The 57,671-nt window shown below is 58.9% G+C and carries 40 protein-coding genes, 13 pseudogenes and 1 riboswitch (2 of these 54 cut by a window edge); of the genes and pseudogenes, 28 read left to right on the top strand and 25 right to left on the bottom strand.

The features are described from left to right. Positions 1-132: the 3' portion of a serine hydrolase gene (locus NKJ11_RS19385; RefSeq protein ID WP_352794029.1), read on the top strand. The gene continues 642 nt to the left of window position 1, outside the view; the window shows 132 of its 774 coding nt (coding positions 643-774); its start codon lies beyond the left edge, outside the window; its stop codon occupies positions 130-132. Between the two features lie 533 nt (positions 133-665). On the opposite strand, the gene NKJ11_RS19380 is transcribed toward NKJ11_RS19385, so the two are convergent. The 4 genes from NKJ11_RS19380 to NKJ11_RS19365 all read right to left on the bottom strand — a co-directional run bounded on the left by NKJ11_RS19380 (position 666) and on the right by NKJ11_RS19365 (position 5,289). Further along, the gene (locus NKJ11_RS19380) at positions 666-1,892 is read right to left on the bottom strand and encodes an ATP-grasp domain-containing protein (protein WP_352794028.1); all 1,227 of its coding nucleotides are present in this window, start codon (positions 1,890-1,892) and stop codon (positions 666-668) included. A 405-nt stretch (positions 1,893-2,297) separates the two neighbouring features. After that, on the bottom strand, positions 2,298-3,227 hold the full coding sequence (locus NKJ11_RS19375; protein WP_352794027.1) for a 2-oxoglutarate and iron-dependent oxygenase domain-containing protein: 930 nt from the start codon (positions 3,225-3,227) through the stop codon (positions 2,298-2,300). Next, a complete protein-coding gene (locus NKJ11_RS19370) occupies positions 3,224-3,931 on the bottom strand; it encodes a class I SAM-dependent DNA methyltransferase (protein WP_352794026.1) in 708 nt (235 codons plus the stop codon). Before NKJ11_RS19370 ends, NKJ11_RS19375 begins: the two co-directional genes overlap by 4 nt. Next, positions 3,928-5,289 (bottom strand): NAD(P)-dependent oxidoreductase, encoded by a 1,362-nt coding sequence (locus NKJ11_RS19365; RefSeq protein WP_352794025.1) that lies wholly within the window; start codon positions 5,287-5,289, stop codon positions 3,928-3,930. Before NKJ11_RS19365 ends, NKJ11_RS19370 begins: the two co-directional genes overlap by 4 nt. A 759-nt stretch (positions 5,290-6,048) precedes the next feature. On the opposite strand from NKJ11_RS19365, the gene NKJ11_RS19360 reads away from it, so the two are divergent. From NKJ11_RS19360 to NKJ11_RS19330, 7 genes are all read left to right on the top strand, one after another. After that, positions 6,049-7,629: an ABC transporter substrate-binding protein gene (locus tag NKJ11_RS19360; protein WP_352794023.1), complete on the top strand. Its 1,581-nt coding sequence runs from the start codon at positions 6,049-6,051 to the stop codon at positions 7,627-7,629. Between the two features lie 20 nt (positions 7,630-7,649). Further along, on the top strand, positions 7,650-8,588 hold the full coding sequence (locus tag NKJ11_RS19355) for an ABC transporter permease (RefSeq protein WP_352794022.1): 939 nt from the start codon (positions 7,650-7,652) through the stop codon (positions 8,586-8,588). A gap of 1 nt (position 8,589) precedes the next feature. Beyond that, positions 8,590-9,483, top strand: coding sequence for an ABC transporter permease (locus NKJ11_RS19350; RefSeq protein WP_352794021.1), 894 nt, complete (start codon positions 8,590-8,592; stop codon positions 9,481-9,483). Continuing rightward, positions 9,480-10,496 carry an ABC transporter ATP-binding protein gene (locus NKJ11_RS19345; RefSeq protein ID WP_352794020.1) on the top strand — a complete coding sequence of 339 codons (1,017 nt, stop codon included), beginning with the start codon at positions 9,480-9,482 and terminating at the stop codon, positions 10,494-10,496. Before NKJ11_RS19350 ends, NKJ11_RS19345 begins: the two co-directional genes overlap by 4 nt. Continuing rightward, entirely contained in the window at positions 10,493-11,599 is a 1,107-nt protein-coding gene (locus NKJ11_RS19340; protein ID WP_352794019.1) for an ABC transporter ATP-binding protein, read from the top strand. The genes NKJ11_RS19345 and NKJ11_RS19340 overlap by 4 nt, the downstream gene beginning before the upstream one ends. 368 nt (positions 11,600-11,967) lie before the next feature. Further along, a complete protein-coding gene (locus tag NKJ11_RS19335) occupies positions 11,968-12,120 on the top strand; it encodes an amidase family protein (protein WP_352794080.1) in 153 nt (50 codons plus the stop codon). A 67-nt stretch (positions 12,121-12,187) separates the two neighbouring features. Further along, positions 12,188-13,942 carry a CocE/NonD family hydrolase gene (locus tag NKJ11_RS19330; protein ID WP_352794017.1) on the top strand — a complete coding sequence of 585 codons (1,755 nt, stop codon included), beginning with the start codon at positions 12,188-12,190 and terminating at the stop codon, positions 13,940-13,942. Positions 13,943-14,114: 172 nt separating this feature from the next. Here the strand turns inward: NKJ11_RS19330 and NKJ11_RS19325 are convergent. Both NKJ11_RS19325 and NKJ11_RS19320 read right to left on the bottom strand, forming a co-directional pair. Further along, a pseudogene (locus NKJ11_RS19325) lies at positions 14,115-14,927 on the bottom strand (IS3 family transposase); the annotation flags it as partial. 243 nt (positions 14,928-15,170) lie between these two features. After that, a pseudogene (locus tag NKJ11_RS19320) lies at positions 15,171-15,389 on the bottom strand (transposase); the annotation flags it as partial. A gap of 203 nt (positions 15,390-15,592) precedes the next feature. On the opposite strand from NKJ11_RS19320, the pseudogene NKJ11_RS19315 reads away from it, so the two are divergent. The 6 genes and pseudogenes from NKJ11_RS19315 to NKJ11_RS33860 form a co-directional block, all read left to right on the top strand. Next, a pseudogene (locus tag NKJ11_RS19315) lies at positions 15,593-16,395 on the top strand (IS5 family transposase); the annotation flags it as partial. Continuing rightward, the gene (locus NKJ11_RS19310; protein ID WP_352794015.1) at positions 16,395-16,739 is read left to right on the top strand and encodes a hypothetical protein; all 345 of its coding nucleotides are present in this window, start codon (positions 16,395-16,397) and stop codon (positions 16,737-16,739) included. The pseudogene NKJ11_RS19315 and the gene NKJ11_RS19310, both read left to right, overlap by 1 nt. A gap of 201 nt (positions 16,740-16,940) precedes the next feature. Beyond that, a pseudogene (locus NKJ11_RS33865) lies at positions 16,941-17,673 on the top strand (LuxR family transcriptional regulator). 91 nt (positions 17,674-17,764) lie between these two features. After that, positions 17,765-18,387: pseudogene (locus NKJ11_RS19295) on the top strand (acyl-homoserine-lactone synthase). Between the two features lie 37 nt (positions 18,388-18,424). Beyond that, positions 18,425-18,682: a transcriptional regulator domain-containing protein gene (locus tag NKJ11_RS19290; protein WP_352794011.1), complete on the top strand. Its 258-nt coding sequence runs from the start codon at positions 18,425-18,427 to the stop codon at positions 18,680-18,682. 365 nt (positions 18,683-19,047) lie between these two features. Beyond that, on the top strand, positions 19,048-19,161 hold the full coding sequence (locus NKJ11_RS33860; protein ID WP_502898306.1) for a hypothetical protein: 114 nt from the start codon (positions 19,048-19,050) through the stop codon (positions 19,159-19,161). A 688-nt stretch (positions 19,162-19,849) separates the two neighbouring features. Here the strand turns inward: NKJ11_RS33860 and NKJ11_RS19280 are convergent. After that, positions 19,850-21,022 (bottom strand): annotated as a pseudogene (locus NKJ11_RS19280) (IS110 family RNA-guided transposase). A 422-nt stretch (positions 21,023-21,444) separates the two neighbouring features. Between NKJ11_RS19280 and NKJ11_RS19275 the strand changes: the two are divergent. The 3 pseudogenes from NKJ11_RS19275 to NKJ11_RS19265 all read left to right on the top strand — a co-directional run. Then, positions 21,445-21,699: pseudogene (locus NKJ11_RS19275) on the top strand (transposase); the annotation flags it as partial. Between the two features lie 230 nt (positions 21,700-21,929). Next, a pseudogene (locus NKJ11_RS19270) lies at positions 21,930-23,292 on the top strand (IS110 family RNA-guided transposase). Beyond that, positions 23,293-24,186, top strand: a pseudogene (locus NKJ11_RS19265) (IS3 family transposase); the annotation flags it as partial. A gap of 613 nt (positions 24,187-24,799) precedes the next feature. Here the strand turns inward: NKJ11_RS19265 and NKJ11_RS19255 are convergent. Then, positions 24,800-25,477, bottom strand: coding sequence for an OmpW/AlkL family protein (locus NKJ11_RS19255; RefSeq protein ID WP_502905805.1), 678 nt, complete (start codon positions 25,475-25,477; stop codon positions 24,800-24,802). 150 nt (positions 25,478-25,627) lie between these two features. Between NKJ11_RS19255 and NKJ11_RS19250 the strand changes: the two genes are divergently transcribed. From NKJ11_RS19250 to NKJ11_RS19230, 5 genes are all read left to right on the top strand, one after another. Then, entirely contained in the window at positions 25,628-25,792 is a 165-nt protein-coding gene (locus tag NKJ11_RS19250) for a hypothetical protein (RefSeq protein ID WP_352794009.1), read from the top strand. Between the two features lie 892 nt (positions 25,793-26,684). Continuing rightward, on the top strand, positions 26,685-26,876 hold the full coding sequence (locus tag NKJ11_RS19245; protein WP_352691705.1) for an iron-sulfur cluster assembly accessory protein: 192 nt from the start codon (positions 26,685-26,687) through the stop codon (positions 26,874-26,876). Between the two features lie 203 nt (positions 26,877-27,079). Then, the gene (locus NKJ11_RS19240; RefSeq protein ID WP_352794007.1) at positions 27,080-28,384 is read left to right on the top strand and encodes a lysine N(6)-hydroxylase/L-ornithine N(5)-oxygenase family protein; all 1,305 of its coding nucleotides are present in this window, start codon (positions 27,080-27,082) and stop codon (positions 28,382-28,384) included. A 503-nt stretch (positions 28,385-28,887) separates the two neighbouring features. Further along, on the top strand, positions 28,888-29,667 hold the full coding sequence (locus NKJ11_RS19235) for a phytanoyl-CoA dioxygenase family protein (protein ID WP_352794006.1): 780 nt from the start codon (positions 28,888-28,890) through the stop codon (positions 29,665-29,667). 338 nt (positions 29,668-30,005) lie between these two features. Further along, positions 30,006-32,009, top strand: a complete 2,004-nt coding sequence (locus tag NKJ11_RS19230) for a class I tRNA ligase family protein (protein WP_352794005.1) — start codon at positions 30,006-30,008, stop codon at positions 32,007-32,009. Between the two features lie 815 nt (positions 32,010-32,824). Here NKJ11_RS19230 and NKJ11_RS19225 read toward each other — a convergent pair. The 3 genes and pseudogenes from NKJ11_RS19225 to NKJ11_RS19215 form a co-directional block, all read right to left on the bottom strand. Continuing rightward, on the bottom strand, positions 32,825-34,282 hold the full coding sequence (locus NKJ11_RS19225; protein ID WP_352794078.1) for an NAD-dependent succinate-semialdehyde dehydrogenase: 1,458 nt from the start codon (positions 34,280-34,282) through the stop codon (positions 32,825-32,827). Positions 34,283-34,524: 242 nt separating this feature from the next. Further along, positions 34,525-34,834 (bottom strand): annotated as a pseudogene (locus NKJ11_RS19220) (insulinase family protein); the annotation flags it as partial. A gap of 954 nt (positions 34,835-35,788) precedes the next feature. After that, positions 35,789-36,043 carry a hypothetical protein gene (locus NKJ11_RS19215; protein WP_023671853.1) on the bottom strand — a complete coding sequence of 85 codons (255 nt, stop codon included), beginning with the start codon at positions 36,041-36,043 and terminating at the stop codon, positions 35,789-35,791. A gap of 344 nt (positions 36,044-36,387) precedes the next feature. Here NKJ11_RS19215 and NKJ11_RS19210 point away from each other — a divergent pair, with 344 nt between their 5' ends. After that, positions 36,388-36,600, top strand: a complete 213-nt coding sequence (locus NKJ11_RS19210) for a cold-shock protein (protein WP_023679670.1) — start codon at positions 36,388-36,390, stop codon at positions 36,598-36,600. A 219-nt stretch (positions 36,601-36,819) separates the two neighbouring features. Here the strand turns inward: NKJ11_RS19210 and NKJ11_RS19205 are convergent, their stop codons facing one another. Beyond that, a complete protein-coding gene (locus NKJ11_RS19205; protein WP_023812675.1) occupies positions 36,820-37,290 on the bottom strand; it encodes a Ros/MucR family transcriptional regulator in 471 nt (156 codons plus the stop codon). A gap of 446 nt (positions 37,291-37,736) precedes the next feature. Here NKJ11_RS19205 and NKJ11_RS19200 point away from each other — a divergent pair. Together NKJ11_RS19200 and NKJ11_RS19190 are read left to right on the top strand one after the other, a co-directional pair. Continuing rightward, positions 37,737-38,361: pseudogene (locus NKJ11_RS19200) on the top strand (transposase); the annotation flags it as partial. A gap of 82 nt (positions 38,362-38,443) precedes the next feature. Next, positions 38,444-39,448: a glycosyltransferase family 10 domain-containing protein gene (locus NKJ11_RS19190; RefSeq protein ID WP_352794003.1), complete on the top strand. Its 1,005-nt coding sequence runs from the start codon at positions 38,444-38,446 to the stop codon at positions 39,446-39,448. 137 nt (positions 39,449-39,585) lie between these two features. Here NKJ11_RS19190 and NKJ11_RS19185 read toward each other — a convergent pair whose 3' ends face one another. Then, positions 39,586-39,939: a hypothetical protein gene (locus NKJ11_RS19185; RefSeq protein WP_352720646.1), complete on the bottom strand. Its 354-nt coding sequence runs from the start codon at positions 39,937-39,939 to the stop codon at positions 39,586-39,588. 943 nt (positions 39,940-40,882) lie between these two features. Here NKJ11_RS19185 and NKJ11_RS19180 point away from each other — a divergent pair. Beyond that, entirely contained in the window at positions 40,883-41,938 is a 1,056-nt protein-coding gene (locus tag NKJ11_RS19180) for a cytochrome-c peroxidase (protein ID WP_023737107.1), read from the top strand. Positions 41,939-42,382: 444 nt separating this feature from the next. Here NKJ11_RS19180 and metE read toward each other — a convergent pair whose 3' ends face one another. The 7 genes from metE to NKJ11_RS19145 all read right to left on the bottom strand — a co-directional run bounded on the left by metE (position 42,383) and on the right by NKJ11_RS19145 (position 52,732). Next, on the bottom strand, positions 42,383-44,734 hold the full coding sequence (gene metE, locus NKJ11_RS19175; protein WP_352794002.1) for a 5-methyltetrahydropteroyltriglutamate--homocysteine S-methyltransferase: 2,352 nt from the start codon (positions 44,732-44,734) through the stop codon (positions 42,383-42,385). 95 nt (positions 44,735-44,829) lie between these two features. Further along, a riboswitch (cobalamin riboswitch) is annotated at positions 44,830-45,031 on the bottom strand. Positions 45,032-45,599: 568 nt separating this feature from the next. Continuing rightward, positions 45,600-47,294: an alpha,alpha-trehalose-phosphate synthase (UDP-forming) gene (locus tag NKJ11_RS19170; protein WP_352794001.1), complete on the bottom strand. Its 1,695-nt coding sequence runs from the start codon at positions 47,292-47,294 to the stop codon at positions 45,600-45,602. 878 nt (positions 47,295-48,172) lie between these two features. Further along, a complete protein-coding gene (locus NKJ11_RS19165) occupies positions 48,173-49,165 on the bottom strand; it encodes an adenosine kinase (protein WP_023812682.1) in 993 nt (330 codons plus the stop codon). A gap of 49 nt (positions 49,166-49,214) precedes the next feature. Continuing rightward, on the bottom strand, positions 49,215-50,387 hold the full coding sequence (metK, locus tag NKJ11_RS19160; protein WP_023812683.1) for a methionine adenosyltransferase: 1,173 nt from the start codon (positions 50,385-50,387) through the stop codon (positions 49,215-49,217). 53 nt (positions 50,388-50,440) lie between these two features. After that, positions 50,441-51,778: a serine hydroxymethyltransferase gene (gene glyA, locus NKJ11_RS19155; RefSeq protein ID WP_352793999.1), complete on the bottom strand. Its 1,338-nt coding sequence runs from the start codon at positions 51,776-51,778 to the stop codon at positions 50,441-50,443. Positions 51,779-51,805: 27 nt separating this feature from the next. After that, positions 51,806-52,135 carry an ArsR/SmtB family transcription factor gene (locus tag NKJ11_RS19150; RefSeq protein ID WP_352794077.1) on the bottom strand — a complete coding sequence of 110 codons (330 nt, stop codon included), beginning with the start codon at positions 52,133-52,135 and terminating at the stop codon, positions 51,806-51,808. Between the two features lie 264 nt (positions 52,136-52,399). Then, entirely contained in the window at positions 52,400-52,732 is a 333-nt protein-coding gene (locus NKJ11_RS19145; RefSeq protein WP_352793997.1) for a recombinase family protein, read from the bottom strand. A 410-nt stretch (positions 52,733-53,142) separates the two neighbouring features. Here NKJ11_RS19145 and NKJ11_RS19140 point away from each other — a divergent pair, with 410 nt between their 5' ends. Beyond that, a complete protein-coding gene (locus NKJ11_RS19140) occupies positions 53,143-53,445 on the top strand; it encodes a hypothetical protein (protein WP_023671839.1) in 303 nt (100 codons plus the stop codon). Beyond that, complete coding sequence (locus tag NKJ11_RS19135) at positions 53,442-53,918, top strand: PIN domain-containing protein (RefSeq protein ID WP_352793995.1); 477 nt, start codon at positions 53,442-53,444, stop codon at positions 53,916-53,918. Before NKJ11_RS19140 ends, NKJ11_RS19135 begins: the two co-directional genes overlap by 4 nt. Positions 53,919-54,708: 790 nt before the next feature. Here NKJ11_RS19135 and NKJ11_RS19130 read toward each other — a convergent pair. The 5 genes and pseudogenes from NKJ11_RS19130 to NKJ11_RS19110 all read right to left on the bottom strand — a co-directional run. Continuing rightward, entirely contained in the window at positions 54,709-55,203 is a 495-nt protein-coding gene (locus NKJ11_RS19130) for a MaoC family dehydratase (RefSeq protein WP_352442323.1), read from the bottom strand. A gap of 399 nt (positions 55,204-55,602) precedes the next feature. Beyond that, positions 55,603-56,055 carry a bifunctional hydroxymethylpyrimidine kinase/phosphomethylpyrimidine kinase gene (locus NKJ11_RS19125; RefSeq protein ID WP_502905804.1) on the bottom strand — a complete coding sequence of 151 codons (453 nt, stop codon included), beginning with the start codon at positions 56,053-56,055 and terminating at the stop codon, positions 55,603-55,605. Further along, positions 56,055-56,651, bottom strand: a pseudogene (locus NKJ11_RS19120) (thiamine phosphate synthase); the annotation flags it as partial. The pseudogene NKJ11_RS19120 and the gene NKJ11_RS19125, both read right to left, overlap by 1 nt. Then, positions 56,648-56,895, bottom strand: a pseudogene (locus tag NKJ11_RS19115) (thiazole synthase); the annotation flags it as partial. The pseudogenes NKJ11_RS19120 and NKJ11_RS19115, both read right to left, overlap by 4 nt. 33 nt (positions 56,896-56,928) lie before the next feature. Beyond that, a protein-coding gene (locus NKJ11_RS19110; RefSeq protein WP_352793991.1) for a porin crosses the window boundary here: on the bottom strand, positions 56,929-57,671 show its 3' portion. Its footprint extends 415 nt past the window's final position; only the last 743 of its 1,158 coding nucleotides appear in the window; its start codon lies beyond the right edge, outside the window; its stop codon occupies positions 56,929-56,931.

The raw sequence follows: 57,671 nt of genomic DNA, 5'->3' as shown, positions 1-57,671 counted from the left end.
TCCGCCCGCGCTACGGCCTGCTCTTCCGCGCAAGGGCGAGCGGGTCGAGGGGCGCCGCGTGGGCGATGCCGCCTTCATCGAAGATACCCGCCGCAATCCGGGGCCGTCCCTACAGAAGTCGCGCCGCTATAGCCGCCAAACGATGACGGACGGCACTTGGCTCGGCCACGGCGCTGGGGCGGTCAGTACATGCTTGCAAACCCTGCCACTGGCACTGTCGTGGTCTACTTCAGCGTGCTGGAGAACAAGAGTGCCTCCGACAGCAACTTCAGCGATCAGCTCGTCGAGATGAGATGGCTAGTCTTGCTGCAGAGCTATGAGGGGGCTGTTTCTCCGCAGAGGAATGCACTTTATTCGTAACTAGTCGATTATCAATGAGACGAAATCCTTGCCCTGCGACGTTACATGACAACCCAGTTATTGAATGAGGAGCACAAGATGCAAAGCAAGATGACCGAATTGTTCGCCGGCGCAGAGATTCCTCGCCCCTGGGGTCTTTCATGAAAACTACCGTCAGTTTCCTTCTGGGTTAAGGGCGCTAAGACGAAATCCCCCCATGCCTCACCATGGCATATCTCGGATTCAGACAATTGCACCAACGTTCGGCCACGACCAGCTCTTACCTTACGCGACCTGCGCCGGGACGTACCAGCAGCAGATTGTTCCTATTCGCCAAGGGTCGGAAATGGTGTGATCGACCAATCGATCAAGTCGACGGCACGCTGCAATGTTGCCTCGGTCTGAGCATGGCTAGGTGAAGCGACAATGACATGTCCGATCGTATCTCGGTAATCGCCTTTCCTGACGATCGGCGCTTTCGGTTGGACGTAGAATTTGACCTCGGCGACACCTGACACAGCGGCCGCTCGGCTGTCGCCGCCGATCCAATCGAGGGTGCCATCGCTATCAGCAACCAGGAACCGCGCGGCCGCAGTGTGCGAATGCCTTTTACGCAAATCGCATTCGTTCCCGATGACAAGCTTGATGTGTTCGGTGGTTAGATCGACACCGTAAGCCAGCCGAACCAGTTGGGGATCGGGCGTGCCACCCATACGCGGATTGACTTCAATGACGACCGGGCCACCCCTCGTCCACCGGAATTCAATGTTCGTTGGCCCCCAGCCAAGGTCGAGAGCTCGCAAACAGCGCAACGAAACATCGGCGATACGGTTATACTCCTCATCAGTCAGGAGGGCCGGATAGGTGAACTGACGATAGACAAAATGCGGCGGAGGGCCGAAGTCACCGGCACCAATCCCAATGACCTCATTTCCCATTATGTCAGCGGTGTAGTAGGGGCCTTGTGCAAATTCTTCAACCAGTATGCTCGGCGACGACCGCCATATGTGCTTCCCGCCCAACAGATAGGCCGTATGCTCGGCAACCTCGTCGAAGTTGCGGCACAATCGAACTCCAATACTGCCGCCGCTTACAGTTGGCTTAAGAACCACCGGCAGGCCGATCTCTGCGGCAGACCTTTCAACGTCGTTCGCATTCGCTGCCAAGCAATAGGCAGGCATCGGAACGCCGGCCTCCGTAAGGAGTTGACGTTGAGTGAATTTGTCTTGGCATCGTTCAATAGATGCGGGGTTCGGTCCCGGTAGATCGAAATGCCGGCAGAGCTCGCCGACTGTCGCATAGGCCACAGCTCTGCCCATAATGCCGGCAATATCATAGGTCGCACGTATCCGGGAACATTCACGGATCAGCGAATCGAGATCGCTTGTGTCGACGCGGATTGCCTCAATCCCTTCCGCCGCAAGATAGTCGCCGCAAGTTGGATCAGCCGAAAAGATAATTGGATTAAGACCAAGAAGCTGGGCCGCGTGGACGTATAGGAGATCACAACCCCATGGACCGCCTTCAACCAGGATGAGCGCTTTTCTTCCCATTGCTATTGACCCTCTGTTGCGAGCTGCGCGGCGGTCAGATTGTAGATGGGCATCAGCTTTTCTAGCCGTGCCCTCCCTCAGACTTACGATGGGGGTACCATCGTCCGCACTCTGCGTTTGCAAAGATTCTGTGAATTTAGTGCAAGGATCTGTTGCAACGTTTTGGTTGCCGACGGTGTGACACGGAGCCAAGAATGGCGGAGCCTTCAGGCCGTTGAAGGAGAAATGCTCGGATCGGGCCACACCCGTGTCGATGGAACTGCCGGCACGGCTGCGAAGCATGATTGCCGCGTTCAGCCTCCGAAAGGGCTTGCCCGAATTCCACCCATTGAACCGACCGAGCCACCGTTACGTTTCCGAGAAAACCGACATCGCCGCCATCGAGGGCCATCAACCGCGAACGACCTACTGCAACTCTCGCGCCCGTCCGGCGCCATCCCTGGTTTCCCAGATTGATTCAAAGTTGCGAAGCATCACTTCTGCGACGCTGAAGGTTTGCTTTCCTTGCCGGGAAGTCAGGCGAGCGTCGATGTCAGGATAGATAAAGAAGGGAAGCGAAATTCGTTCGGCCGGACCGGTGTGCACGACCTGATGGGGCGTGCTCTTGAAGCAGTCATCACTCAAGGCTTGAAGCATGTCGCCCAGATTGACAACGAGACTGTCGGGCAAGCTCGGCGCCGGCACCCAGCGCCCCCCGAACCACACCTGCAAGGAGCGCGTGGGGAGTTCCTCCTGCAGCAGCAGCGTGAAGAACCCATTGTCAGTATGCTTTCCGGCCGTGCCGCCAGTAGATGGATACCGGATCACGCGTTGCAGGACCGTCGGCGGGCTGAAATGGCGTTGGAACCAGCCCTCTTCCATATCGAGCAGGTCGGCCAGCGCGAACCCGAGCTTCGGCACAACGTCGTTGACCATGGTAGCCTGCAAAGCAAGCAGGCTTCGCGCGAAACCAGGAGCCACCGCGTCATCCGGAAGGCGTGTGCAACCAGCAAACGGACGCCGGTCCCCTTCGTTCTCGATTCCGAGGTCGAAAATTTCCTTCGGATCGGGGCCGGCCTCGGGATGCAGCGCCTCGCCGTACAACGGACTGTATCCACGGGCAGTAGTGGGGTACACTTCTTGGGCGGAGTGACCGAAACGTTCCTTTGTCGCCTGCGGCAACGCGAAGAACCGCCGGGAAGCCTGGATGGCTTCTGCGATCTGTTCTTTCGGGATTCCGTGCTCGAGGTAGAAGAACCCGTATTCCTCGCAGGCCAGACGTAGGCGCTCGCGCTCTTCGTGTCGCGTTGTATCGGCGGCCAATTTTGCTAGTGAGATTTGCGGTAGTGTGGTCATAGCTGCTGCCCCGTTTCTGCGCAGGCCCTATCGGGCACTTTGAAAACCCAGTAATGCGCACCCTCCTCAGCGATATATTTGCCGTCGTTTAGACGCTGTGCCGTCACAAGCACGCCTTCATCCTGCAGACGCCGCACCTCATGTTCAAAGGATGTGGCCTCCGCATAGCTCGTGCGGGTGCTTGCGATGATGAATCCATTGGGGCGCGTCACGCGAGCCAGTTCGCGCAGTGCGTCCGGCCGGATGTGCCCGAGCGTGAACACGCCGCAGCAGACCGTGATGTCATAGCTCGCGCTGGAGTAATCGGAGAGCGGCCCGTTAAGGTCGACATCGCCTTGGACATGGCGGTAGACGCCAGTTTTCCGGGCCTGTTCGGCCATCTCCTCGGAGAGGTCGCAACCGGCGAGCAATTGGAAGCCAAGGCGCTTCAACTGCACGCCGACGAGACCTGTTCCGCACCCGGCGTCCAGGATTGCGATGGCTGCGCGGTCATTGGCCAAATACGCGGTCTGCACGGCACCCGCCAGTTCCGCCACGATCCTCGGCCCGCAGTACCCGTCGCGGCCGACATCCAACTCATAGGAACTGGCCCAACCGCGATAGAAGTGGGCCAAACGACCGACGTCGCCGTCGAGCGCATGAGAATCCTTGATGCGCTTTCGTGCGGCTTGCTCTAGTGCTGTCTGCTGATCGAGGGTGGTCATGACAGTTTCTCCGTGAACGGGTGGATGAGATGCGGTATAGTCCTAAGCGAAGGCGCAACGGTACCGGCTGGATCTACAATGTGCGCGTTGCTGTATTCCTGACCCCGACTATCCGACCAAGCTGAGGCGCCTACGCTCCAGATAATAACGTCGTAGATCAGGGCATCCTTCAGGCCCATGCCGCGACCGAGATCAAACGCCTCGTCAAGGATCAGGCGATTGACGTGGGTGAGCTCGCCAACCAGCGACTTGAGCAAGTGTATCTGAATGTCACTGAGTGGGACGTCGTCGAGCGGAAACACATGCTCACGCTTCGGTTTGATCCGTCCGATGGGATCGGTCAGGAATTCTTGGTCTGGTGGATGCGCGGGGTCGGCGCCGTACTTGGATGGCGCGCGATAGCCCGGCACTTGCAGTCGAACGCCGAAGACCACCTCCGCCAGCTTGATGACTCGCAGATGGCTGTCGTATCGGTCGAAGTTCCGTCCCGCCTCGCTATAGCGCTTTTCGACCGCGCGCCCGATCGGCAGTCCCACGCCGAGTTCGTCGGCCAGCTGGACGGTCAAGCCCATATCTTTCACCGTGATCTCCAGAGTGCAAGAGCGATCGTAGCTACCATCCAGGAGAAACGGGACGAACTGCTCGATTGCAACGGAATTCGCGGACGAGCCGACAAACTTGCGCCAGGCCTGCTGCGCTGGAATGCCCTCTCGCACGCTTTGGCAGAGCGCGTGGCCACTCGCAACGGCTGCAGTGTAAAAGAGCAGGTTCGTCAGTAATTTGATTGACTGGCCCTGACCGATGTCTCCGACATGGAAGGAGACGGCTCCCATAATTTGTAACACTGTCTCGCTACGCACATAGGCTTCCGATGGCCCGCCGACGAAGAAGCTGACATTGGCGAAATCGACCCCCATGTGGGACAAGTTGCTCACGGGCGCTTCTAGTGAATCCACGCCAATTGCTGCGGCCCGGCGGGCGATCTCGATCGTGTTGTGGTAGTCCGTGGTGGACGTATCGATCCATACGCTGCCCGGTGCCATTCCGGCCAAAGCACCTTGCTCGCCCGTCATGTTGTCAAAGACGTCGTGTGGCAGCGGCAGGCAGGTGATGACAATCTCACAATCGCGGGCCGCGTCGCGCGGTGCGTTATGCCACCGGGCTCCCTTTTCCAGCACGTCTCTCGCAGCCGCGGGATCGATGTCGTAGACATTCACCGAATAGCCGGCTTGCAAGAGCTTGGCGATCATCGGTCGCCCCATGCTGCCAGTACCAATGAACGCGATTTGTTGGCCATTGCGGAAATGAGCGGCACGCACATGAGACGTCCTTTTACAAGTAAAGCCACGATGAGACATTGACGTAGATTTCCCATGGCCATGACAAAAGTCTGCTTTGATTGTGGCGAAATTTGGCAATTTCTATTATAAGTATGTTAAAGAGCTATATTATCCCATAGATGTTATCTTAACATTTGTAATATAGAATTGTCACAATTTTTAACGCTTGCGGATGGTGAGAAAGACTTTCGAGTAGCAGAATCCTGTTCGCCAAAACGCAGAGAGCTCATTGAATTCGCGCCATTCCCCGTGAACATCTGCGTAGAAGGGGAGTGGAGAATCGTGGCTTTCTGCCTTCATCTGGTGTTGGCGTTTGGTTCGGCCTCACGCAAAGACGATATCGGTCCGAAGAAATGACGGGTCGCTCTCGAGATGCAGTGATGCCCTCACAGGCACCGTTCAGAGAAGCGGCAAAGCTGCGGCTCCCCGGAACGCACGCGCCCGTGCTCCCATTCGGCTACAGAAAAACAGTGATGATCTATTTATCGAATGACGAGTGAACCATCCTCCCGTGCTTTTGGAGTGGAAGTGAGCCAAATGCGACGAGGATCGAGAAAGTCGATGCCAGCCTCGAACTATATTCGTTAGTTAAATGTCCGATGCTGGTATAATTCCTGTTTCTGGGAACCGGTTTGGCAGCGACAGCAGCAGACGCGGCTCGCGCCGACGGCCTGTTGAAAGTGCGGCTCGCGATCTCGCTGACGTGCCAGGTTAAGCAAGACGAAAGCGGCCCTGCTGCGAAGGGGGAAATCGCTCAACAAAGAGGGAGGAACAATCATGAATGGTACCGCAGGCAATATGAGCCGAAGGGCGCTTCTTAAGACCGGCGCCGCGCTCGGCGGGGGTGTTATCGCCGGGATGCCCTTGTCGCGAGCCATCTGGGCAGCGGAAGGCAAGGTGCTCAAGGCGCGCTCCGGTTCCGATATCGCTACTCTCGACCCCGGATTCTACATCGGTTTCGGGGATATAGACGTGACGAACTGCATCTATTCGAAGCTCATTCGGTACAAGCCGGGCTCCGAATGGGGCTGGGAACTGGAAGCGGCGGAACGGATCGAAGAGGTCGACCCCACCCATATCCGCTTCCATCTTAAGAAAGGCATCAGGTTCACCGGCGGTTACGGCGAAATGACCGCTAGGGACGTCAAATTCTCTTTCGAGCGCGTCATCAAGCACAATTCGCCGATCAAACCCGATTGGGGCCCACTGGACCACGTTGAGATCGAGGATGACTATACTGGCGTGATCGTATTCAAGACGCCGTTTGTGCCGGTCTGGAACGTCGCGCTCCCCTTTGGAGTTGGCCATATCGTTTCAGAGGATGCGGTGATGAAGGCAACTGGGAATGGCAGCAGTTTCGGCATGAAGCCGCCGGCTTTCTCCGGCCCTTACGTGCTCGCCGAGTGGAAGGCGAAGCAGTATACGCTTCTGACCCGAAACCCGGACTGGTCGGGGCCAAAGCCGGGCTTCGACGAAATCCGCATCATCGCGATTAACGACGACAAGACGGCGGAACGTGCCTATCAGGCGGGCGACGTTGATTTCACTGGTATCAGTCTGGATACGCTTTCGACGTTGAAGAGCAATCCGCCCGCCGAGACCAAGGTCGAGGAACATTCTTCGCTCCGTTACTATTGGATCGGCATGAATATGGATCATCCGAAGCTGAAGGATATTAATGTCCGCAAGGCGATCCAGTGGGCGATCAATGTGCCCCAGATCTTGGATGTCGCATATGCTGGACAGGCTGAGGTCGGCACAGGCACCATTCCTCCAGGTATTGTGGGGCATCGCGAGAAAGCACTCGTCCCGCCGGAAGGCGATCTTGCGAAGGCCAAGGAGTTCCTGGAAAAGGCCGGTGTGAGCGATCTAAACTTGACCATCGATTGCCTGAACGAGAGCACTTATTCCACCATAGCCCAGACTGTGCAGGCACAATTATCGCAGATCGGCATCACGGCAGAAGTCAATGTCCAGGATAGCGGATCGTACTGGGCACTCGGCATGGAATCGGAAGGCGATCGCTGGAAGGAGCTGCAGCTCACCGTCATGTACTTCAGCAATTTGCCTGATCCGCACTACGCAACGACCTGGTTCGTGCAAGATCAAGTGGGCGTGTGGAACTGGCAGCGTTTTCGCAGCGAGCGTTACGACGAGCTCAGCGCCAAGGGGGTCACCATCAGCGACCCGAACGAGCGGGCGAAGGTCTACCAAGAGATGCAGGATCTCTTGGAGGAGTCCGGCGCCTTCCGATTTCTGACCTATGGAGGCGATCCAGTTATGTATCGCACCACGAAAACGCAGGCCGCGACACTCCCGGACGGACGCCCGCTGTTCCTCAATTTCAAGCCGGTTTAGCCTCAAGCGGCGTAGGGAATATGTGGCTATATCTCGTCAAGCGTATCGTCCTCGCGATTGCAATCATTGCGATCGCGGTGACGCTACTGTTCCTGATGATCAGGGCAGTGCCCGGCGATCCTGCCGCGGTTCTCCTCGGCCCGCGGGCGACGCCCGAGATGAAGGCGCTGCTGCATCAGCAGATGGAGCTGGATAAGCCGCTCATCGTGCAGATCGTCACGTTCTTCGGCGGGCTGCTTCATGGCAATCTCGGCTTTGACGTATTCAGCCAGAGGCCTGTTGCCGACATTGTCTTCGAGCAATTGCCCTATACGACCGAACTGATCATGGTTTCGATCTTATGGGCGGTCGTGGTAGCGGTGCCGCTCGGCTGCTACTCGGCGATGCGGCGCAACTCCTTGGTCGACCAGGTGGCCGGTGTCGTGACGGTCGCCACGATAGCAATTCCTTCCTTCGTCGTGGCGGTCTACGCGCTGCTGATATTTGCCGTGACGCTGCGCTGGTTGCCAGCGATCGGTGTCGGCAATGGATTCTGGGATGGACTTATCCATCTCATCCTCCCAGCTTTCGCCATAGGGATTGGCTGGGTCGGCTACATCTCCCGATTGGTGCGCGCGTCCATGCTTGAGATCCTGGGCGAAAACCACATCCGAATGGCTCGCTCCTTCGGGATCTCGGAATGGCGCATCGTTGCGCGCTACGCGCTGCCGCTCGCGATCCTGCCGACCGTGACCATACTCGGGGTAGGCATCGCGTGGCTGCTTTCGTCCGCTGTCTTTATCGAGGTGGTTTTCGCGAGACCTGGCATAGGCGCGTTGATTGTGAACGCGGTCAATACACGGAACTATCCGATCGTGATGGGCGTCGTGCTCGTCACAACCTTCCTCATTGTTGCCGCCACGACGCTCTCGGATGTGGTCAACGCATTGCTCGATCCGCGAACCCGGGAAAAGCTCTGACATGGTAAGCGTTGAAGCCCTCCGTCCGGAAGCCAACGATGCCACGGCTGTCGGCGCCTTTCGCACCTTTTGGGGGCAATTTCGTAAAAACCGCCTGGGCATTCTCGGAGCGCTGCTTGTTGTCCTCATAGCAGCAATTGCGATCTTCGCTCCGCTGGTTATCACGCACGATCCGACCCGGATCATGGTCGGGCCACGTCTGGCTGGCCCTTCACTGGATTTTCTGCTGGGTACGGACCAACTGGGCCGCGATACGTTTTCTCGCACCATCATGGGAGGCCGTATCCCGCTCCTCGTTGCTTTCGCCTCTCTGGGCAGTTCACTGGCAGTCGGCCTGGTCCTTGGTTTGATCGCGGGCTTCGGTCCGCGTTGGCTCGACAATTTGCTCCTGCTTTTCTTCGATACGATCCGGTCGTTTCCCAGTATCATTTTTGCGCTGGCCATGATCGCGCTTCTGGGACCAAGCCTGGCGAGTGTCATCCTCGTCATCGCAATAACGTCCATGCCCATTTACGCGCGTGTCGTGCGCACGCAGACGGAAGCGCTGCGTAGCAGTGAGTATATCGCCGCAGAGCGTAGTATGGGCGCAGGCACGACGCGTATTCTGGCCGTGCACATACTGCCCAACGTCCTCGGCCCGCTTCTCATTCTCGTGAGCATGGACGTGCCGGCCGTCATCGCCGTAGAGGCGGGCCTCAGCTTTCTGGGCATGGGCGTGCGACCACCAACGCCCGATTGGGGTGCTATCCTCAACGATGGTTATAGCTACATCAACCAGACGCCTTGGTTGGTCATAGCCGGCGGCATTCCCATCGTCCTGGCAACGCTTGGCTTCACGTTCCTGGGCGAGGCGCTGCGCGACACATTCGATCCAAAATTGCGGAAAGATCTATGAGACGCGAGGATCTGACACAGCATAAGTCCGCCCGGCCGCTTCTTGAGATTCGTGACCTAAATCTCGATTTCGGCACACCGCGTGGGCGCGTTCATGCCCTGCGTAACGTTTCTCTCGACGTGCCAGCCGCACAGGTGGTTGGCATAGTCGGCGAAAGCGGATCCGGGAAGTCGACGCTCGCATATACAGTGATGGGCCTGCTGGCCGAAAATGCAGATGTGACAGCCGGCAGCATTCTGTTCGAAGGTGAAGACCTGCTCAAAATGCCGGCTCAGGCGCGGCGGAGCCTGCTCGGCGACCGTCTCTCCATGATCTTTCAGGATCCGATGACCGCACTCAATCCGGTGCGGACTATCGAGAGCCAGATGATCGATATTCAGCACCATGAACAGGGAAGCCGGAGCGAAAAGCGCGCTCGTGCCATCGCAATGCTTCTCCGGGTAGGAATTCCTGATCCGCAAAGCCGTATCGTGGCCTATCCGCATCATTTCTCTGGCGGCATGCGGCAGCGCGTTTGCATTGCCATGGCGCTGCTTGTGAAACCAGCGCTCCTCGTCGCCGACGAGCCGACAACGGCACTCGATGCAACGCTGGAAGTACAGATCATTCATTTGCTCAAGGATCTGCAAAAAGAAATTGGTTGCTCGATTCTCTTCGTCTCCCACCATCTCGGCGCGGTGGCTGAGTTGTGCGACCGCGTCGCCGTCATGTACGCGGGCGAAGTGGTGGAGCAGGGAGCTGTCCGGGACATCTTTCACAATCCTGCTCACCCCTACACGCGCGCGCTGCTCGACTGCGATCCGGGACGGATCAGACAAAAGACACGGACTTTGCCGACCATACCCGGTGAGGTGCCGAGTCTTCTGGGCAACAGGAAGGGCTGCATCTTTTGCACACGCTGCCGACATGCGTCCAACCGCTGTGTCCAAGAGAACCCGGGTGAGTACCGCATCGGCGTAGACCAAGTCGCACGATGCCATCTCCTCGACGAAGAACGGCTGGTTTCGGCATGAGCGCGCTGCTTCGGGTTGACGACCTGCGTGTCCGCTTCCGCACCATGGGTCCGTTGAAGGCGTTCGCAACCGGGACGAAGGCCCCTTTGATCGACGCGGTATGCGGCGTGTCCTTTGAAATCGGCAAGGGCGAGACACTCGCCCTTGTCGGCGAAAGCGGCTCAGGCAAATCCACCATCGCCCGCACGATAATCGGCTTGCAGCGGGCTGTGAGGGGCAGCATCAGCTTCGACGGACAGGAAATTGAGGAGCTAAGCGGGGCTGAACGCAAGCCTTACTTGCGGCGCATGGCGATGATGTTCCAGGATCCGGTCGGCTCGCTTTCGCCAAGGCTGACGGTGCGATCACTGCTGACGGAGCCTTTCCGGGTCCACGGACTAAAGGATCGCGATGCGGGAAGCGAAGCCGAGCGCCTGCTTCGGATGGTCGGCTTGCCGGCGGATTTTGCCCGCCGCTATCCCCATCAACTTTCCGGAGGTCAGGCCAGGCGCGTTGGTATCGCGCGTGCTCTTGCACTGAATCCGGACTTGATCATCGCCGATGAGCCGACTGCAGGCCTCGATGTCTCGGTGCAGGGCGAGGTGCTTAATCTTCTCGCGCGGCTTCAGGACGAACTCGGCATGGCGATCCTGATCATTTCGCATAATCTCAATGTCGTGCGCCACATGACCGATCGAATGGCGATCATGTATCTCGGCCGCTTTATTGAGGTCGGCTCGACCGAGCGCATCTTTGAGCACCCGCGTCATCCCTATACGGAGGCGCTGCTTGCGGCCAATCCCGAGCCTGATCCGGATGCGGTGCTCAATAGGATCGAGCTCAAGGGTGAGGTGCCGAGTCTGATGAGACGACCATCCGGCTGCGAGTTCCACACCCGTTGTCGTTATGCGCAGGATATCTGTCATCGCGTGTTCCCTGAAGCTTCAGCAAGCCCAGAAGACAACGAGCACAGCTTCAGATGCCATTTTCCACTGAAGGGCGAAATGGGCCAGTTGGAGCAGCAACTGCTGTCTCAAGTTAGGCCAACTCCAACGGTGACGAGTCATGATCGCGCCTATACAGCCGCCACACTTCGTCGCGCCAAGATAATCGGGAGAAAGTGAGGGATCGCTGAAATGCTATTGAGAAAATACATAGATACGACGCCACCGATTGGCTTTGCTCGTGGTAGCCAGCGAAGTGACGCCTGTGGAACTGACGGGCTTGGCACGCGACGCTCACGACGAGTTTGATCCGCATCTAAGGTACTGAGATGGTTGGTGGCGCCGACGCCAGGCCGTTCAACGGGTGCATTCCTTCACGAGGAAATAGGAGCTCGCGAAGATGGACACCCCAGCAAAAATAAGCCGCGTGTTCAATGGCTGCCGCTCAAACCGAGAGGTATTTTTTTGTCACGCACGGGCCCGCGGACTCCGGTGTCTCGGAAGAACAAAATTACCCCGAGTTGGGCGTGTCCGGACTCAGCTAACGCATTCTCGATGGCATTACCGGAAATCCATGGAATTTGGAGCGCTCCGCCGGTGGCTCTTCTGGTGTCTCCGCGGCGGACGTCGGCGCGCGATTACTCCGATTACCTATGGCAGCGATCGTGGAGGGTCCGTTCGCACCGCCGCATCCTGTGTAGCCTTATCGGGACTGAACCCATCTTGGCAGCAGCCAGACCTTGCACATAGCTAAACACGGAGGACAACATGAACTATATGGAATCTGATGTTATTTGCGACGTAGCGTACGTGCCCATGAGAGATGGCACACGTATCGCCTACGTTTCATACCGCCCTAAGATCGGCCGACACGCGACCATCTTTACCTTCTCTCCCTATGCCGGCAGTGCAATACCGTTCGAAGATGCCAAGCCATGTTTAGATGCTGGTTATGCTATCCTCGGCGCGAACTGGCCTGCAACAGGGTGCTCGGAAGGTATCGTCGACCACTGGTTTCCGAACCGCATAGTAGGCGCCTGTGGTGCCGAGATCATCGAATGGATCGCTGAGCAGCCTTGGAGCGACGGGAACATCGGGATGGCGGGCAATTCATATGTGGGATCGAGCCAGCTCTGGGTCGCTGCGGAGAAGCCTCCTCACTTGAAAGCCATTGTGCCCTCTGCGCTCTGCGATGGTTTCGAAACGATGGGATACTTGGGCGGCATGATGCAGCCAAGCTTAGCGACATGGGAAATCTGGACCCAGATTCACACTCACTTGAGCGGAGTGGATTGGCGGATCAGCCACGGCGACACCGAATACGACAAGATTCGTGGAAGTGCTCAGCAGATTGTCAAGAACCAATATTTTGACTTGATGCGAGAGCACACGTTCAAAGATGAGTGGTGGCACAGCGTGGATCCCGCCCGCGCTGAGGTTGTAGGCCAAATTAACGTACCAACAATGATCATAGGTGCGTGGCAGGATGAATGGGGCGGCGCCGCGAGAGAGGGCGCGCGAATCTTCAGTCGATTGATGCCTAACTTGAAAAACAAACGACTACTTCTGACGAATGGGGACCACAGAACTGGATCCTTCTGGAGGGGCTATCCTTTCATCCGCGCCGAACAGATTAGGTTCCTAGATCGCTGGGTCAAAGGTATCCAAAATGGCATTGAGAAAGAACCGGCCGTAAAGGTATTCTGGGAAGTCAGCGCGGCCGAGGGCGATCCGAAGAAAGCGGTTGCAGGTTGGACTACGTCTCATTCTACCTGGCCAGAGCCTGCGGTGCAACGGCGGCCCTTTTTCCTCACGGCAGACGGGAGCCTTTCAATCGAACAGCCTTCCTCAAGCCCAAAGGAAGGTGTCCGTTCCTATATCTATCCGACCGGAGTCGAACTTACTGGCGGGGATAAACAATTTGCGCTTCTGCCATATGAATACGGAGTACTAAACTATCGAACCAAGGCGACAATCGATGACATGACGCTGTTAGGGAACCCAGAGGTAATTCTATTTCTTAGCATTGATAGCGGAGACGATGCCGATTTAGCAATCACGCTCAAAGATGTCGGTCCAGATGATACCGTTCTGTTCCTACAGTCAGGCTTACACCGTGCATCCTTCCAAGAGATTGACGAAGCACAGACCACTTCCGAGGAGGTATTACATTCGTTCGCGAAGAACGAAAAGCTTAAGCCGAAAGAGATATGTGAAGTAAGGATGTCTTTGCTCAATCCGCTCGCTCACGTTGTACGAAAGGGGCATAGTCTTGAGCTGACAATTGGCGCGCCCAACCCTATCCCGCACCGTTTAGTTGCGAGCATTCCAGCTGGCTCTCTCTCCATCAATCGGATTCACCATTCTGAAACGCATTCTTCCAGAATAATCCTGCCGATCTTCCCAGGCGCGATAGCACAAGCCCCAGCGCCTGCAGGCGGTACACTTCTTAATCAACCAAGCCGCAAGGAAGGCAAATTCATAGCTGGAGGCTTCCAGTCCCCTAACCCAAATGAATTTTGATCCTGCCTAACACGAGAGTCCGGTAGGGATTCCGTTTGACCGGTGCGCATGCGAGACCCGCATGCGCACAAGGATTTTCCTTCACCTTTTCGCCGAGCCATAGTCAGCGACTGGGCCGTTCTCCTCAAAATTAGGCCCTCCATTGGAGTGCGCCCCTTGGGGTGGACACTGATCAGGCTGCGGTTTTGCCCGTCTGCCGGATGTGTTGATCCTCGAACTGTTGGGGGCTGAGATATCCCAGCGCCGAATGGAGCCTGCGTTTGTTGTAGACCTCGTCGATGAAGTGGGGAAGGTGCTCGGCAACGTCCTGGAAGGTTTCGAGCGCCATCGGATAGACCGCCTCGAGCTTCAGGGTCTTCATGAAGCTCTCCGCTTTGGCATTGTCATAAGGATTGCCTCTGCGGCCCATCGAGCCGGCCAGACCGTAGCCGGCGAGAAGCTGCCGGTAGGCTTGGGCAGCATATTGGGAGCCGCGATCGGAATGGTGAACGCAGCCTGGCGGTGGCTTTCTGCGCTCGATTGCGGTGCGCAAGGCGGCGCCCGTCAGGCGGGCATCGATCGCGCGGCCGATGGCGTAGCCGACGATCATGCGCGACCAGGCATCGAGAATGATGGCGACATAGACGAAGCGGGCCGGCAGCGCGACATAGGTGATATCGCCGACCCAGAGCTGGTTCGGGCTCGTCGGGACGATGTCCTTTGCCAGATTGGGGAAGATAGGGCTGTCATGATTGCTGTCGGTCGTGGCGACGTAGCGCCGTCTGAACGTCGGCTGCAGGCCGTGGTCGCGCATCAGGCGGCGGATCTTTTTGTGGTTCACGACAAAGCCTTGCTGATGCAAGGCCGCGCCCACGCGACGGTAGCCATAAAACTCGAACTCGTCGCAGATCGCGAACATCGCCTCGACAATCGCGGTGTCGTCGGTCGCCCTTGCCGGGCGGTCGTAGAAGGTCGAACGTGCCATGCCCATCAGCCGGCATCCTTCGGCGACAGAGAGGCCTCAGGGCCGGTGATGGCGTCATGCCGTTTCGCCAAACTATGCAGCGTCTCGCCCGACAGATATTCCTGCACGACCTAACAGGCTGTTGAAAAAGTGGCTCGCAGCGAGGCTGTGAGCGTGATTCAGTGTCTCCGAAGAGATTCGGAGAACGAGGCATGCGCGGCGGGGACAACCGGTCTGGCGAACTGTTCAGTTATGTTGATCTCGAGGCTCGGGTGCGGCGCGATCATCCGTTGCGCCAATCCCGACGAACCAGCGGAACAGAAGGTCGTATTCCAGCCGCTCCATCAACAGCCGCTCCGAGCGGATCGAATAGAAGGCCTGTAGCAGCATCGCTCGCAGCAGCTTTTCCGGCGGGGTCGAAGGCTGCCCCATCGGCGAATACAGCGCCGCGAAGTCCCGCTCCAACGCCGCCAGCGCCTCGTTCGCAATCGCCCGAATGCGGCGTCACCCGCACCCTGATCCGTGTCTGGATTGGCAAGTATGAGGCAGGCGGTTTCGATGAAGATACGGCTTCGGCCGCTCTGATCACGGAATATGAGGCGCGGATCGCCGCGCTTGAGCGGCTGGTGGGCAAGCAGGCTCTGGAACTGGAGTTTCTAAAGGGGGCTCTGAAAAGCGCTCCGCGGCCGAAAAGCGGGACTACATCCGTTGACGATGCGGCCTGGGACCATTCTGTGTTCTCCAAGAACCGCGACCGGCTGCTGGAGGGCGACATCGCCGCAAAGTTCCTGAGCGCGGTGCTGGTGCAGCCCAAGGTCAAGAGGCTTCTCTCGACGGATCACTTCTCGGTCGACGGAACGCTGATCGAGGCCTGGGCGTCGATGAAGAGCGTCAAACCGAAGGACGGCTCGGGCGAGCCGCCGGCTGAAGGGGGCGGGCGAAACGCGGAAGCGGACTTCCATGGCCACAAGCGCTCGAACGACACACATGCCTCGACCACCGATCCGGATGCCCGGCTCTATCGCAAGGGCAAAGGCAAGGAGGCCAAGCTGTGCTTTATGGGACATGGCTTGATGGAGAACCGCCACGGCCTGCTGGTCGACGCCTGCCTGACACGGCCGACGGACATGCTGAGCGGGTGGCCGCACTGCACATGATCGAACCTCGTGCGGAACGGCCACAGGCGATCACGCTCGGTGCCGACAAGGCCTACGACACAGAAGACTTCATCAATGAGCTGCGCTCGATGAGGGTGACGCCGCATGTAGCGCAGAACAACACGAGCGGCCGCAGTTCCGCGATCGACGGGCGCACGACGCGGCATGGCGGCTATGCCGTCAGCCAGCGCATCAGGAAGCGCATCGAAGAGGCATTCGGTTGGATCAAGGTCGTGGCCGGCCAGCACAAGACGAGGTTCCGCGGCCGCGACCGTGTCGGATGGGCCTTCACCTTCGCAGCCGCTGCCTACAATCTGGTGCGACTGCCAAAGCTCATGGCGGAGACCGGCTGATGGCCAAGGTTCCCGGCTTCGCCAAGGCCTTTGCCGGCCGCTGGCGCATCGTCGAGATGGATGTTTGGGATAACGACTTCCTCGATCTCGTCGAGGAAGCGCATCTGACATTCAAAGGCTCGGCGGATGGCGAGATCGCCTTCGGCACACTCAAGGGCTTCCTCGATGTCCGATATGGCACCCGCGATGGCTCAGCATGCGCGGAATTCTCGTGGGAGGGGCATGATGAGAAAGACCCAGCCTCTGGCCGCGGCTGGGCTGTCTTTGGCACTGCAGGCCGCCTCGTCGGCCACTTCTACATCCACAACGCCGACGATTCAGGCTTCGTTTGCGAAAGAGCCTGAATTCTTCAACAGCCTGCTAACGCTTGAACGTGATGCTGTAACTACGATGTCTTGCCATGGTTCTCTCTTTGAAAACCCGACAGCCATGGTCAATTCCTCAGGACGATCTGTCCACCCCAAGGGGCGCACTCCACATTGAATCAAATATTTGGATAACACTCAAGGCTTCAGGGCTTCCAGCCAGCCGACCTGATGTTAGCTATGCAAGACGTTTTTCATAGATTTATCGAGCAAATCGCATACGGCGTTGACGCGACGGACCTGCGCAACGCTTTGGCGGAGATTGCCTCTTCGCTCGATTTGCCGTCTTTTGCCTATCTTTTCCCTTCGCCTGGCAAGGGCCGCAAGGTGCGCCTGATTTCCACTTACCCTCAATCCTGGACATCTCACTACCTTCACAGTCGGTATGAAAAGATTGACCCGGTTATCCATCAGGCGCGTGGTGGTCAGGAACCATTCAACTGGGATGCGCACGGCGCTGATCTCGAACTGTCGACGCAGCAGCGACAATTGATGGATGAGGCGACGCAATTCGGCATTCACTGCGGCTTTACGATCCCGATCCATGACAGCACCGGTGTGTTTGCAGCACTGACCTTCGCCTCCGATGAAAGGCAACCACTGGCTGTTCTTCCGCCTGATTGACCGATACGACCGTGTGCTGCAGCTCATCGCGATCTTCTTCCATCTTCATGCCTGTCGCAAGTTGGCCGACGGCAGGATCGTGGATGGCGTTTCCCTATCTCGAAGGGAAATCGAGTGTCTGAAGTGGGCGGCTCGCGGCAAGACGGCGTGGGAGATCGGCCGCATCTTAGGAATTAGTCGGCACACCGCAGCCTATCATAAGGATAACGCCAGGAAGAAGCTTGGCGTCACGACAGTTACTCAGGCAGCTGTTCGGCTTGCACTATCCAGGCCATCTCTCTTCACCTGATCTCCAAAACCTGGGCACATGCACAGGTTGTATCAACTCCGGCCTTTGCCTTCAATCGTAGGTGTTATCCATGCGAGGGAGAAAAGCCATCATGGTGCAGTTGATCACGCCGGATTGCTACGCTGAGTTCAGCGACGAGCTCGAGCAGATGCACCGCTTGCGGTATCGCGTCTTCAGGGATCGACTTGATTGGGACGTTTCGTTCAGCGGCGGCTATGAGGTCGATCCTTTCGACGCGCTTCGTCCCCACTACCTGTTGCTGCGTGCGCTCACCGGGCGCATCGACGGTTGCGTGCGCCTGTTGCCGACCACCGGACCGACGATGCTGCGCGACAGCTTCTGCGCTCTCCTTCCAGACCGTTCGGGGCCGGAAGATCCGCGGGTTTGGGAAAGCAGCCGTTTTGCGCTTGATCTGCCGCCTTCCGCGCCGCAACAGGCAGGCATCGCAATTGGCACCTACGAGCTGTTTGCCGGAATGGTCGAGTTTGGTTTGTCACGCGGTCTGCGCAGCATCGTTTAACGGATCTGCGCATAGAGCGGATCTTGCGTCGCGCCGGCTGGCCACTCGGACGGCTGTCCGATCCGCAAACAATAGGCAACACGCGCGCCGTTGCCGGATATCTCGACGTCTCAACAGAGAGCTTGGAAGCCCTCCATCGCAATGGCGGACTCAAGGGCCCGGTACTGTGGACACCGGTCATGAAGATCGCCTGAGCCTGGAATCCACCAACCCTTTCCTGGAAACGATGCAATGGACGAAACAATACCTGGCCCTGCCTGGCCGGACAGGCAAGATGATGGTGACTATGGCTATGTCGAGCGGCTGACCAGCCGAGGCTGGGCCTGGGAATTCCTCAGGCGCAATCCGGACTTCCAGAAGGATCTGGCGAACGCGTTGCGCCGCGCCGAACGTACGAACGCCGGGTCCGTGGACATTATCTGCCTGCCGTCGAACAGTGTCGATCTTTCGCGGTGGGGCCTTCTGTTTTGCAAGCTCGAAAGGAACTGATGCGAGCGTCTTCTGGTGCCCCAGCGAATGTCCGCATGTTTTGCCAGTTGCTGCCGAAAGAGCGGCGCGGCCGCGCGGGTTCAACGTGCTCGATCTCGCCGCGCATCCCTGCCGCATCTCCATACTTGTCACGCGGGATGGGCATCAGCACCTCCTTGTTTGCCTCGCTAAAGTGATGCCGTGCAGCCGCTCCCCTTTGTTGTCTCTGATTTTTGTAGAGAATCCTCCGTGGTGAAATCCTCGACATTAGGGTGGCTTCTCGTGCATGGAAATCCGAGAGGGCTTTGCCCGCAATCTGCGTAGGCATGGCCAAAAAGAAATTGTCGTAAGAAGCGCTGGCCCATGAGGCTGGCGTCGACGAGCATATGTCAGCGCAACTTGAGCGCTCGGTCTATGGCGCTAGCATTGATACGGTGGCAAAACTCGCCAGAGTGCTCGGAATCGAGCCGGCCGATTTACTCGACCCTCATTCTGAATAAATCTGGAAGCAGCGACGAAACCGCGGTTGAGGAGACTCGACCAGAAGGTTTTCCAGGCATTTCATGCTGCTGACAGGAGCACCCGCGCGCCTGGCGACGCGCACCAGGTGCTCGTGAACCGAGCCCGCTTTTCTTCGGCAAGCTCAGGCGGTCTCGGCCATTCGGCTTCGCCCCTTGGCGTGGGCAGCCCTTCGGGCTGTGACGGCCGCCGCACTTGCGGGCGGCTCGGTTTGTCTGTTGGCCTTTCCCGGTGGCGCGGGGTGGGCGGCACTCCCTTCTAGGCCCGCCGCGGCAGCCTGCAACCCTTCGCGTGCCGCTCAGGGTCCTCCTCTTCGTTCCGGTCCTTCGGATGCGGTCCGCCTACCACGGCGGGCCTTTCCGGTCGCGACTCGCCGCCCACCCCGCTCACATGGGGATTTTGTCGTCAAGACTGTGTTCGCATATCTACCTCAATGCGTTGTGATCCAAGGTCCGAGCCTGTCATCTTGGCGCGGTGACAACACCGGTCCAAACTCACATACGGTCGCTGCGCTGCGGCAGCTGCACCAACATCCCGCTTTCGTCGGTAAGGCTCAGGGGAACGCGACCAATCTTCCGTACGGCATTTAGGCCAAGTGGGGTGGAAGGTTCGTTCGCCCAGGATCAGCCGGGAGCGATCAATCCCGGCGGATGGAGAAGAGTACGTTGATCATGCCGGCTTCATAACAGCGCCCTCAATGACAGCACCATGATGAACGTACTTCCACACCGCGATCAGAAGTTTTCTCGCCAGCGTAATCATGGCCGGCTTGCGGCGCCTGCCGCCGTCGATCGCGACTCGCTCCTCGAACCATTGTGCCAAAGCCGATCGAGGTTGATGCATAAGCCAGAACTACGACAATTGCACCATCACGGTCCTCAGCCTCGGATTGCCCGCCTTCGATACGCCCTGTTCCCGGCTGATCGATCCGCTTTGCCACGGTGTCGGTGTCAGACCGGCATAGGAGGCAAGCTGCCTTCGATTCGCAAATTCGCGATACAGACCCTCGGACCAAAGCACCTCGGCAAAGTCCGCTCCCACGCCGCGCAGTTGCTTGAGCATCGACATTCCATTGGCGACTTTTGAAGACTCGCATTCATTGCGAGCCGCTTCGTCGCGCGCTGCCTCCACGTCCTTGATTTGCCGAAGCACGAGCTCGATCCGGTCCAGTGCACGGACAATCTCCGCCTTGAGATTCGACGGTAGTTCACGACCCTCTCCGGTCCTGAGTTCTTCCAGTCTAGTGCGCCGGTTCCGCTTCAGCGGCTCAAATCCAACGATGCCCTGTGAGAACAAGAGCCCCTTGATCCGGTTCACAATCTTGATCCGCTCCGCGATGAGAGCGCATCGCTCACGGCTGTTGCGCTTTCGGTCCTCTTGCTCGGGCGATGGCGGAACGACCATGGCGCATACCCGCGGCTCGCCGCGCTTGTAGGCAAGCAGGGCGCGAAGGAGGGTCTCGCCGTCCAGCTTGTCTGTCTTCGCCCGGCGTTTCCTGCGTGACGTGGCGATGGATGCCGCATCAACAACATGGCTTTCGATGCCATCACGCTCAAGGATCCGATGTATCCAGAAGCCGTCCAGGCCAGCCTCCTGGACTGCGACCACCGGCACGTCACGGCCCGTTCTGCGCCGAACTGTCGCCTTCAGCTGGCGGACAAGGTCGAACAATCCGGCCGTATCGCCTGCCTTGACGATGCGCTTTGACATCTTCTCTCCGTTGCACGGCAACAAACTTGTCACCAACCAGGTCGAGCGACTGAGTTCCAAGGACAGGAAGATAGCGCCGAGTGTCGCAGGGACGGCATCGGTTTCAATCTCAGTCGCGTTTTCAGGCTTCATGTGTTCTGTCCCTCCAAGTTGTTCATGAGCAATGTGCCGGTCAAAGCGAGTTGATCACAGCTGCGGTCATCGCTTCGCGATGTGGTTTTGGTTGTTGCCTGCCCCCGCTCGCGGGGTGGGCGACGCTCCTTTCTAGGCCCGCTGCGGCAGGCCGCAATGTTCGCTCCGCTCACATCCTCCACTCCGTTCCGGCCCTTCGGGTGCAGCCTGCCTCGTTCAGCGGGCCAAGCCAGTCGCGTTCTGCCGCCCACCCCACTCACGGGGCAGGCACGCGAGATCGGGATCGAGCGCTGCCTCCACCACCCATGGGATCTTCCGGGGAAAGGCGCGGCGATTGGCGAGCGGAGGATGAGACGATGCATGGCCTGCTGCCGGTTTCGTGGACACCGAGATAAGGTGTTTAACGGAACTGGAGAGTTGGAATGCAGAGAAGGAAATTCAGCCGCGAGTTCAAGCTTGAGGCGGTGAGATTGATCAAGGATCGGGGCGTTGCGGTGGCCCAGGCTGCCCGCGACCTCGATCTCCACGAGAATGTGCTGCGCAAATGGGTGCGCGAGCTGTCGACCGATCCGCAGCATGCGTTTCCCGGTCATGGGCAAATGAAGCCGGAGCAGCAGGAGATCGACCGGCTACGCAAGGAAGTGGCGAAGCTGAAGGCGGAGCGCGACATCCTAAAAAACGATCACGGGCCTCGGTCCGCCTGTGCGCGGTAGAAACAGGCTGTGCTACGCTAGCCGCCGGAGGGGAGTTGCCGACTGCTTATTGGAGGCGATCGACCCCGTTAAAAAACGTGGCACATGGGTTGTTGCGGACTTGAGAGTGGTGACGCCGCCTCGGCGGTGATCCCGGTTAGGAAAATGACGAACTTGCTCGGCCCAGCCCCTCCCGATCCACAGGAGGAGAAGCCATGTCAAAGACAAGTGCATCCATGCCGCAGAACCTCACCCGCATGAACCCTGGAGCAGCGGCCATCGACATCGGGTCCACGATGCATATGGCTGCGGTAAATCCGGATTGTGCCGATATGCCGATCCGCTCATTCGGCACCTTCACCCACGACTTGCATGATCTGGCTTCCTGGTTCAGATCCTGCGGTGTCACGAGCGTGGCGATGGAGTCGACCGGCGTTTACTGGATACCGGCCTTCGAGATCCTCGAGCAGCACGGCTTCGAGGTGATCCTGGTCAACGCGCGTTATGCAAAGAACGTCCCGGGCCGGAAGACCGACGTTAGCGATGCGGCGTGGCTTCGCCAGTTACATTCCTATGGCCTGCTGCGCGGGAGCTTTCGGCCCAACGCACAGATCGCAACTCTGCGTGCTTATCTGCGCCAGCGAGAACGGCTGGTCGAGTATGCGGCAGCCCATATCCAGCACATGCAGAAGGCTCTGATGGAAGATGAACCTACAGCTCCACCATGTCGTCTCTGACATCACGGGCGCGACGGGCATGAAGATTATCCGTGCGATCGTCTCCGGCGAGCGCGATCCCGACGTTCTGGCATCCTTGCGTGATGTTCGCTGCCACTCGTCTGCCGAAACAATCAAAGCATCCCTGATCGGCAACGAACGTGATGAGCATGTGTTTGCTCTTTCCCAGTCACTGGAGCTTTACGACTTCTACCAGGTGAAGATGCTCGAATGCGACCGCAAGCTTGAAGCGTCGATTGCTTCCATGACCGTCGACCCTGAAGCGCCGCTCCCGCCGCTACCAAAGGTCCGGACGAAGACCAAACAGACGAATGCACCGTCCTTCGATGTGCGAGCTGCGCTCTACGGCCTAACCCGGACAGATTTGACCCAGATTCACGGCCTCGGCTCCTCGCTCGCGCTCAAGCTCATCGGCGAGTGCGGAACGGATCTCCGGGCATGGCCCACTGCCAAGCACTTCACATCGTGGCTCTGCCTTGCGCCCGGCAATAAGATCTCTGGCGGCAAGGTGCTGTCATCCCGAACCCGTCGCTCGTCCAGTCGAGCGGCAGCATTGTTGCGGTTGGCCGCCACCACGATCGGGCGAAGTGACACGGCCCTCGGTGCGTTTTACCGGCGGTTGGCCGGGCGTATCGGCAAGCAGAAAGCAGTGACAGCGACGGCGCGAAAGATTGCAGTCCTCTTCTACAATGCACTGCGTTTTGGAATGGTCTACCGGGACCCAGGTGCTGCTGCCTACGACGAACGGCATCGTGGCCGCGTCATAGCCAACCTCCAGCGGCGGGCACGGTCTGTGGGCTACGAACTGGCACCTATGACTGCTGGAGACTGTGTTTCTTAGGAAGGCCGCAGCCTACTTCGCGAGGGAAGTGACGTGAAGTTCGCTTTCATCGCGAGGCACCGGAACATCTGGCCGGTGGCATGGCTTTGCAGTGCGCTGGATGTGTCCCGCTCAGGCTTCCATGCCTGGCTCGACCGCAGCCCCAGCGCTCGCTCCCGGGATGACGAAATCCTCGTTTCCAGGATCGACCGTAGCTTCAAGAGCAGCGACCGCACCTATGGCGCCCGTCGCGTCTGGCACGACGTGCTGGCTGAGGGGCTGTCCTGCGGCCTGCATCGCATCGAGAGGCTTATGCGGGAGAACGGTCTGCGTGCCAGGCCTCGGCGCCGCGGACTGCCGAAGGATATGGGCGAGCGAGCGGTTGTGTCGGACAACCTCCTTGACCGCGCCTTCGAGGCCTCGGCGCCGAACCAGAAATGGGTCGCCGACTTCACCTATATCTGGACCGCCGAAGGATGGCTCTACGTTGCCGCCGTGGTCGACCTGTTCTCCCGGCGGGTCGTCGGCTGGGCGATGAAGGCCGAGATGACAGCACAGCTCGTCACCGACGCCCTCATCATGGCGATCTGGCGCCGGGGCAAGCCCGACAGCCTGCTGCATCATTCCGACCAGGGATCGCAATACACGAGCGAGCAGTTCCAGCGCCTGATGGCCGATCACGGCATTACGTGTTCGATGAGCCGGTCGGGCAACGTATGGGACAATGCTGCGATGGAGAGCTTCTTCTCGTCGCTCAAGACCGAGCGGACAGCCCGCAAGGTCTACAGGACGAGGGATGACGCCAGAGCGGATGTGTTCGATTACATCGAATGCTTCTATAACCCCCGGCGGAGGCACTCGACGCTGGGCTATCTGAGCCCCGTGGAGTTCGAGGAACAAGCTATGTTAGCTTAACCTCGTGTCCGAAAAACCGGCAGCAGGCCAGCATGCAAACAGCAAGCGTTGTGCCAGCACAGAGGCTGGCGCAGGCAAGGTTGGGCGCCCGGGCGCAAGCCTCTATCAGGAGATCACCGACCGCATCATTGCCGAACTGGAGCCGGCACCGTGCCATGGGCTCAAGCCATCATGGGGCAGGGCAAAGGCAGTCCTTGGCCTGCCGAGGAATGCGTCCACGGGGCGCCAGCCACCGCTCCTGCAGCAAGAGAACAGCAGCTGTCGCATGGCTGAACAAGGCATCTTGTCGGCGTCGAGGGAGGTCCGTGCTCGCCTTACGCAGGCGCATAGCTATGACATGACGTCCGGGAGACTGATGCCGGGCAGTCCATCAACAATACCCGACAACCATCCTGATTCGAAGCGCATCTAAGCACGTCCATTTCAGGCGTTAGTTGAGGCCGCATTGACCAGGGGTACCTTCTTGGTCCGCTGGAGGAGGGCGGCCGCCCGTCGACAACGGCTTCTTCAAGTGTCGCCCGTGCAGGGACGACCGTAAAAAAGGGCGCACGAGGCGCGCACGAGGCGCCCTTATTTCCGATCGGCGATCAGCAGCCGCCTTCACCTTTCGTTGTTAGAACCGGTAGGTGACACCTGCGCCTATCAACCATGGATCGAGCTCGGCCTTGCCCGTCAGTTTCGCCCCGGCCACGGTGACGTCGAAGTCTGGCTTCAGGAAAAGCTTCTTCAGGTCGAAGTTGACGCCCCAGTGCTGATCCACCATGTAGTCGAACCCGACCTGCAGCGCCGTGCCGAACGTGTTCTTAACCTCGAGAGCATCGGCGCTGCCGGCATGCTGGTTATAGAAGATCGTGTAGTTCACGCCGGCACCGACATAGGGCTTGAAGGCGCCGAAATCGGTAAAATGATACTGCAATGTGAGCGTGGGCGGCAGCAGCCAAACCTTGCCGATATTGCCCAGCCCGCCGATCGTACCTTGGCCCCCGATGTTAGCATAGGTGGTGCCGAGTATGAGCTCGGCGGCGATGTTGTCCGTGAAGAAATAGGAGATATCGAGTTCCGGCGTCACGGTGTTCGAATACGAAAAATCGGAGCCGGGCACTGCATTGACGTAGCCCGAATCCTCAGTGACGACCCCCAACGCACGCAGGCGGATCTGCCAAGGGCTTGGCGCTTCCGTGACCGAGGCTCCCGCCTGCGGGACGCTCGCTTGCGCAAGGTCCGCCGCGACGGCCTGCTGTCCCATCACAATGAGGACAACGGCCGCTGTTACTCCCCGCGCCGCGCGCATTTGGTTTCTCGCCATGATATTCTCTCCTTGCTCTTCAGAAATGTGCACTGAATTACGAAAAATTTTGCTCGAATTGCTTGCTATTGGCGGAGCGCTCATGCCCAGTTTGCTCGCGGCTGCGACCGCAGGTTCGGCGCGCATGATCATGAGATGATTTCTCCTCTTTCCGTGCCGCAGCGCGTTTTGCAGACTGCGCTGCAGGTGTCGTGCCAAATGAGAAAATCATTTCATAACAATGCGATCACCCTGATGGCGCTGTGTCTCATGTCCGACATCGTCGAACATCCGACAACGAACGCAGCCGTGACCGCCTGATAGAACCTCCTGTGCGACTCGGTGGGCACTGCGGAATAAGCAGTGAAGCTCACCGCGAAACCGGCCGAGCTTCGGATCGACATCGGCGACGCGGCGATCGACGACCACTACGCCGCCGGTGTCGGGCCCGGCACAGCCTGAGGACTCCGCGGCGGCGATTATCGAATAACTGCGTTTACGTTGGCTCCGTCCTGGCCCACCGGTGGCGCGCAAAAGACTGCTGTGCGGCCTCATCCCTCCGCCTGGATTGAGTCGCAGGGACCGAATGGCGTCGTGCTTTTGGAACCGGCAGAGTGGTCAGAACGCAATTCTCCTTCCCGCTATCTTTACAGAGATTCGACAATCCAGTTGGTGAAGGTCCCAGATCGCGCATTCATTGATGCGCTCAGGTCTGGGCATGCGCCCATCCGCAACCATGTCATCAAGAGCATCGATCCGACACCAACACAGAGAATTGCGTCCCCATGAGAGAGGCGTCGCGGCGGACATGAGATTGCGTCACTCTTCATGATCGCGGCCTCCGAGGATGTCGGGATCGAGCCAGTGCAACGGCACGATAGGGCGAAGGATTTGGCAGCTCTTGCAACTGCCGACCTCGATGGGAGACGGCATATCGCGATCTGTCCGGCAGAGACACCAGGTTATGCACTCTCCGTTCATGAAGGCTTCGTGCTGGTCTCCATGAGAAGTATTCTGGTGCAGAAGGTGCCCGATTAGCTATTCGGAAAAGGCGACATCGACGTGCAAATCGGGCGCCGCCGGTAGGCGTCCCCCCTCAATGTCGGATTTCCGACAGGATCGCAAATCCGCCAACCCACTGTTTAACAAGGTTTTCCTTTTCTGGCACGGCCCATGCACGGGATTCTGCGAACGCATCAGCGAGAGGTCGTCCATGATCATGCGCACCGAAAATGCCGTCGCCGCAGTGAAACCCGCGCTCTTGCCTGCCACCAAGCCGGCGAAAGGCCGGCGCGTCATGGTCGAGGCGGGCGACTCGGCCGGCTTCAAACACCTGATGGGCCTGGAAAGCGTCTCGCGTAACGGCGACGCGGTCATCGAGGCGGGCGGAAAGGATATACGTTGATGCCCCCAACCCACGTCGCCGGCGTGACCCGTCGATTGTCACCGCGCTGGAATGCTCGGCTCTACATTCGACAACCCGCAGGACAATTCTCGCAAATCCGGTCGGCACCGGGGATCGAAACGTCCGCGAGGGGGCCCAATGGCCATGGCCGATATCCGCCGCGAACAAGCGCCTAGTGGGAAGACTCTATAGGAGGAAAGCAAGTGGAGTTATCTTGCGTTGGGGTCGGTGCTGGGCCGTCTAACTTGAGCCTTGCGTGTCAGATACACGAGCAAATTGGGCAAGGGGCACTGTTTCTGGATCGGCAGGTCGACTTCCGCTGGCATCCAGGCATCGCATTCGATTCCTCGGAGCTCCAGGTCAGCCACTTCAAGGATCTGGTCACACTGGTGAATCCGCGATCAGCCTACACTTTCGTAAACTTCCTGCACGAGAACGGGCGTTTGTACCACTTCCTGAACGCACAGTTCGAGGCTGTGTCCAGAGCTGAGTTTGAGCAGTACCTGAACTGGGCCTTCCACAGGAACCCACTTGTCCATGGCGGCGAGACCGTGCACGAAATCCGCTTTGACGGCGCGTTTCGGGTGCGCACCGACAACGCGGTTCTCGGCGCCAGAAACGTCGTGGTTGGCATTGGCAAGCAGGCGCAAATCCCGCCTCAGTTTCAGGGCTGGATTGGACGCAACCTGTTCCACTCATCTGTTTTACTGCACATCCACCCTGAGGTGCGGAGCAAGCATGTCTGCGTTGTCGGCGGAGGCCAATCGGGAGCCGAGGTGATGTTGCATCTTGTCGGCCTGCCGAAAGAACGGCGGCCTGCCTCGATCACTTGGGTATCGCAGCGCGAAAACTATCTGCCTCTGGACAACAGCCCGTTCACAAACGAGTTGTTCATGCCCTGCTTTTCGGATCGTTTCGCGGCGATGAGCGAGTCGAAGCGTAAGCTGCTCCTGCGGCGTTTCGTGCTTGCCTCGGACGGCATTTCGGAAAGCACGTTGCGCGCGATCTATCAGGCGCTGTACCGCCACGCATTTTTCGAGCCAAACCGATCCGACATCACACTGCGGCCGGGCTGCACCGTCTCGCACTGCATCAATGCCGGCGCGGGTCACAGGCTGACCCTGCAGCACGGCATGGTCGAGGTCGAAGAAGTCACGGCTGACATCGTCATCCTGGGCACCGGTTACGAGAACGCGGTGCCAGACTTCTTGGAACCCATCGCGCACCGGCTGGAGCAGATCGATAATGAATTAGCTATTCGCGAGGATTTTTCGGTGAGCTGGGACGGACCGCGTGACAGACGCATCTTCGTACAAAACGCGAGCCTCGGGCAGCGCGGCCTGGCCGATCCGAACCTAAGCCTGCTGGCCTGGCGCGCGCGCCGCATCCTGGATAGCCTTCTTGGGCGCGCGCCATGCGCGAACCCCGAGCATCCTGGCTTCATCAGCCATACCTCGATCGAGAGCTGGCCCGCCCCCGCAGCCGAAGAAATGGGCAGCGGGATATGACTCGTAGACTTTTGATCATCGGCGGTGGCATCCTAGGAATGATGTCCGACTCCGCTGCGGCGAAGGCCGGAGGCTTCTCCGAAATCATCGTGACCGAACAAGGCCTTGGACCAAGCGGCGCATCGCATTATTCTGGGGGGCGTGCATTTCCCCTACGGTTGTCAAGACCGTACCAGGTCGCTCACTCGAAAGAGCGCCGTGGTCTTGGCGGCCATGGCTGGGTCGGCGGTCAGCGGACCCGCCTTTAGCGATGCGTGTCGTGGCTGGACCGGGTGAAGCGATTGATCCGGCTCAGTTTACGGAACCCCTGGACCCGGCTGAGCCTGACATAGGCAGTCTCGCGCCGAGCTTCTGCGGAGAATATCCGCCGGAGCGGAACGCACTTAGCATCGCCGTCCCACATGACGTGAGTCCGTCTCAGTGGACCCGCAACTTGACCAGCGCCGGACTGCCCTAATTGGGATGTCCGACCAACCAGTCTTTCCAACAGGAGGCTTTTTCGCATGTTGACTGATGCTCTAAGAGAAAAGTGGCAGAAAGACGGATACGTCAGGCTCGAAAGGTTCTTCGCTCCAGCGGCTCGGGAAGATATCTCTACTTTTGTCGAAGATATGTCACGCTGGGATGTCACCGATGATAAATGGCTCATGTGGTTCGAGAAGACGACGGACAATCGAAAGATCATCTCCAAGATCGAGAATTTTCTCGACTTCCATGATCCATTGCGTCGTTTGCTCTTAGAGGATCAGCGCATAAAGTCAGCGGTCGAGGATTTGCTTGGCGAAGATTCGCGCAGGCTCAAGGAGTTGCTGATTTTCCACTACCCCGACAGCGGCGGCTATCTCCCGCATCAGGACATTTATCACATTCCACACAAACTCCCCGACCGGATGGTCCATGCGGTGGTTGCCATAGGCATCGACGATTCCGACCCGGAAAACGGCGGGCTTTTTTTCAGCCCCGGCAACCACGAAAAGGGGGTGTTTCCTATGGATGCCGGTGGGGTGATCTATCCTCAAGTTGCCGAAAAGTTCTCCTGGGAACCCGTAGTATGGAAGGCTGGCGACATCTTCATCTTCGACGATTACGCACCGCACTACTCACGACCGAACAAAAGCAATCGTTCTCGGCGGACACTCTACTTGGTGTTCCAGCGTGCTTCAACCGGCGGGCCGACCCGCGCTGAATATAACGTGCTTAAGCGCGCCCTTAACCCGCCCGAGGGCAAAGTGGCCGATCTCGACAATCTCAAGCCGCCAAATGGCATCTTCTATCGCGATTGAACTCACGCAGGCCAGGCGGAGGCATGCACACGACTGATCGACCGCTCAAAAATGCGCGGACGGTATGGCCGTCTGATTTGCGGGCTCGCGGAGCATCGACCGCAGCCCGTTACGACGCTTTGGCACGTGGATTGCGGAGGTGGTCGCAGGCGGTCTTCTGTGCGCCTACAGCTCGACTAGTGCCCCCCTTGGTCGCCCGCTTGCCGGCCCAGAGCTGCACTATTCCTGGCCGGGCCGCCAATGGTCGGGCTGCCGTTTCTCTCCACGAATTGCACGGGAGGCTGTTGCGTTGGCAGCCGAAGGTCCGTCCCACTCTTCAACAGCTTAGGTTCGTTGTCATGCGCAAATACACGTTTTCTCGAACGGAACTGTCGCGGGCGTTCGGTATCGACACTGCCACGCTTGGAACGGGCAGCGCTCGCACGGGGTTTTCATTCGGAAAGGTTGGACCCGGCGTCACATCCGAGCCCCATCGGCACGACGAAATCGAGGCCTTCGTGGTCCTGTCTGGTGCGGGCAAGGTCACCACCGACCGGGGGCAAATCTCGGTCGAGGCGGGCGATGTCGTTCTGTTTCACCCTTTTGAAGCGCATGTGCTGCGCAACGATGGGGACGAAGACCTAAATTTCGTCGATGTCTACTGGCGAGACGACGCCGCCGCTCATCATGTCGCTGCAAAGCTCACGGCTCCCCGCGCGCCGACTTTCGTCTTCTCCACGCCGCCGACGCCAAATGGCGATCTGCATCTGGGGCATCTTTCCGGCCCCTATTTTGGCGCCGACGTCTACACGCGCTTCCTGCGCATGAAAGGGGTCGAAGCCTATCATCTGACTGGGAGCGATGATTTCCAAAGCTACGTCGCCGCGCGCGCTGATGCCGATCAATCGACGCCGGCAAACGTGGCGCGCTACTATGCCGACGAGATTCGCTCCACCCTTGCACTTTTCGATTGTGCGGTCCACAGCTTCCAACTCACGACGGGCGATGACGGTTACGGGGAGTTTCAAGCCGCCTGTTTCCGCAGTCTTCTGAGCAGCACGGCGATAGATCTACGCCAGAGCCCTGCGCTTTTCGATGCCGTGACAGGCCGTTATCTTTACGAACCGGATGTTAGCGGCCTCTGCCCCGATTGCGGCGGGTCCGCGGGTGGCAACATCTGCGAGGAATGCGGCGCCCCAAACCTTTGCCACGACCTGCGTGCAGCCCAATCACGGCAGTCTGCCGAGGCGCCGGTGGTCGGCTCCCTCCGCCGTCCGGAACTTGCCATGGACCAATGCTACGACAATATCGACCGGCATCTAAGGGCGTCGGGCGTCCCGCTACGGATCTTGGATCTCTTCGCGCGCCTTCGCCAACGCGGCGACTTTTCAGTGCCCATTACCCACCCCTCGGACTGGGGCCTGCCGGCCGAGGGGTTCCCGGGGCAAGTGATCTGGGTGTGGCCGGAGATGGCGTTCGGTTTTCTGTACAACATCCAGGCGCTCGGCCGCTCGATGGGTCGCGACTGGAAGGCGGAGATGCCCGGCAACGACTGGCAGATTGTCCATTTCTTCGGCTTCGACAATTCGTTCTACCACGCCCTACTCTACCCCGCTCTTTACGCCGAGGTCTTCTCCCACTGGACGCCACGCATCCGCTATCACGTCAACGAGTTCTACCTGCTCAACGGCAAGAAGTTCTCAACCAGCTGCCGCCATGCGGTCTGGGGCAAGGAGGTTCTGAGCCCAAAGACAGTCGACGTCGTGCGCCTTCATTTGGGCCTGACACGCCCGGAAGGTGAGCGGACGGATTTCACGCTGGACGCGCTGCGCCGCACCGAGAAAGAGGTGTTCCAAAGCATCTGGCTGAACTGGCTTGAGGCGTTGAACCAGGAAATCAAGCACGATTTTGCCGGCCGTGTACCCGATGCAGGCGACTGGAGCCCGGTCGACCGCGCCTTCTTTGCTCGCATAGAGATCTATCGTGCTGCGATGGAGCGCGCCTATTCGGACGAAGGCTTCTCGGTTCGGCGCGCGGCCACTCAGGTCTGCGAATTCGTGCGCGATTGCGTGATCTACCGCGGGGCGCGAGACTTTGCGGCGGCGCGACGTTTCTATCCCGCCCGCAATCGGACTTCACTAGCCCTTCAGACGACGGCCGCTGTGATCCTGGCACCGACACTCGCTCCGCTGATGCCCCGCTTCGCCAGAACGCTGGCGCGAGGCATCGATGGCGCCTCAACCGAAACATGGCCCCGGTCCGTCCATCGCCTTGCGCCCGGGACGCGCTTTGACCTCGGACCCGTGTTGGTGTTCTACGCCAAATCCGGCAATCCTCATCTCGATGACGAGGAAACACTATGAGCCGAAAGGTGCGCCAGTGAGCTGTCCCCATCTCGACCAGATCTGCGGCAATCAAAGCCGACGACGCCAAAAATCTTGACTCGCTGTCACTGGCGAGGGAAGCCGCTCTGAAACGGTAGAGACTAGATTAGCGGACCTGAACCAACGCGTCGTCAAACAACCCTGGCCCGCGCCTTCGAGGACCGCTCGGCCGATCGCTTCCCAGCCCTTGCTGTTCATGCCGAAAATGCCGTGTGGGCTCGACTGGGCTGACCAACCTCTTCGGCATCGGGATTTCCGTCCTCCAGCCGGTCAAGGCTGTAATGCGGTTCGACCCGCTTGGTCAAGCTGGCGCGCCCTGGACCTTGCGCCGATCACCAATGTGGATGCGAATGCCGCGGATGGTACCTTCGATTCTGTCCGAGCGTGTAACGGCGCGGCAGTCAGCCGACGAACAGCTGAGCTACTGATATCGGAATGTAGCAGGTCCAAATTCTGCCCCTGAAGCCGGATATTGCTCAATCAGCGTCGACGATGGCTTGGTGCACAAGCTTCCAACCAGACCCGCGCAACGACAGCCCGTCGCCTGAGGATAGTCGGCGAGGGCCGCCAAATCGCAAGCGTATCCTCCGTCGCATGCGCGCCGTCTTCGCCGAAAATGCAGACGCTTGTCTCGTCGAGAGATACATCCAGCTATTTTAGGGGGCTCCTCAGGATTCGGTGTTTGCTCGGGTGCGGACCGCCCCTCAGGTCCCAATCGAGGAGCGATTCTACAATTCACTTGTTTGGAGATGGCTCGCTAGGTAACCCGTCTGTGAACCCTGCAAGCCGATGCTTCAGATGCCGCCCATGCAGAGGTATTTCATTTCGAGGTAGTCCTCGAGGCCATGGCGGGATCCCTCACGACCGATGCCGGACTGTTTTATCCCACCGAACGGCGCCGCTTCCGAAGACATCCGGCCGGTATTTACCCCGACCATTCCATATTCCAAGGCCTCGGCCACACGCCAGACACGCTTCAGGTTCGAGGCATAAAAATAGGCCGCGAGGCCGTAGATCGTTTCATTGGCATCACGGACGACCTGATCCGCATCTTTGAAGCGAATAATCGGTGCGAGCGGCCCGAATGTCTCTTCTCGCGCGACGGTCATCTCGCTGGTGACACCGGTCAGGACCGTTGGTTGGAAAAACGTGCCATTCGTGCCGAGGCGTTTGCCCCCGCATCGAATTGCGCCGCCTTTAGTTATGGCATCGGCAATATGGGATTCAATCTTGGCCAAAGCCTGCTTGTCGATGAGGGGTCCGATGTCCACTCCGGGCGCGAAACCGTCACCAACTTGAAGTTGGCGAGCCCGTTCCACGAATTTCTCGACGAACTCGTCGTGAACGCCCGACTGGACGTAAAGGCGGTTCGCTGAAACGCAGGTCTGGCCGGCATTGCGGTACTTCGCCTGGATCGCACCGTCAACTGCGGCATCGATATCCGCATCATCGAACAAGATGAAAGGTGCATTGCCGCCGAGCTCTAGGCTGACTTTTTTGATCTGGTCCGAGCACTGGCGCATGAGTAGGCGCCCGATCTCCGTAGACCCGGTGAAGCTGATCTTGCGGACCTTGGGATTTGTGCAAAGTTCGCGGCCGACCGCGTCACCTTCGGATGCATAGATCAGGTTGACGACGCCTTCGGGAAAGCCTGCCTGATGGGCGAGGGCGAACATTGCTCCAGCCACGAGCGGCGTCTGTTCAGCGGGCTTGAGGACGATCGTGCAGCCCGCTGCCAAGGCTGGCGAGATTTTGCGCGCCACCATCGAGGCTGGGAAATTCCATGGCGTTATCGTGCCGACGACCCCGATGGGCTGCTTGATCACCAACATTCGGCGGTCCGTCGATGGTGCGGAGATCGTCTCGCCATAGACGCGATTTGCCTCCTCGGCGTACCATTGCAGATACGCCGCAGCATGCGATAGCTCCGATCTGGCCTCTGCAAGCGGCTTGCCCATCTCCGCAGTGAGAATTGCAGCGAGATCGTCGGCGTGGTCGAGGATCAACTGATGCCATCGCCATAGAACGTCGCTGCGCTCACGGGCGGTAAACCCTGCCCATCCAGGCTGCGCGACATAGGCCTTGTCGATCGCAGCGCATGTCTCCTCGACACCCATGTCGGGTAGTTCTGCCAGCACTTCGCCGGTCGAGGGGTTGAGGACCTCGAATGTCCGTTCGCTAATCCGCGTGCCAAGTGTCGGCAGGCGATCAATGGGTCGAAACAGGTCAGGGGATCTCAGGTGACGGGTCATCGGCAGGCACAGGGGCAATACCGGATTCCTCCTCAACGCAGCAAGGGTATATAGCAAGTGCGGTGTTTATTACGGACGTCCAAGTTCCTTATAGGGCCTCGGCCAGACAGCTAGCAGACCACGGTACCCAAAATGGAAAGGGAGAATACCCTGAAATCGCTAGAAGATGCCTCGCGGTTCCACTAGTCGGGCTCGGCCGGTCAGGTTGCGCGGGGGCAATCATGTCGCCCAAAGCTAGTCCTAGCAGTGAGGGCGTTATTGTAGCCGCCGCTGACTGAGACGGCTCGGTCAAACTCGCTGCCGGCGCGGTTGGTGGTCGCCTTAAAGATCAGACGCTCAAGGAAATGGGCAAGTCCGGATTTGCCGGGTGGCTCGTCGGCGCTGCCGACCGTGTACCAGACCATATGAGTGATGATTGGCGCGCGGTGATCGGGGATGTCGACCCGGCAGGAAATCCGCGATCTTGCCGCTGTCGGTGGCGGCCAGAGCCGGAGCGGTCGTCACCAGGGCCAGGGCGGTGGCAGTGAACGCCTTGCGCAGCCAGGGGGCGATCGATGGCTCCGGTTGGAAAGGCAAGGTTCGAGGCAAAGTGATTTGGTCCTCATTTTAATGAACGCGCTGCGTCTTCGCCTCCCCGTGGGAGGGATCGGCGGGCAGCGCCGAGCCAGATGAATCATGGGCCCAGGGCTCACTCGAGCCTCACCTTCGGATGGACCCAGGAGACCTGCGGCGGTGTTCTTGGGGAGGTGGCCATTGGAGGGATTTTCCTTGGTCCGCGACGTCTTGCGGACGACCAGGCATGCACCGTGCCAGATCAGAAAACCATTGGAGGCTGTTGACAAATCGGGCTCTGCCATGTTGCGCATCCGACATTGTGGGCGATTGAACAGGGCTGAAGGCGACGCGAGCACGGCTGAGAATATCTTCTTCCTTCGGAAGACGATTAGGCGCGCTGCCGGGGAGGGGTACAGGACGCGCTTCGAAGGCCGCTGCACCGACGGTCAGAATTGAAATGTTGTCGCTCCAGCGGACCGATGTCTCGACAGTCAGACCGGGCGGTGCTGAGGGGTAAGGCGTGAGCAGCGTAGCTAAGTGGGCGCGGAGCCAGCTCGCGCGCGAAGACGGACCTGAAAAAAAACGGCGGGTGGCGACATTCGCGAGGCGCTGGAAAACGAGGTCGTAGGACTGGGCGGGAAAAACGATGCCGTTGCTCTCTTCTGGCGTGATGGCCTGCCGCGAGGCCGTTGAACGTAATGAGTTGCTGCGGGAAGGGGAGTGTTTTCGCGGGACCTTGGTCAACGTAAGAAACAAACGTCGAGCTCGCCTTGGATGGGGGCATGCAGCACATTTGCCGCTGCAGGACAGCAGCACGGAAGCTATCCGCGCTTGCCGTCGTCCCTGGGCACCAAACAGCAGAATTTAGCGGTCGCGATTGATTTCATGTGCGTAAAATACCGCCTGGTGCGCTCGGCTGCAAATGCATGCCTGGCGGAGTGGTCGCTTAGGTCAAGAGCATCGCGTGAGTAACAGCCTGACCTTGCTCAATCTGATGCGCGCTAACCGCCTCGCCGGATTGTGGAACTGCTCGCGGGTGGCTTCTACCACAAACAGCAAGGTCATGAAATCAAGCAGGAAGTCGTCAATCGCTTGGGCGATTGTTTCTGACTTGCCCTTGAACTGGTCCAGCAAAACGCGCGCGCTATCGATCGCTTCCACGCTGGTCGCATCGATCAACCCCTCGACCCTCTTGAAACAATCCAACTCGAAACTCCTTAAGGCGCTCCCGAGGTGTTATGCACGAAGGCATATCAGTGAACTACCCGGCCTTTGACCTGGCGGCACGAGCAGCGGTCGGCCTTACGTCCCACGCCTCCAAACACGAGCCATCGACGTGGCGCTGAGGAGCGTTGGAAGAAATCGGGCGCTTCCGGCCATGCTCGAGCGGTAGTGTAGGACAGTGCTTGCTGGCGGCTACGCTACAATGGAGTGCGCCAGCTGATCGGGGCTTAACAATTTTTCGCTTTTTGCTGCGCCCAACTCTCGGCTATGACTCGGACAGGCCTAATGGCCTGCCCACGTTGCATTGTAAAAGAAGGAACAAGTATATGCCGACTGGAACGGTAAAGTGGTTCAACAGCACCAAGGGGTTTGGATTTATCCAGCCCGACAATGGCGGTCCGGATGTTTTCGTCCACATTTCCGCTGTCGAACGCGCGGGCCTCTCGACCCTCGCTGACGGCCAGAAGATCAACTATGAGATCGAGCAGGATCGCCGCACTGGCAAGTCCTCCGCTGGCAGCCTCAGCAAAGCTGGTTGAAATTTTCTCCTGCGTCCTGGCAAGAGTAGGCACGTAGGTCCTCACGGCCGCTCGATGGGACCGAGCAAAAACTGAGGGCAGCAGATTGCTGCAGGCGTCGCGAATTCCTCATGAAACAAAGTTGTTTGAAAGGAAGGCGGGGTTGGCCCCGCCTTTTTATATGACGCACAGATTAAGCCGATGGCTGCAACGCTCCAGAACGAATCTCGATTGCCGAAATCAAGCCGCGACCTTCTTGCGGGTTCGCTTCGTCGGTGCAGGCTCCGGCGCTTCGGGCGCCTTCGGTTTGCGGCCGAGCCCCATCGTCTTGGCCAATGACGAGCGCGCCGCGGCGTAGTTCGGCGCGACCATGGGATAATCCGCGGGCAGGCCCCATTTGGCCCGATATCCATCCGGCGTCAGCCCATAGTGGGTCGACAGATGGCGCTTTAGCGATTTGAATTTCCTCCCGTCCTCAAGGGAGATGATGTAGTCCGGTGTCACCGATTTCCTGATCGGGACTGCAGGCGTAAGGGCAACCGGCTCTTGCGCAGAGACACCTCCGGCCGTCGCTCTCAGAGCCGCATGCACTTGGCCGATGAGGGCAGGGAGATCCCCCACCGGGATCGGATTGTTGGAGACATAGGCCGACACGACATCGGCGGCAAGCTCAATGAGGGTGTCGACGTTTTTTCCGGCTTCTTCTGTCATGAAACTCTCCAGGCGGTGAAACATAGTCAGCGAAGCGTCGCTTCATAGGGCCGGTTGCCGCTGAAAGCAACAATGTCTCGACAGCGTTATTGCCAATGCTCGTCCAGAAGCGACGTCGATGCGCCATATTTCCCGTCGTGACGCTGAGCCACTCGTTGTTGGCGACCCTGCCGAGGTGCGTGGCGCGTCCCGGCTGTAACTTTGCGTCGGAATTGCTAGTAGTCCTGAGCCTAAGCGCGGTTTTTTGGCTCGGTATTACTTCTTTTGACTGTGAATCGAGGGATCGTGATCGCTTGCTGGTGGCATCAGGGACGATGGACGTTCATTGGCCATGGCCAAATGTAAGTTCATCGCCCGGTGAGCCGCTCTTCCAAAGGGCTGGGAACCGCCGCTGGTAACCAAGGACATCAATGTATTTCGAGGCGTTTCTTAGCCGGTCCTCGAGAGACGGCAATCGCTGCGGACGACACCTGTTCCACGATATCGAACAGCGCGGCGACACAGGCAGCTTCTCGAATCTGGAGCGGCTTCTCGCAAGTTGGCGCCGCGCTGAGAGGCCGGGCAAGGACAGTGCGTCGCCTGCTTCAATCATACGCGTCAACCAGCCAGCGACGCTGTCCCATACGAATCCCGCGACCGGCCGTGTGATCTCGTCGGTAGTCGCCCCGGCCCTCTGCACGAAGCCTCGGGATGTGCTGATGATCAACCAGGCCACAAAGGTCGACGTCCTGAAGCAGGGATCACATGAGTTTGCCACTATGCGCAGGCTTGCCATGCGTTTCCGCGGCATTTTGCGGGCCTGTGAATTGGGCGAGCTCGACACTTCGATCGACGTGGCGTCAACTCCGGGTTCGTCGCCATCACGCGTTCCGGTCTGGTCCTACGCCGTGACGCTGACGCCGTTCGCGATGCCATTGAACTACCGTGGAGCAACGGCGAGGCGGAAGGGCTGATCAACCGCCTGAAGACGATCAAACGTACCATGTAGGCAGAGCGGGCTGCGAACTCCTTAGGGCACCCATGCTGCCACTCAGCCGGCCTGATAACCGCACAAAGCGAGGAAGAACCTAGTCAAGTGCAAAGCGACAATTGCCTCGACAGCGGGTCCCGGAAGGTTTATGCTGCCCAATGTTACCGCAATCCGGAATGGCGATTGAGTACCTTCACGAGTGAAGGGAGTGAAACTTCTTTGTCGGCCAAATTGTTGACGGAACGCCCGGCGCCCATTGTTGCTACATGTCTAGATTCTTGGGGCGTTTTGGATGATGCAATCCACCATCTCACTCCAAAGGGCAGTGGAATCTGGAACAATGTCGCTTTTGTTCGCACGACATCCTTCGTGCCCGATTGGCATATCGTCTTTAACTCTGCTTCTCTTTTCGGGCTCCCTGTTGATATCGAGGCGAGCCCAAACAGGACAATTTTTGCAATCGGCGAACCGCCGACGAAAGCTCATCGCGCGTTTCATGAAGGGCAGGGGAAAAATACTATCGTCCTGACGTGTGACGCAGAGCTGGCTGCTCGGCAGAATGCAGCGCGCCGATTCGTTTTGTCTCCACCTATCACTCGGTCTTGGTCTGTAAACAAGACATATGACCAACTTCTGGTCAGCGAAGTCGTGGATAAGCCGCTTCGGCTCTCATGGATTACCAGTGACATCGCCCTGCTTAAAGGACATCGATATCGGCTGGCGTTTCTGGAACGGCTGAGAAAGGAGCTCGATTTTGACCTGTTCGGCCGAGGTTTTCGGCTGATTGGAGATAAATGGAACGCACTCGCACCTTACCGTTACAGTATAGCGTTCGAGAATACTCGTGCTGATTACTATTTTACAGAGAAGCTTATGGACTGCTTCGTTGCTGAAACAATGCCGATCTATTACGGCAGCCCTGCAATCACGAGGTTCTTCCCTTCGGACTCTATGGTTCTGATTGACCCAGAGGACAAGAACGTAATCCCAAAAATTCAAGAAATCATCGACTCGGACCTCTGGAAGGAACGTCGCGGCGCAATAAGAGAGGCGAAGCGGTTGGTCCTCGAGAAATACAATACGTTTGCTTATCTCGCGGGCTTCATCGAAAGCGTTCAGGATAAACCTTTACCGCCGGAAATTATACACATCGATTCGCCTGAGGTCGATTTTGGAACAGACGAATGAAGTACTCCAACGCTCGCTTGGCGTGCCCGGCGGTCGGTGGTCTGGCGAGATCGGTACGGAACGCTCGGCGGAGAATGCCTGCTGCGCAGACGGGCCGGCACGGGCGCACGAGGTCATGCGCCCCCGGCTGCCGCTGATCAGACGAACTGGGGAAGGCCGGGAACGGAATTGAGGACCTCGTCCACGAGTTCGTCGCCGGCATGTTCCTTGGCGCAGGCGATCGTCTCGTTGGCGAGGCCGGCGATCTTTGCCATGCTGAGACCCTCACTCATCAATTGCTGGCCGAGCCCCATAAGGCCGCCACCCTCTGGGTCGTCGCCATGATACTTCGCTACTAATTCCGAAGCTCCCGGAATGGCCTCGATCATGCGCGCAACGGGACCGTCGGCCGCGTGGCTTTGCAGGAAACCCAGCATTAACCCAACGCCCTTCTCTGCGAGAGCCGGGCCGATGCCGACACCAGTGGCGATGCGCGGTAAGAATTCTTCCATGCAGGGTCTCTCTCTCTTGATGAGGTTTACACGGGGCCGGTCCGGCGCCCAGCGCCCTTGGCCGAACCACAATTGAATTCCACAAAAATAGGCCGGCGGAAGTGCTATTGCGCGTAAAACCGCCTCTGTCAACGCAAGCTGCGTCGGACGTGCGTGTTTCGCAAACCGGAGATTCATTCCAATTCACATCATTACGCATTGGCAACCGCACAGTTTGCGGTGGCTCGCTTATGGGCCAATGCCCCGCGTCCGTCAAATGATGACGACAAGGTGGTCATCGCCTAGGATCTGTGGATCAAGGTGTGAGGCAGTTACAGCCGGTGGACCTGCTCAAGCGCCGCGCCGGCACAAGGGCTAGATTGGCGATACTGCGCGTATTGGCCATGTCTTTCCTCGCGTGATGGGATGTTCGTAGAAGCGGAGCTATATGCCGGTGTGACGATCGACAAGGCGGACCGGCTATTCCGATAGGACATCCATACTGTCGCATAGACCGTCGCTGCTTAGGTATTGAAACCGCCATCGCTGGTGACATCACAATGTGCAGTCGGCGGGTGTCCACGCAATCAGCAGGTCAGGAGGAACGAATGAACCCTGAGGTTTCAGAAGCTCACTTTTCGCAAGGCGTGCAGCGCACATCGTGCAAGTGATTGCCATTCTTGCGGATGCTATCGACTTTCTCAACGATGGCGGGAAGATCGCAGTGACCGAATCTACGAAGCCGCTCCCAGGGCGTGCTTTGATGCATACAAACGGTTGCCGAGCAGGGCTACTCCTCCTCCCTGAAGTCCAATCGAGAAGAGCGATCACTTCCAAGAGGGTCCCAGCTCAGCCGCGAAAACAGGTGTCAGACCCCGGTCCTCTCCCTCAGCTGATCTAGCTCAGGGCGTTCATGAGCCGCAGATCGCATAGTGGCTGCGTGCACGACGCAGGAAGACCATTTATGAAAATCCTATTCAGAACGATGGCTGTCACCTTGCTGGCACCCACCGCCTTTGCTGCGGATTCGATCCCCACCGACCTCAGAGATACGGCATTGGCCACCTTCAGGGCTTTGCCATCCACCACGCCGACAGTCGCCAACAACCCGATCACCCCGGAAAAGATCGCTCTCGGCAAGGCACTGTTCTTCGATCCACGCGTCTCGGCGTCAGGCGTCTTGTCGTGCAACTCGTGCCACAACCTGGCCACCGGCGGCGACGACAATCACGAAACCTCGATCGGCCATGGTTGGCAGAAGGGACAGCGCAACGCGCCGACTGTACTGAACGCTGTCTTCAACATCGCCCAGTTCTGGGATGGTCGTGCCGCAGACCTGAAGGCTCAGGCGAAGGGACCGGTCCAAGCCGGCATCGAAATGGCCAATACACCGGACCAAGTCATCGCCACGCTCAAGTCCATGCCGCAATATGTCGAGTGGTTCGATGCAGCTTTTCCGGCTGAAGCCGATCGGGTCACCTTCGACAACTTCGCCAAGGCGATCGAAGCCTTCGAGGCGACACTGGTCACACCGGCCCCGTTCGACAGCTTCCTGAATGGTGATGAGCTTGCCATGACTTCCGAACAGAAACAGGGCCTGGCGCTTTTCATGGATAAAGGCTGCTCGTCCTGCCATGCCGGCATCAACGTTGGTGGGCAAGCCTATTTCCCATTCGGCCTCGTGGAACAGCCCAGCGCCGAGGTCCTGCCGGACAAAGACAAGGGCCGATTTGCCGTCACCAATGCAGCCGATGACTACTATGTTTTCCGCGTGGCGCCGCTGCGCAACGTTGCACTCACCGCGCCATACTTTCATTCGGGCAAGGTTTGGGATCTGAAACAGGCCGTCGCCATCATGGGGACCACCCAGCTTGGCGTAGTACTGGCGGACGAAGAAGTTGACCTGCTTGTTGCCTTCCTCAACTCGCTGACCGGAGAGGCACCCGAGGTCGCCTATCCCATCTTACCCTCCGAAACGGCGACAACGCCCCGGCCTGTAACGCAGATCTCAGGAAAATAAAGGGCCAACTGGCTGCGGACGTCGCAATCGAAAATGATTGCGGCTTTTACTTGTGCCACACGAATTGCCACATCCATCTCCGAATTGGCGGGAGGCTAGCAATACCCGAAACCTGCCACTTCGCCCGTAGTCTGCGCGAATCAACTGGGGAAGTGGACAGACGCGCAGCACCATATATTGTCGCCGCCTGAGCGAACGTGCCAAGCAGTCTACTTTGAGAAACGACGTGTGTACGATTTGTTCGAGGCGCGGGGCCTGTATGTTCCCAAGGACCAATACTATAGCGTAGTGTCACATTCATATTTCTGCGGGATGAGGACACGTGCCGAAGAAAAATCGCACATTTTCGCCGAGTGGCTTATTTCCAAGAGTGTGATCGGTTTGGCATATTCCCGGCCGACATCCGCCAGTCGGCAACTCCCCACACGGTGAGGAAGAGAAGCCTCACGCCTGCACTTTCTGCCGGAGCGCGCGTGCTGCAGCGACCATGTTCATGAGGGCAGGGCGGACCTCCTCCCATTTGCGTGTTTTGAGGCCACAGTCCGGGTTTATCCACAGTTGGCCGTCGGACAGTCGCTCGCGGGCAAGCATGACTAAGTCCGAGATCTCGCCGGCTTCCGGGACGCGTGGTGAGTGAATATCATAAACGCCGGGACCGATTTCGTTCGGATATTTGGAGCCCGTGAAGGCGTCCAACAGTTCCATCTTCGAGCGCGACGTCTCAATCGAAATGACATCCGCATCCATTTCAGCGATCGCGTGAATGATCTCGTTGAACTCCGAATAGCACATGTGGGTATGAATTTGAGTCGCGTCCTTTACACCCGTTGAAGCGATCCGGAAGCATTCGACAGCCCAGTCGAGATAGACTTTCCAGTCAGATTGGCGCAGTGGCAATCCTTCGCGAAAGGCGGCCTCATCGATCTGGACCATCCTTGCGCCGGACCTTTCGAGATCCGTCACTTCGTCGCGGATGGCGAGCGCGATCTGGCGGCAGGCTTCGGAGCGGGGTACGTCGTCGCGAACAAAAGACCAGTTGAGAATGGTGACTGGGCCTGTGAGCATTCCCTTCACGGGCTTTTCCGTAAGCGACTGGGCGAATTGCCACCAGCGCACTGTCATCGGATTGCGCCTCGATACGTCGCCGAAAATGATGGGGGGACGCACGTAGCGCGACCCATAGCTTTGTACCCAGGCATGCTGGGTGAGCGCGAAGCCGGACAACTGCTCGCCGAAATGCTGTACCATGTCGTTTCGCTCGAACTCACCGTGCACCAGCACGTCCAGCCCGATCTCTTCCTGCCAGCGAATTGCAGCCTCGATCTCCTTCTTCAGGAACGTCTCATAGTCGACATAGCTCAGCTGGCCCTTCGCATGAGCGGCCCGCGCCTTGCGTACCTGCGGCGTCTGCGGGAAGGACCCGATGGTCGTCGTCGGGAACGGCGGCAGCCCGAGTGAGCCGGCTTGGACTCTGGAGCGCTCGCCAAAAGCGCTCTCTCGTCGCTTCGCGCTGTCCTCAATGCTAGCGATCCGCCCCTGAACAAGCGGGTCATGGATCCTCGTGGATGTCACGCGCGTGGCGGCAGCCTCGGCAGACGCTTTCAACGCGCCTGCCACCGCATCCCTGCCTTGGGACAGGGCCCGGGCCAGCAAGACCAGCTCGTCGGTCTTCTGGGCCGCGAAGGCGAGCCACGACCTGATGTCGGCGTCGAGTTCCGTCTCCATGCGCAGGTCGATCGGCACATGCAGCATCGAGCAAGAAGGCGCGATCTCGACGCGGTCCAAGGGCCAGCCGGCGACGATCGGTTTGATGCGGTCGAGAATGGCGGGCAGGTTCGCACGCCAGACGTTGCGGCCATCGATCAAGCCAAGCGAGAGCACCAGATCCTTCGGAGCGAGCCGACCCACCGTTTCCAGCTGCTCGGGAGCGCGCACGAGATCAATATGCAGCCCGGCCAAGGGCAGAGAAACCGCGGTTTCGAGATTGTCTCCCAGCGACCCGAAATACGTAGCCAGCATGATCTTCAGCTCGGGCGCGGCTTTCGACAGCTGGCCATAGGCGAATTCGAACGCAGCTCGTTCGTTCGGGTTCAGATCGAGGACAAGCGCTGGCTCATCGATCTGCACCCAGTCGGCTCCCGACAGCTTCAGCTTCTGCAGGACTTGCTCGTAAACGGGCAGCAGCCGCGGTAGGAGCGCGATGGGACCGAACCCCTCGGCAGGCGATTTCGCCAGCTTGAGGAAGGTGATGGGTCCAAGGATGACTGGGCGTGTGTGAATGCCGAGAGCTTTAGCCTCGAGGAAGTAATCGACCGGCTTCGATGACGAGAGGGCGAACGTCTGATCATCATCGAGTTCCGGCACAATGTAGTGGTAGTTGGTGTCAAACCACTTGGTCATTTCCATCGCGGTTACACCAGGTCCATGAGCCTCCTCCTGGTGACCAGCGTGTCCACAATCCTCCGTCTGACCCTGGTTGCCGCGCGCCATTGCGAAGTAGATGTCAAGTGGGACCTCGCCGCTATTCCAGCCGTAACGGGAGGGAACGGCCCCAACCATGGCTGCGGTGTCGAGCACATGGTCGTAAAGCGAGAAGTCGTTCGACGGGATTTTCGACACGCCGCGATCGCGCTGCTCTTCCCAGCTAGCGGCACGGAGCGCCTTCGACGTCGTGAGAAGGTCGCCAGCGGACGATGTTCCGGACCAGTAGCTTTCAAGCGCGAATTTCAGTTCTCGCCGACGACCGAAGCGCGGCACGCCGAGCGTTGCTACAGGAATTTCCTGAGAGTCAGTCATGTCATACCCCGATGGTTGGGGCGCCGATGACAAGGAAGGCGCTAGCAGGCCGGCACGAACGCCGGCTTGCAGCGGCCACCGAGACACCCCGCCCGTGGACGTAATTCGCCGTGGCAGGTCTCCTGGCTCGCGGGGTCATAGCCTCTACCCGTCTTCCTGAGGGTATTCGCCTCAGTGACATGAGTGGGGTTGGCTCGCCGCTAACAGTTGCGGGGGCAGCGCCGGCATTGTACCGGCTTCCCTCTTAGCTCCGCTGCGGCAGCGCCGCACGCGAGAACCACGACACGCAGACAATCACAGCAGTCCGCTCTTTTGTCAATGACGCATAACGAAATGTTTATGTCGTTATGTGATTTCGCTTTTACGCTTGTCTAACATTGTGAAATATTCAGTCGCCCATTGGCGGCGCTGCTCCGCTGCCACCATTGTCCAACTAATGGATCCCTGTCGGGCTGCGACATCCCTCGCAGGTCGCCGATGAAGGATTTCGGACAAGACTTCAAGCGCGTGACAACGTCATTAGAATGCAGAAGATCGCATTGGTGGCGATGTTTAACGATGCGGCCGCAAGCCGTGCGTGCGTGGTAGAAGCGGTTTTCTCGGAGTGAGCGCCAAACCGTGGTCCGAGGGGAATTGGCACGCCAGTCGTCATCACGGGTGACTAGGCAATCGTGATGACTCCGCTCGGCGGCAAGAGACCACACTGACGGAGCCTGGCTCAAGGGTCTGATGCAAAGCCCGACTGTGGTCCCGATAAGCCGCTTAAGCCGCATTCAGGCGGTCAGGATAAGTATCTCTCTCTCCAAGCGCTCGGCATTGAGGGATGCGCAAATGCAGGCAAAGCTCGCGTGCTTCATATTCTGCATCATACGATCGGCAGGACCCAGTTTTTATCCAGTGCACGCGTCAGCGCGGTGTGCAATTCTGGCTCGGTCCGATACGAAGGCATTTGGGCCTCGCTGATCCAGCCCAAGCCAACATAGTGGAAGTGATCCGCAGGGACCGTAACCCGGCTGCTGTCCAGTTGCCGAACGAAGTCCGCTGACCAATGGTGGATCGTATACGCTTCAAGTTTGTCCATCATCCTCCGCCAGCGTTGGATGCGTTCTTCGCGCGGCATGCTGGCCGCTCTTGAGATCGCGGTAGCTATCTCGTCGGAGAGCCTCGGATTTACCAGCAGGGCGTCCTCGCCGAAGTCTTCGGCCGCGCCGGCAAACTTCGATAACACCAGAACGCCAGGGTCGCTCGGATCTTGTGCAGCAATGTATTCTTTCGCCACAAGATTCATGCCATCGCGCAACGGCGTCACAACGCAAACACGCGCGGCTCTGTAAAGACCCGCTATCTCAGCTTGGGTGAACGACCTGTTCTCATAGATAATCGGCATCCACTCGTCCGTGCCATGCCGGTTGTTGACTTGATTGACGAGTCTTTCGACGTCGCGCCGATATTCGCTGTACGCTTGGATGTCGCCACGTGAGGGAGTTGCGATTTGCAAGAGCGAGACACGTTGCGGCTCGACTGCCAGCAGATCGAAAGCTTTAATCCGATTGTCGATGCCCTTGGTGTAGTCGAGCCGATCGACGCCGATAACTAGCTTTGCTCCGCCAAGTTTCAACTGCGAAATGTAGGCTTTCTGCGCCTCAAGCGAATCTGCGGCACACTGTTCGAATTGCTTCGGATCGATACCTATAGGAAAATTTTGGCATTGCGTCTGGCCATGGTCCGAGAAAACGACCCCGTTCTTGCTCTCCAGCCCCAAATGAGATTGGACACAGGCGAGGAAATTGCTCACATCACGGTCGGTCTGGAAACCGAGCAGATCATACTCGAGCATACATTTCATTAGCTCGCCAGAATTGGGCACGCGCTCCATCATGTCAGACTCGGGCCATGGCGTATGCAGGAAATGGCCGATCGGCCGGTCAATGCCGAGTCTGTGCAAATCAGCGCCGAGCGGCAGGAAATGGTAGTCATGAACCCAGTAGACTGCGTTATCTCCCAATTCGGACACCGCGCGCGCCATGAAGGCATTGACGTCGCGATAACTTTTATAATCCTCTTCCGAGCCTGAGATCCGGTCCGGCAGCGAGTGGAGCGCCGGCCACAATATTGAATTTGCAAAACCTTGATAGTACCGAGAATAGTCCGCTGCCGGCCCATCGAGCCACCCGATTTGACCTTTGCCACGCTGCACGAGGGGCACCTGTTGCTTATCCCCGTCGCCCAGATGCTCGGAAAAACCTACCCAGACCGCGCCGGAACGCTCCACGACGCACTCCAGGGCCGCCGAAAGCCCGCCTGTCTTGGGCTGATCAGAATTGACAGTCGCACCGCGGTTGGAAATTGCGATAAGACTCCTATGTGGCTGCTGGGCCGCCGTGTTGAAGCGCTGGTCTGCGGCTGAGACAACAGGACGGGACGGGCCAACTTCGGCTTGTTGTTCTCGCTCCTGTGGCAAGTCTCTCAGGGGTTGTTCAAAAGCGATTCGTTCGTGAACAGCCCCAGTTTGCCATGTGAGGTTCCGGCGCGGCGAGTTGGCGTTGTTCAATGCGTCCATTTCATGCCTCCGTTGAATATTCCCCATGATGGAGCAACTGGCATTCCCAGATTGGCACACCCCCTGCTGACGAGAATCTGACGAGCGTCAGAGCAAATGGCGACCGATTGTCGCGTTTCGGCTTCGGCGCCCTCAAGAACCGGCTTATCGCGAAAATAGCTGGCGACCCGATCGAGCGGACCGTGCTTGCGGTAATTGTTGGATTGTTCGGATAAGAGATACACCCAGTAGATGCCAGCACCTGTTGAAATGAACTGAAACTATGTCGCTGCCGCCAAGGCTGCCGGGCCCCGTGATGCGATCCTGCGTCTGCCGAAGAGTTTTGACACGGAGATCGGAGAGGGCGGGATAGTCCCTTTCCGCCCGTCAGGGCCCGTTTTTGAATCCCTTCCTCGTTGCCCTCGACGATCCCAAAATCGTGGAAGCCAGACCGCGATGTGAATACCAGCCAGGCGAGCACTTCCTGACATCCGCGAATGCCGGGCTCCACATCCGGCGCCTCGTCGAGATTGACGAAGATGAAGCCCTGCTGCCAATTCCGCTGGTCCCATACCAATGGCGAACCAGTCTGCCCGCATTCGGCATCGTGGGACGTGATCGCAAGTCAAGTGCTCCGACGGACGCCGCGAGTTCTCCGTCACCTCAGGAACCTTACTGGCCTTCCCCTAGCTGAGCTTCTGGAAAATGCCGGTGGCGATCTCGATGACGGTGAATGCCGTCAAGGCAAGCCCGCCTTGCACCGCTCTTCCAGCGAGCTTCACGGCAGCAGAATCGGTCAGTTCTCCGAAGCGAATGGCTGTCGCTATCAGCGAGCTTTGACACAGTTCCGCGACTGCGATGATCGCGTCAGTAGGGCGGCTGGTTAGTTGCCCGCGCATCTACAGCAACCCAGCCCGTTCCGCCTCGCGGCGCAAATTCTGCCTTGGCCTTGGGCCGATCTGCTGGATCACCAGGCCGGCCGCCAGCGAGCCAAGGTCGCCGCAGGTCTTGAGGTCGCGGCCCTGCGTGTAGCCATGCAGGAAACCGGCGGCGTAGAGATCGCCGGCGCCCGTCGTGTCGACCAGCTCCTTGATGGCGGTCGCATGGATGACCACGGTCTCGTCGCCGCGCACGATAACCGAGCCTTTTTCCGAGCGTGTGACGGCGGCGATCTTGCAGTCCTTGCGGATCTGCGCCACCGCTTCGTCGAAGGACGAGGTCTGGTAGAGCGACTTGATCTCGTCGCTGTTGGCAAAGACGATGTCGACCGTGCCCGAGCGCATCAGATCGAGGAACTCGTCGCGGTAGCGGTCAACGCAAAACGAATCCGACAGTGTCATCGAGACTTCGCGCCCGGCCTCGTGCGCGAGCTTCGCCGTCTGCCGGATCGCCTCCTTGGCGCGCGGCGGGTCCCACAGATAGCCCTCGAAATAGGTGACCTTGGCGCCAGACGCCTTGTCGGCCTCGACATCCTCCGGCCCAAGCTCGACGCAGGCGCCGAGATAGGTGTTCATCGAGCGCTCGCCGTCCGGGGTGACGAAGATCATCGAGCGCGCCGTCGGCGGCTCGCCCTCGAGCGGCCTGGTGTCGAAGGCAACGCCCTGCGCATGGATGTCGTGCGCATAGATTTCGCCCAGCGCATCGTTGGACACCTTGCCGAAGAAGGCGGCGCGGCCGCCGAAGCTGGCGACGCCGGCCGCCGTGTTGCCGGCGCTGCCACCGGAGGCCTCGATCGCCGGCCCCATGTGGCTGTAGAGCAGCTCGGCGCGCTTGGTATCGATGAGGTTCATGGCACCCTTGATGATGCCGTTGGTCACCAGAAAAGCGTCGTCGCACTGGGCGATGATGTCGACAATGGCATTGCCGATGCAAAGCACGTCATAATCCGGCATCAATGTCTCCGCTTGGGCTTTCCGCTTGCCAATTCGCTCGCCGGCGGCTTCACGGGGCGGCTAGTCCTGCCTCGCGACGCAATTCGTCCGCCCTGTCTGTCTTCTCCCAGGTGAAATCAGGCTCTTCACGGCCGAAATGGCCATAGGTGGCTGTATTGCGGTATATAGGGCGCAAGAGATCAAGCATCTTGATAATGCCTTTCGGTCTGAGATCGAACAACTCAAGAATGAGGCGCTCGATCCTGCTTTCCTCAACCCTGGCTGTCCCGAACGTGTTGACCATGACGGAAACCGGACTGGCCACGCCGATTGCGTAAGCAAGCTGCACCTCGCACACGTCCGCAAGTCCGCTGGCGACGATGTTCTTTGCGACATAGCGGGCTGCATAGGCAGCTGAGCGGTCAACCTTGGACGGGTCCTTGCCCGAGAAGGCGCCGCCGCCATGACGACCCATCCCGCCATAGGAATCGACGATGATCTTGCGTCCAGTGAGACCGCAGTCGCCGCGCGGCCCGCCGACTACGAACCGCCCCGTCGGGTTGACCAGAATTCTGATGCCTTCCGTCTCCAGGTGGGTCGGCAGGACAGGCTTTATGATTTCCTCAATGACGCCCTCGCGGACAGTCTCTTGCGAGACCTGCTCGTCATGTTGCGTCGACACGACGATGGTATCCAGGGCGACCGGACGCAACCCCTCATAGCGCACTGAGACTTGGGATTTCATGTCAGGACGCAACCAGCCAAGCTGTGCCTTCCGGACATACGCCTGCCGTTTCGTCAAGCGATGAGCGAGCTGGATCGGCAAAGGCATCAGGGTATCGGTTTCGCGGCATGCGTAGCCGAACATGAGGCCCTGATCTCCCGCTCCCTGCTGGAGGTCTTGCCCTCTTCCCTCGTCAACGCCTTGGCTGATGTCGGGCGACTGCTCGGTGAGGGCATGGACGACGGAGCAACGCCGGCCGTCGAAGCCGACGGCCTCGTCGTCGTACCCAATGTCGAGAATCGTGTCGCGCGCAACTTGGCTGTAATCCACCTGGGCATCGCTGGTAATCTCGCCAGCCAGAACGACTATCCCTGATTTTACCAACGCTTCACAGGCGACGCGCGCCTTGGGATCTGTGCGGAGGATGGCATCGAGGATGGCATCCGAGATGTTGTCGGCCAACTTATCCGGGTGCCCCGCGCCAACTGATTCGGAAGAGAACACGAACTGCCTAGCCATGAATACCTCGCTTCGGGTGTTGGATGTGGTATGGGCATTTTGCTTGGCCCACCTTACTTGTCGGAGATGCCCGGGACCTCGAACGCAGCGCACAAGTCGGCAACGTCTCTTCGCACGCAGGCATGGAGATCTTCGTCGTCTGGCCGCTGGAGGACGGAGTCAATGAAGCCAGCAATTTGCTCCATTTCCACATCGCGCATGCCCATTGACGTCACTGCTGGTGCCCCCAGGCGAATTCCGCTTGTGACCGCCGGATCCCGCGGGTCGCCAGGCACCATATTAAAGTTTGTGATGATTCCTGCCTTTGCTAGTCGCTCGGCATAGGCCTTGCCCGATAGTGGCCGATTGCGAAGATCAAGGATCAGCATGTGATTGTCCGTCCCCCCGGTCACCAGGTCATGACCTCGCTCAAGCAGTGCATGTGCCAGAGCCTTGGCGTTCTTGACCGTCTGTTGGCCGTAGCTTCGGAAGGACGGGTTCGCGGCTTCGTGCAAGGCAACTGCTAGCGCAGCGATAACATTCATGTGGGGCCCGCCTTGCAGGTGAGGGAAGACCGCCCGGTCTATTCGTCTGGCGAGATTGTATTTGCTCTTTGGATGATACAGGGCCTGATAGCGATCTTCGTTCCTTGACAAAATGAAACCACCGCGGGGACCGCGGATCGACTTGTGGGACGTGCTGCTGACCACGTCGCAATGGCGCACGGGATTCGGGTGCGCTCCTGCGGCAATCAGGCCGCTGATGTGCGCAATGTCGGCTACGAGATAGGAGTTCGCTTCCACGGCGATTTCTGCCATTGCCGCGTAGTCAAAGACACGTGGGTAAGCAGTTCCGCCGACCCAAATGAGCCGCGGCCGTTCCCGCTTGGCTGTCTCGCGCAAGCGGTCATAGTCAATCTGCTGTGTCTTTTCATCTAGTCCATAGGGGACGCGTTGATAGTCAGTTCCGGAAAAGTTGATGGCCCAACCATGAGTCAGATGGCCCCCTTCCGGAAGGGGCAAGCCCATCACTTTGTCACCGGGGTTCAAAAGCGCACGATAGACAGCCTGGTTGGCCGGCGAGCCGGAATAAGGCTGGACGTTGGCATGCTCGCTGCCAAATAATGTTTTTAGGCGCTCAATGGCTAGGCTCTCAAGCTCATCGACGATCTCGTTTCCCGCGTAGTAGCGCGCGCCGGGGTACCCCTCGGCGTACTTGTTCGTGAAAATCGAGCCGGTCGCTTCCAGAACGGCCGAGGAGGCAAAGTTCTCAGAAGCGATTAGTTTGAGCGTCGTCCGCTCCTGCCGCTCCTGTCTCAGAAGCAGCTCGTGAACGCGGCGATCAACCGCGGCTACGTGAGACCGCCCGGAGGTGTCGGGCTGCGCAATGGCGCCGGCGGCGGAATTGTCCATGGCAGTTCGCGCTCCAGTTGGATTGATCTATTTTACGATCAAGCAGGCAGTCCCCTTCGGCCGCGTGTCTCGTACCGCTTCGAGCCGCTGCAGGTCCTGTTTATGATAGCCGTCGCGATGGGGCAGGAGATCGACCAATAATTGAACCAGCCCGCCGTCGTTGGATCCTGCGTTGAGATGGTACGAGCGCCACGGACGGTGTTCGTTGCAGCAAAGAAAATCGGCTCTGGCGAGCAGCCGGACGTGTCGCGCAACCCGCTCTCGGCACACGCCCAGAATCTCCGCTAGCTCGCAGACAGTTAGGTCCGCATGCGCACAAAGGCCCAGGATTCGAAGGCGGTCTGGATGCGCTGCCATGCGTAGGCGACTAACCAGTGTCATCATGGCTCAGGACCAAGTCCTGCCGAATTTCTCATTTCGCGTTCTCCACAGAAGTTGCAGATTTCGAAGGATGTCCAACGAGCGGGCAAATCTCGGTGGCCGTGACGACCGTCGATATCCTGTGTCGAACAAACAAATGTGCGCTCTTCTTGCCTTTAGCCGAAATTGCAGGCAGGTCGGCGAGTCGAAGACAAGCGGGGCCACGGTTTGGAACCACTGACCTCAGACGTTGCAATAAGCCTACCATTCACAGCGAGCCGGAGTTGCTAAGAGTCTATGAATTTCCTTGAAGGATCTGTTGCAACGTTTGCCCAGCCGGGCCTGCTCCCGGTTTGCAGCGGTCATGGTCAGGCGATCCATCGCCTCTGCGAGCACGATCAGGAATTTGCCCTGCATCGCATCGCTGATCAGCTCCTGAAGGCCGGGACGCAACAGCGACGCGCCGCAGATCGCGCGGTGGGTATTGCTGTGGACGACTGTCCAGCCTTGCTTTTTCAGCACGCAAGCAGCAGAGCCGCAACTGATCCTCAATCGAGGCGTCTCGGTGATTGTCAGTTGAGTAGCGAGCGCCAAGCGCGACCTTCATGAGGCGGCCCCTTACTCCGGGACGCGGTCTCGCGTTTGGCTATCCGTTTCGGCTTGAACGAAATCCCGTGCGGCCTGTGGCGCCAGCAGCCGGACCAGATTGACGAAGCGTCGATCGGGCTTCGGCGACGCAGGCACAGCCCTTCGCGGCCGCGCCTGCGACCACACGAAGCTATTCGGCTGTTGCACGTTTCGGTCGCGCTATGATCGCGTTCCTGTCCTGACGCGAAATACTCCGTTTCGCGACAATGATGCCAATCACAGTGCTTCGACAAGATGGAAATTGTTTTTGATCAATAACGCGCCTCGCGCAGGAGCCAGTGCTGGCCGATGACGGGGCACCTTGTGCTCCGAAGAAGCCAAGGCTATATATCCGGATAGAGAACCGGAGGCACGCGATGGGCAACACTGCACAGAAGAGAGCCATCGAGAATTATCGCTCTCGCCTGGCTGAGCGCGGCATCGCGCGGTTCGAGATCCAGGCGTTCGACGCAGACCGCGATCTACTGCGAACTCTTGCCCGAAAATTAACGGAGAGCGGGCCGGATGCCCGACAGCTTCGTCGGACCATACAGCAAGCCGTGGCGGGTGAGCCACCGAAAGCGGGCAGCATTCTCGCCGCGTTGCGTCGCTCGCCTCTGGTTGGCTCCAATCTCGACCTCAGCCGGCCGCGCGAAGAGGGGCGCAAGATCGACCTGTGACGCGCTACCTTCTTCATACCAATATCATCAGCAACGTCATAAAGCCGGAGCCTTCGGGCTCGTTGCTGGCCTGGATGGGCGCGCAGAAGGACGAAGACCTCTTCATTGCTTCGCTTACTGTCGCCGAAATTCGCCGAGTCATCCTAGAGAAGCCGAAGGGGAAAACGCGCAGCAGCCTTGAAACTTGGTTCGAGGGCTCCGAAGGCCCGCAAGCGCTGTTCGCTGGCCGCGTGCTATCGTTCGACGAGAAAGCCGGCCTCGTGTGGGCGCGGCTGATGGCCAACGGCAAAGCCAGAGGCCGTTCGCGGAGCGCCCTAGACACAATCATTGCCGCTGTAGCCGAAGCCAACGAGTGTGTCGTAGTGACCGACAATGGAAAGGACTTCGAGGACGTTCAGATAATCAACCCGCTCCGTAGCTCTGGAAGCCAAGCGGGTGATGATAGCTCCAACGGTCCGGCCGATTCAATTTGAGGACTTCAGCGGCACGGAGTCCGAACGTCTCGTGTTCGCCTACCTTTAGCGATGGCTGGATTGATCTTGCTTAGTTCGGCCAGGGACGTCTCTTCCAGTTCCGCTTTAATGCCATCCCGGTTCATCTAGTCAGCTCGATCAACCAACAACTCGCACGCACGAGCGCCGCGGACAAGGCGCGATCGCAGGGACTGCGCGATACGCGTGTCGAGCTCGTCCATCTTACACTCGCTCTCGTCTTCGAAGGCCTCTCGCCAAACGCCACTGTAGTCGATCCCGCGTGCGGCTCGGGGGCCTTCTCATCGAGGCTTTCTCGCGACTGGTCTGGCGCGCTACCAATGGCAAGTTCGCCCGCCGGGAACTCGTCGGTCTGTTCTCCCAGCTCTGGGCGTCCACATCAACTGCGGAGCTCTTGGCATCGCCGTGTTCTGCCTCTAGCTGGCAGCTCTCGAGCTCGACGAGCAGCCGATCAGCGACACCCGCGACCTCAAGTTCGACCCGGTTGACTCGATAACACCCTATTGGCAGATTCAGTCGGGGAGGATCTGCCCACTCCGATCACAAGCCGATCTTTCGACCCCGTGGTCGGGAATTCTGCATGGACCTTCGTGAAGAAGGAATGCAGCGCCGAAAGCCGAAGCGCTTCCGATACATCGATGCGAGCCCCGATTAGGCATTCCTGCCACTCTATCTAGCCGACCCCCGTGGCCGCGTTGCCGATCGGTGCGCACTGGTCGCCTACATCGCCCCGGCACGTGAAGATCGTCTCTGCTGACGCTCGTTGAGCAATTCAGGCCGCCTCCGGCTGGCGTTTGATCAGCGTCAGCGTCAACCAGCGCGCGGTCAGCGCCGGCTTTTTCGAGCCCTCGATCTCAATCGTCACGCCCAGCGCCGTCTGCACCCAGCCCGACGGCCTGACCTTGACGTCGGCCAGTACGAAACGGGTGCGGATGCGCGATCCGGTTTTCACCGGCGCCAGGAAGCGCAGCGATTCGAAGCCATAGTTGACACCCATCTTGCAGTTTTCGAGCGGCCGCATGGTCTGGAAAGTCATCGCCGACAAAAGCGAAAGCGACAGGAAGCCATGTGCGATGGTGCCGCCGAACGGCGTCTCGCGCTTGGCGCGCTCCGGATCGCAGTGGATGAACTGGTGGTCATCGGTGGCCTCGGCGAACTGGTCGATCATCCGCTGCGAGACCACCCGCCACGGCGACACGCCGACTTCCTTGCCGACGCTGGCCAGAAGTTCGTCGAGACTGATCGGTTCCACGCTAATGTCCTCCATTTCAACCGTCCGAAGCGCGACGGCTTCATTCCGTGAACAGTGTCAGCCCATGCTGCACCGACTGCCGGCCATCCATCGGCAGGATGGCCCCGGTGAGATGACTGCCGTCACAGCTGCACGAATAGAGCGTTCCGCCGGCAATCTCATTCGGCGCACCGATGCGGCCGATCCGAACATGGCTGCAGACGAGCCGGCTTGTAATCGGTCGCGGTGCGCGTCCTGCAAGCCGCCGAAAGCAGCTCGTCTTGCTACGGATGATCATTCCGCCGGCGCCGCTATGCGGTATTGTCGCAGATTGATAAAATCAATTGTCTGGATAGGAACCATCCGTGTCTCGAATGGTGGAGGAGTAGTCCAGCAGACGGGGTGGCTTGTGGTCCTTCTTGAAGCGCGCCGACCTCATTGGCCGCTAGCTCTGAGCCGGCAAGAAGCGCCAGTGTCGACACGGCAAGCGGCATCAGATGCTACTTCATGATGCGGGATGGCGCTTGCTTCAAGAAGCGCTCGGCCTGCCGTGGAAGCCAGCACCGGATCTGGATTGTCGATATGCGCCCGATATTCGCGCAGCACAGCGGCAACCGCAGCGACGATGATCTCAGCCGTTGCGAGCATGCCAACCTTGGTGCCGGCCACTCTGTTAGCTTGAAGCGCAGCGCGCATTTGATCCGTCACCAGACCGGGTTGCGTAACTTGGATTTCCAAGGCGTCTTCCTGGGTTTGCACCGTCAGCGCGCTACAGCAAAGGCAGGTGCGCACGTCAAGGCAAGCGATCGTCTCGATCTCGCGGGCAATTCCAGCCCCACCGCGGGAATCTGAACCGACAACAACGAGCAGATGCGGTTCCCGCCCCAGCGCCATTGTTCTGTCTTTCGATGCATTCTCGCGTGCGCGCTTCTGGGGCGTCGTTCAGCGCAAAGTCGGTGACCACGGCTGCGCTTTCCGCGCCAGCCTGGAAAAACGCCTTCGAGCCCGTCAGGTTGATGCCGCCGATGGAGACCAATGGGATCGGCGCGACCTGGTGCTTCCACTCGCTGATCTGCTCGAGCCCTTGCGACGCCCATTCATCTTCTTGAGGCTAGTTGGATAGATGGGCCGAGCGCCACATACTCCGGCTCGGCCACTGGCGCCGTTTCCAGTTCGGTGTGATCGTGGATCGAAAGGCCGAGCTTCAATCCGGCGTATTTAATCGTCAGCATCGGCGGCAGCCAAATCCTTTTGACCAAGATGGACGAAGTCGCAGCCTTCCTCGATTGCCGTGCGCCAATTGTCGTTGACGCTCACTTGGCAACCATGGACCGCGCAGGCGTCGTTCGCGCGGCGGATTTCCGTCTGCAGTCCTTTCTCGTCCATATCCTTTATCCGGAGCTGCAGCAGACTCACGCCGAGCGGCGCCAGCCGGTCAACCCAGCCGGCACGTCGAAATTCAGATAGAAGGGATCGAGCTTCATGAGAAGACGGCCCTGCCGACCGTCGGTGAGTAGCGCGGTTCGAGCATTCCAGTGCTAGCTTCACGAATGGCATCGACCGCCCTTGCCGAACGCACGCGCCATGCCGACCGGATCGGCCGCCCTCGGGACCGCCGTGTTCAGGAGCACGGCGTCAAACCCGAGCTCCATGACGGTCGCCGCGTACGACGGCCGTCCGAGCCACGCATCCACAATCAAACGGAATGTAGGGGAAATGTCCGCGCATCAACTGGACCTCGGAGCTCAACGCTTCATCGCATTAGAATGAGCGTTCGAAACGCAGGATACCGCCGACACTGCTCTTCTTGTTGGCATTGGCCCAGTTCACTTCGGAAGCTTTCACCTTTCCGACGGCGGAGCCTCCGTAGCGGTCGTAGTCGAGTTCAGCCGTAACTGTGAAATCTGGAAGAAGCGCATAGGCGACGTTCGCAGCGGCACCATAGTTCTTGAGCTGATCACCCGAGAGCTGAAGGTTGAACGAAGTTGTCTCGTTGAGCTCGTAAGCGGCGCCAGCCCAGAAAGCCCAGTTCCCGCCCCAAATCTTATAGAAGCCGCGACCATGAGCGTCGATCGCGTTCATGGAGTCGTCGTTGAGCTTGCCATTGGAACCGTAGCCGAACATTCCGAACAGCAACAGTTCGTCGGTGACATTGATGTCGACACGGACCTTGACGGCTACCGATTCGTAGTTGCTATCATAACCAGCAACGCCGGTGATCCCTCCCCAGCCATGTGTGTATTTCAAGCCGCCGACTATGTGCGGAGCGTAGTTGTCGATTGTGCCCACCACGCCTGAGCCTTCTTCGAGCGAAACCACGGCCGAAAAGCCGTTCGCGGCGTCGAAGTAGTACTGGACCACATTGGTATCCAAAGCGCCGTACGGAACCGGCGTCTGGTTGAGTACGTCACCCGCGCCGCCAATAAACATGTCGAAGGCCGACCAGTCCTTACCAACTCGGAGGCCACCAAGCTGAATCCAGGCGAAAGTCAAGATGCTGTCTC

Origin of the sequence: Mesorhizobium sp. M0243 (assembly GCF_040321775.1) — a bacterium.
Classification (GTDB): domain Bacteria; phylum Pseudomonadota; class Alphaproteobacteria; order Rhizobiales; family Rhizobiaceae; genus Mesorhizobium.
Note: the sequence above shows the minus strand (reverse complement) of the source record. Positions and strands in the feature narration are given on the sequence as shown.

Bases quoted from the DNA above. Each gene is read 5' to 3' on its own strand.
- NKJ11_RS19380 (WP_352794028.1), bottom strand. From the start codon at position 1,892: ATGGGAAGAAAAGCGCTCATCCTGGTTGAAGGCGGTCCATGGGGTTGT.
- NKJ11_RS19375 (WP_352794027.1), bottom strand. From the start codon at position 3,227: ATGACCACACTACCGCAAATCTCACTAGCAAAATTGGCCGCCGATACA.
- NKJ11_RS19370 (WP_352794026.1), bottom strand. From the start codon at position 3,931: ATGACCACCCTCGATCAGCAGACAGCACTAGAGCAAGCCGCACGAAAG.
- NKJ11_RS19365 (WP_352794025.1), bottom strand. From the start codon at position 5,289: ATGTCTCATCGTGGCTTTACTTGTAAAAGGACGTCTCATGTGCGTGCC.
- NKJ11_RS19360 (WP_352794023.1), top strand. From the start codon at position 6,049: ATGAATGGTACCGCAGGCAATATGAGCCGAAGGGCGCTTCTTAAGACC.
- NKJ11_RS19355 (WP_352794022.1), top strand. From the start codon at position 7,650: ATGTGGCTATATCTCGTCAAGCGTATCGTCCTCGCGATTGCAATCATT.
- NKJ11_RS19350 (WP_352794021.1), top strand. From the start codon at position 8,590: ATGGTAAGCGTTGAAGCCCTCCGTCCGGAAGCCAACGATGCCACGGCT.
- NKJ11_RS19345 (WP_352794020.1), top strand. From the start codon at position 9,480: ATGAGACGCGAGGATCTGACACAGCATAAGTCCGCCCGGCCGCTTCTT.
- NKJ11_RS19340 (WP_352794019.1), top strand. From the start codon at position 10,493: ATGAGCGCGCTGCTTCGGGTTGACGACCTGCGTGTCCGCTTCCGCACC.
- NKJ11_RS19330 (WP_352794017.1), top strand. From the start codon at position 12,188: ATGAACTATATGGAATCTGATGTTATTTGCGACGTAGCGTACGTGCCC.
- NKJ11_RS19310 (WP_352794015.1), top strand. From the start codon at position 16,395: ATGGCCAAGGTTCCCGGCTTCGCCAAGGCCTTTGCCGGCCGCTGGCGC.
- NKJ11_RS19290 (WP_352794011.1), top strand. From the start codon at position 18,425: ATGGACGAAACAATACCTGGCCCTGCCTGGCCGGACAGGCAAGATGAT.
- NKJ11_RS33860 (WP_502898306.1), top strand. From the start codon at position 19,048: ATGTCAGCGCAACTTGAGCGCTCGGTCTATGGCGCTAGCATTGATACG.
- NKJ11_RS19255 (WP_502905805.1), bottom strand. From the start codon at position 25,477: ATGCGCGCGGCGCGGGGAGTAACAGCGGCCGTTGTCCTCATTGTGATG.
- NKJ11_RS19250 (WP_352794009.1), top strand. From the start codon at position 25,628: ATGATTTCTCCTCTTTCCGTGCCGCAGCGCGTTTTGCAGACTGCGCTG.
- NKJ11_RS19245 (WP_352691705.1), top strand. From the start codon at position 26,685: ATGATCATGCGCACCGAAAATGCCGTCGCCGCAGTGAAACCCGCGCTC.
- NKJ11_RS19235 (WP_352794006.1), top strand. From the start codon at position 28,888: ATGTTGACTGATGCTCTAAGAGAAAAGTGGCAGAAAGACGGATACGTC.
- NKJ11_RS19230 (WP_352794005.1), top strand. From the start codon at position 30,006: ATGCGCAAATACACGTTTTCTCGAACGGAACTGTCGCGGGCGTTCGGT.
- NKJ11_RS19225 (WP_352794078.1), bottom strand. From the start codon at position 34,282: ATGACCCGTCACCTGAGATCCCCTGACCTGTTTCGACCCATTGATCGC.
- NKJ11_RS19210 (WP_023679670.1), top strand. From the start codon at position 36,388: ATGCCGACTGGAACGGTAAAGTGGTTCAACAGCACCAAGGGGTTTGGA.
- NKJ11_RS19205 (WP_023812675.1), bottom strand. From the start codon at position 37,290: ATGACAGAAGAAGCCGGAAAAAACGTCGACACCCTCATTGAGCTTGCC.
- NKJ11_RS19185 (WP_352720646.1), bottom strand. From the start codon at position 39,939: ATGGAAGAATTCTTACCGCGCATCGCCACTGGTGTCGGCATCGGCCCG.
- NKJ11_RS19180 (WP_023737107.1), top strand. From the start codon at position 40,883: ATGAAAATCCTATTCAGAACGATGGCTGTCACCTTGCTGGCACCCACC.
- metE (WP_352794002.1), bottom strand. From the start codon at position 44,734: ATGACTGACTCTCAGGAAATTCCTGTAGCAACGCTCGGCGTGCCGCGC.
- NKJ11_RS19170 (WP_352794001.1), bottom strand. From the start codon at position 47,294: ATGGACGCATTGAACAACGCCAACTCGCCGCGCCGGAACCTCACATGG.
- NKJ11_RS19165 (WP_023812682.1), bottom strand. From the start codon at position 49,165: ATGCCGGATTATGACGTGCTTTGCATCGGCAATGCCATTGTCGACATC.
- metK (WP_023812683.1), bottom strand. From the start codon at position 50,387: ATGGCTAGGCAGTTCGTGTTCTCTTCCGAATCAGTTGGCGCGGGGCAC.
- glyA (WP_352793999.1), bottom strand. From the start codon at position 51,778: ATGGACAATTCCGCCGCCGGCGCCATTGCGCAGCCCGACACCTCCGGG.
- NKJ11_RS19150 (WP_352794077.1), bottom strand. From the start codon at position 52,135: ATGGCAGCGCATCCAGACCGCCTTCGAATCCTGGGCCTTTGTGCGCAT.
- NKJ11_RS19140 (WP_023671839.1), top strand. From the start codon at position 53,143: ATGGGCAACACTGCACAGAAGAGAGCCATCGAGAATTATCGCTCTCGC.
- NKJ11_RS19130 (WP_352442323.1), bottom strand. From the start codon at position 55,203: ATGGAGGACATTAGCGTGGAACCGATCAGTCTCGACGAACTTCTGGCC.